Below are 50,442 nucleotides of genomic sequence, written 5' to 3' on the forward strand. Positions count from 1 at the left end.
TTGGGAATTAGTGGGTTCTCGCTATGTTGAGACCGATAACGCCTATACCGATGTCGAGTCCGCTCAGCTCTCTTCCGCGATTACCGGTACGGTAAGTGCCATCCTCGTCACGGATTCTCAGGTGGTAAAAAAAGGCGATGTTCTGATCCAGCTGGATCCTACTGATGCAGAGTTAGCCCTTAATCAGGCGGAAGCAAACCTGAACCTGTCCATTCGGCGGGTAAATGGATATAAGGCCACCGACACAAAACTCGGCGCTGAAGTTGTGGCAAATGAAAAAGAGCAAAAACGTCTGCTGGCCCAGGTTGATGCCGCAAACGCTGACTTCCAGCGCGCGACGGTTGACCTCAAGCGACGCGAGGCGCTCATGCAGACAGGTGCGATTTCAGGCGACGAACTGACGCGTATTCAAAACGTTTATGCTTCCGCTCTGGCAAACCTGAATGCCGCTAAAGCCGCTGTGGCGCAAGCCGATGCAGCAAGACAGGCGGCAGTGGGTGCAAGACAGGCGAATGCCGTAATGATTGAGGATGCAAATACCGAGACCAACCCAGAAGTCGCTCTCGCCAGAGCAAAGCGCGATCAGGCCAGACTGGATCTGGAAAGAACCGTGATCCGTTCGCCAGTTGATGGCGTGGTTGCTCGTCGCCAGGTCGAGCTTGGGCAACGTGTCCAGCCTTCCACGCCGTTATTGTCCGTGGTGCCGGTACAGCAAATTCACGTCAATGCCAACTTCAAGGAAGTTCAGCTCCAGCATGTGAAAGTGGGGCAGAAAGTGGAGCTGGTGAGCGATCTGTATGGCGACAACGTTCCTTTCCATGGAACGGTAGAAGGCTTTGATGGCGGTACCGGCGCAGCGTTTTCAGTTATTCCTGCGCAGAACGCAACGGGTAACTGGATTAAGGTTGTTCAGCGTTTGCCCGTGCGCATCAAACTCAATGCTGATGAGCTTGCAGCACATCCGTTGCGGGTTGGGCTGTCCATGAAAGCGACAGTTAATTTAAAAAGTGAATAACGGAAACCAGGCCATGTCTACATTCGTTATCGATAACCAGCCGCCTTCGCTGAAGGGCGGTATGTTATGGGTGGGTGCCCTGGTTCTTGCAATGGCAAACTTTTTAGCCGTACTCAATATGACCATTGCAAACGTCACTCAGCCCAACATGGCTGGCGCCCTGGGCGCAGGAACCAGCCAGGGAACCTGGATCATCACGGCCTATGCCGTGGCTGAAGCCATAACGGTGCCGCTATCAGGATGGTTAACCACCCGGTTCGGCGGCGTGCGCGTTTTCTGCATTTCCGTGTTCATGTTTGGCATTTTTTCTTTGCTTTGCGGCCTTTCCACTTCTCTGGGAATGCTGCTGATGATGAGGGTTTTTCAGGGGATGGCGGGAGGCCCTCTGATGGCCTTATCACAAACGTTGCTCCTGCGTATTTTCCCGAAAGAAAAATCCATGCAGGCGACGGGATTATGGGCAATGACGACATTGCTGGCGCCCGTTATAGGCCCGGTTCTCGGTGGCTGGATTTGCGATCATTACAGCTGGTCGTGGGTGTTTATTATCAACGTTCCGATGGCCATCGCTTTTTCAGTCATCGCGTGGTCAGTATTAAAAATCTTCGAAGATGAGCTGGTTAATAACGCTATTGATATCGTTGGATTTATTTTACTGGTTATCTGGGTTGGCGCACTGCAGATCATGCTGGATGAAGGGAAAGACCTTGACTGGTTTGCCTCAGAAGAAATTTGGGTTCTGGCGATTGTGGCCTGTATCGGCTTTTTAAGTTTCTGCATCTGGGAGCTGACCGCTGACCATCCGATTGTCGATATCAGCGTTTTTCGCCATCGTGGTTTTTCGGCCAGCATGTTTGTGCTCGCACTCGCGTTTGGATGTTTTTTTGGTCTGAATGTTCTCACGCCGTTGTGGCTACAATATAACTTAGGGTATACAACAACATGGGCAGGGATTGTGGTTGCCTGGGGCGGCCTTCTGCAGGTGGTTTTCTCTCCGGTTGCCGCTAACCTTTCCAACAGAATCGATCCGAGTATTCTTATCTTCTTTGGCTGTGCCTGGCTCGGTCTCGATACCTTCTGGCGCTCCTATGCGACGACCGACATGGATTACTGGTCCATCTGTGTCCCTTTGTTATTCATGGGCGTTGGCATGCCGTTGTACTATGTCCCGATTACGGGGCTTGCAATGGGCTCTGTAGATGAAGCGGAAATGCCCTCGGCGGCCGGGTTAATGAACTTTGTTCGAACGTTATCAGGCGCGTTTGCCACATCGCTCGTGACAACGTCCTGGCAGGACCAGCGCTATATTGCGCATGACAGACTGGCGTCCGTCGTTGACCCGACAGGCGATCTTTCACAGTACATCAACTCGGCGCCTCAGCAAGGTGGGCAGTTTGTTAGGGAGCTTTTTGACAAGATGGTTAACAGCCAAAGCATGATGCTTTCTACCAATAATCTGATGATGTCGATAGGCATCATATTCTTTATCGCTGCTTTTGCGATTGCTTTAGCACCGAAACCTTCGCGCGTGGTCGATGCCGCTTCTGTAGGACATTAATCGTTATTCAGCACAGGGATGTGAGCGTCAAATAAAAGAGAACATTTAATGGAAGAAATACCAGGACTTTCTGTACAGGAAAAGCGTTGCTTAATATCAGAAATATATTTTTCAATATATAAAAAAGTGGACGCTTCCCAGTGGAAGAAGCGTCCTAAATCAGGCAATTATTCAGACACAGATTGAAACCGCTAACTGACGATCTCAGCGATAATATCGCATACTCCCTTCTGTTCATTATTTACATTTTCTGCCATCGCCTACCTGTTTCGCCACTCTTTCTCGCTGGGTCACCGACTCGGTCACAACTTCCGACACGATGAGTAACCCGGCCTTTTTGACAGCGGAAAGGTTTAAACTTTTCGTGATATTCTTTCTTTACTCCCCTTAGTTCCTATACTCGAGCCATATTCGCCACTGTATTAACACCTGTCACGCGCAATACGTTGCGCATAACAGATGAAGATATTTTGTTCTGGAAAAACGTCTATGTCGAAACTGGATTTGAGGTCCAAAAAAACCTGGGGCGCGCTGGCTGCAATCGCCGTTGTCGCCGGTACATTAGCATCTGCTTTTGCATGGACGGCGGGCTGGCTTGGTTCACGCACGGTCAGCCAGGCACTGGTAGGGGAAACACCGAAACCCTTCCCGCCGGGTTTTCGCCGCGCGCATGGAAAAGGCATCTGCTTTGCCGGCACCTTTACGCCAAACGGCTCGGCGGTTTCTCTTTCTGCCTCCCGCCTCTTCTCGCAGCAGGAAGTGCCCGTGGTGGGTCGATTCTCTATTGGTACTGGCGATCCGCATGCCCCGGATAGTACGACCAAAACCCTGAGCATGGCGCTGCTGCTGAAGACAGATGACAAGCAACAATGGCGAATGGCGATGAACAACGAGCCTTTCTTCGCCACGCACAGCCCGGAAGGTTTTCTGGCCTTGCGAAAAGCCACGGCCGTTGATGCGGCCACCGGAAAACCGGATCCGCAGCGTCTGGCAGACTTTTTAAAAGCGTACCCGGAGGCGGAGAAATACCTTAAATGGGCGGCACAAAAACCCGCGCCCGGCAGCTTCGCAGGCGCGACGTTTTACAGCATTAACGCCTTTTACCTTGTGAACGCGCGGGGGGATCGCCAGGCCGTTCGCTGGATGATGCATCCGCACGAGCCTTTCCTGTCGATAAGCGATGAGCAACGACAGAAAGCCGATGACAACTTCCTGTTCGAAAACCTGCGTCAGCGCCTGGCGCAGAAGCCACTCTACTGGGATTACGTTTTGCAGCTCGCACAGCCTAGCGATCCGGTGGATGATCCTTCCCAGCCATGGCCGGACGATCGCAAAAAGGTGGTAGCCGGCACGCTGGAAGTGACGCGGGTCGAAGCACAATCCACAGGCGCGTGCCGCGACGTTAACTTTGATCCTTCTGTCGTTCCCGCAGGCGTTGCGGTGTCTGATGATCCCATCTTAAACGCCCGCTCCGCGGCCTACTCCCACTCTTTCAGCCGCCGTGAGCGGGAAATCGGCTACGGCAAAGCCACCGAAGCCGTGCAAAAGCAGGAGGTAAAATGAGCTCAAATAAAGATATGCGAGCGCACGCGCCGCAGCATTTCAATACCCTGGCGCGAAGCCTGCACTGGCTGATGGCGGTGATGATCCTGACCATGCTTTTCATCGGTGCCGCGATGATGACGTCGTTACATCACCGGATTTGGCTAATCGACCTCCACCGGCCGCTGGGGATCGCCATTTTACTGCTGGCACTGGTTCGTCTGGTCAACCGGCTCCTGAGCCGCACGCCCCCACTTCCTGCCGATTTGCCCGCCTGGCAGGTGCTTGCCGCAAAGGCATCACACTGGATGCTGTATGGGTTAATGCTGGCAATGCCGCTGCTGGGCTGGGCACAGCTGTCGGCTGCGGGCCTGCCAATTGTCATGTTTGATGGCGTCAACCTGCCGGCGATTGTCCCGGCCAGTCCAGCACTCTATGCCTGGTGCCACGACGCCCATAGCCTTCTGGCAAAGTTGCTTTTTGCCGTGGTGCTGGTCCATCTCTCCGCCGCACTCGTTCATGCGTGGATCTACCGGGACACAGTGTTTGCCAGCATGGCGAAAGGGGGTAAGTCGGCGTCAGCCATCCGGGATGACGTGAAGTAAGGCAAGCGGTAGGGGACACGCACAACCAGAATGTTCGTGTCCTCGCTTACCATCATCATCCTGAAACAGCGCACACAACCGGGGCGCGTATTTCGTCGCCAGATCCGCGCGCCAAAAAGCCACGGACACCCCGCAATTATCGTGGAAGATAATATCTCTCAATTAAAGCGGTTATTTTTTAAACAGAAGAGCATTTATGCCCGCAATTTTAGCTTTTATCAAAAAGTTAAGCGTCGCTCTAGTATCAAACACCCTGACACTCGCAACACCTAACTCATTGATTAAAATGAGTTTACAACAATAAAAACGATAAAACCCCCTACTCCCCAACAAAATATATCAACTCGCGTGATATCTAAATTATAATTCTTATACTTCTGTTAAAAAGGTGGAGGTCAAAATGCGATTAACCCTACTGCTGTTATGCTGTCTGGTACAAAGTGTAACCTGGGCTGGCGACCTGCCAAAACCAGTTGGTAAACCCATTTTAACGATTTACGGTAATATAGAAAATACCAATGAAAATGGAAAAGCAGTGTTTGATCTCGCCAGCCTTGAAAAACTCGGAGTAGTGAGTTTCGAGACGACTTCCCCCTGGTATAACGGTCGTACGAAGTTTGAGGGTGTCCCCATGAGCAAGCTCATGGATTATGTGGGTGCAAAAGGTACGAACGTTAATGTTATTGCGCTCAATGATTACTCAACAGTCATCCCTCTCAGCGATTTTAAAAAATACAACGCCATCCTTGCCTTAAAGGTCAATGGCGAATATATGCGCATCCGCGATAAAGGCCCATCGTTCATTGTATACCCCTATGACAGTCTTCCTGAGTTGAATAATCAGATTTATTACTCACGATCAGCATGGCAGGTAAGCAAAATGAAGATTGAGTAGTCGTTCAGGAGAACATAATGAACAGGATACTGGTTGGTATCATTTTTTCTCTTTTTATCACGACAGGATATATTGCATACCTTGTTTATGATCGACAGCAGGAATTGCAAAAACTGACTCAATACACTGAGTCCTGGTCCGTGGCACAACTGGTATCAGAGTATTACCGTTTTGAATCATGGCTTGGTCTATACGCAACCGATACTGACGACGTTACGATAGACCAGGTCCGTATGCGCCTCGAAATTATGCTCAGTCAGGGCGATTTAATGAAAGGGGGCGATTTAGGTCGTTACATTGACAGCGATAAAACGCATCAGGAGCTCGCTTTACGCTTAGAAAAAATACTGGCCTATCTGGATAGTCATCTTGAAAAAATGAGCCACCCGGAGTTACAGGCATACCTGACAAATATGCATGAGCTCGACGCACCGCTCAGCCAGCTGTCTGCAACAGCATTAACAAAAGATATTAACACGGTTAATGAATCCAACAACAAAATACAAATCCTGTATTATATTTATTCCGCACTTTCTTTGCTTCTGGTGATTTTAAGCTTTATTCTTGGCTTCTTAATGATCTACCAGAATAAAAACATTCTGAAAGCACACATGCAGGTTAAAAGTCTGGCTGACGAACTTCAAATATCAAAAGAAAAACTGCAAATTCAGAACTCGAAGCTGGAATATGATGTTTATCATGACTCCCTCACCGGCATGAAAAACCGCCTTTTTTTCTGGGACGATCTCAACAAAATTAATCTTCAGGCAGATAAAAACCACGTCCCCGTCACGGTGATGTTATTTGATTTAGACCGCTTCAAAGAGGTCAACGATACCTATGGCCATGATACGGGAGATTTGCTGTTGAATCAGGTATCCCGACGGCTGACCTCGATGAGCAGCGCAACGGATACGTTTTACCGTTTGGGCGGCGATGAATTCGCCCTTCTCTCCAGCGGACTCACGGAAACCGCCGCCGTTTCGCGCGCCAAAGAAATCAGCGATCATATCAGCCAGCCCTATACGATTAATAATCAGCTGATAAAAATTGCCACCTGCGTGGGCATCGTTTTATCAGATAATGAACGACGCTCTGATTATCTTTACAAATTTGCCGACCTGGCCCTCTACGAAGCGAAAAAAGAAGGTTCGCAGCAGATCAAAGTCTTCCGGCAGTGGATGCTGCAAAGACTGCAGGAAAGCAGGACCCTTGAACATGATATGGCTCTGGCGATCGATCACAATGAATTCGTTGTGTATTACCAGCCTATTGTCGATGCATTCAGCAATGAAATTTACGGCTATGAAGCGCTTATTCGCTGGATACACCCGGTGAAAGGGATACTCGCGCCAGATTATTTTATTTCCGTCGCTGAAAAAACGGGGATGATCAATGAGATCGGCAAGTCGGTGCTTGAGATGGCCTGCCGGGAAGCGGTGTCCTGGGCGGTGCCGGCCAGGATCTCGGTGAATGTCTCACCCGTTCAGCTAGGCACTAAATCGTTTACCACGATGGTACAGTCCATTCTGAAAGAGACGGGGCTACCGGCCAACCGACTTGAGTTAGAGGTAACAGAGTCTTCGCTCTTCAGTGACAGCAACATGCCGATCACTATTCTCAAAAAGCTCCGGGCACTGGGCGTAAAAATTTCCATCGATGATTTCGGAACGGGATATTCCTCGCTTTCACGACTGAGTGAACTGAATTTTGATAAAATTAAAATCGACAAATCCTTTGTGAACCCGATATCCACGCAGGATGATGCCCTAAATATCGTTAAGTTGATTACCGGCATGGCGAAGAGCCTCAATATGCGGGTCATTGCTGAAGGTGTTGAAACCGAAGCGCAGCTTGAACGTCTTCAGGCGCTTGGCTGCGATCTCGTGCAGGGATACCTGTTCGGAAAACCACAGGCTGAGATTGACAGGAAGATTAGATACGGTTGAAATGGTTGTGCGGTTGTTTCTGGCCCAAAATCATGTAGACGATTGATAATCAAAGGTTAAACAATGAAAAAAACAGCCCCGGCCTATACGCCTGTTGATTTATCTCGTTGGCCAAGGAAGGAGCATTTTGAAGTCTTCCAGTCATTTGCTGAATGCACAATTAACCAAACCGTTCTGATCGACATTACCGCGCTGCGAAAACATATCAAAGCGGTGGGCTGGAAGTTTTACCCCACTATCATTTTTCTCCTGTCTAACATCATGAACCGGCATCCTGAGTTCCGCATGGCCATGAAGGACAATGAGCTCGTCGTCTGGAATGAAATTCATCCAAGCTATACGATTTTCCATCCCGAAACGGAGACGTTTTCGTCATTGTGGAGCCACTATGACGGCAATATTCATCACTTCCAGAACACGTATGCAGAAGATACGGCCCGCTATGGAAATAACCTTTCTTACTGGCCCAAGGAAGAGTCACGGGAAAATGTCTTTTTCGTGTCGTCGATTCCGTGGGTAACGTTTACGAACTTTAATATGAACATTGCGCACATGAAGAACTTCTTTTCGCCTATGTTCACGTTTGGAAAATACTACGAGCAGGATGGAAAAGTGCTGTTGCCGCTCGCGGTGCAGGTCCATCATTCGGTGTGCGATGGCTTCCATGTGGCAAGGATGTTTAATGAGTTACAGGAGATGTGTGATGGTTTGTCGGGGCTGTCAGAGGAACCTGGCGCATGATGCCTAAGAAGTGTTGATGTTTTCCTTCTGTCGGGAGTGAGTGAGAAGCCTACCGGCCTTTCATCATTTTATGCGCTTTCCATGTGAGGCCAAGTGGAATCAGATACCAGACCGCAATAACGCCAATAATTGCAACAGGTAAGTAATATAATAGCAGCGAGGGCGTATAAAAGACGGGAAGGAAAATCAGCGGTGCAAGGATAAGCATCAGACAGATAATCCCTCCATAAAAACGCTTGCTCAGTTCATCTATTAATGTTGAAAGCGTTTCGCCAGTATTTTCATTACTACTCAATACCTCTTTCAGACGAGACAATTGCTTATTCGAAAAACCATTATCCAGTAGATCTTTTTCCGTTAGTTCACTGGTCATTTGCTCGCCTATCTTCATGGTGTTATGTTCATGCAAGAATACCCTTAAGATGAGCTTTTTTAAACACTAGCCCAACTGAGGAATTACCAGAGATAGCAGACAGGATTGAGGATCAATAAGCACTATGAATCGCCACAGGTTTAACAGACGCCTCAGAGTCATGTTGGACTGACCCCATCCCGGTAGACGATCCTGCACGTACTCCAGGACGTTTGATACGTCGAACAATGAAAAATAGAGAATTACCGCGTGAAGTCTCAGGGTTTGATTATGTATTCGTTCCGCTGAAATCAGACGTTGGGAAAGCATTTCCTGTTGTCTTCGACCTTATTGCACGTAAAATGACCAGACACATTTTGGGAAGGAGTCTTTAATGGATATTGCGCTGCTCAACAGGGGCTGGAACAGAACATGGTCAGATACCATGGTGAATCTGGAAGCCCGGAAACTCGTCGAAACAGCAAATCGGCTATCAGCATTCTATTTGCAAGATGGGATAACACGTATCAAGTTTGTTGGAGAGATAAAACAGGTTGTAGATAAAGAATTTGAAACAGCACGACGAGCTAAAACCGATGAAGAATGTATTGTATGCATCAAAAATCTTCGTGCTGAAACAGACAACCTGCTTGAACAAGAGCGTCTGTTAAAAACCAAGTCCGCACAGCTTTACGCGAAGGTCGAGTTTGTTAAGGAAAATAATAAAATCGTCGGTTATGTTATATCCGCTGTAAATGTGGTGCTATCAGGCGTGGTTCTCTTTGGTGGCTTTATGATGTTATCCACTATGGGGCCGATTGGTATGCTGGCTGGGGCAGTCCTGATTGCCGATGGAATGAACGGATTAACGAAAGAAGTGCTCAACTTTGATCAGCCAGCAGGACATATACCCTCGCAAGGTATCATTGCTGACTCCGCGATGCATACGGCCCAGTTCATGGGATTTAATCCTAACACGGGCTTGGCTCTCTATAATGGTGTTACTCTTGGTGCCAGTGTGTACAGCATTGTTGGACTCGCTCGAAAAACTGGAGCCTGGAGATTATTCCGCTGGCTTCCACACGATTACTATCGCAAAGTCAGCACAATGAGCACTCCTAAGCTAACAATGAAGATTGTCGGTTATGGTGTTAAAGCAAAAGTGATTTTCGATCTATTGACAACCGAAAATGGAACCAGTTAATCCTTGATAGTTTTTCGGTAACGCCAGGATTTATAGGAAATTACCGGCGGCTGTGCAAAGGACATAATGGCAACCCCAAAGATCATCGCCAGCCCCCATGCAAATGCTCTATCAGGTGAGCTGAAGACGATAAGTAGCAGTAGGATTAAGGCACACACAGCCACCACTCCCGCTAAGGTAACAAATCGCCTAGCGAGGTCATTTATGGCCTCTCCAAGCGTTCCTCCATATTTTTCAATATTGCTTTTTATCTTCTGCAATTCGGGCTGCGTAAACCCTGAACGTAACAAAGCCTCATCAGTCACTTTCATATCGTCTCGTCCCTTATCTTCCAGAAGTGCTTTCCCAATCGCTGATTGTACAAGCAATCATACTGATGAACTTTACAGCAATCCACATGATGTTTGTGCAATGTATCAGATTTAAGACAATAGAAGCCATAAAGCCCCGTTAGTGGTACAAGCAACAAGCGGAGCGTAGCGACTTCATCAGGCCAACCTAGTTGGTTTCGCTTTGCGAAAGTCACCAGTGACCAAATCAGATTGTCAGAGAGATCACACCTTATCAGGGTGCTCGTGTACCTTTCGGAGCGTGAGCGAAGCGCTGGCAGAGCCGGATCTGTTGCTACCGGGGCATTACCACTATTCACCTGTTTACGCAGCCACAAGGCCGCACATCGGGCTTAAATGCGTGTGATCAATCTGTTTCGGGATGGTTTAGAGACGTTGGCAGCGTCATCAGCTTCGAGTTGATAGCGGTTCGTGGGGACTGTTCACGCTTTGTACCTGTTCGAGCTTTACAACTACAGGCCGCTACGTGCTAACATCCCTGAATAGCCACTGTTAACCATAGCGGCAACTGTTGGTCATAGAATCCCTTAAAAAAAGGTTGTATCTTGAGAACAAAAATCGTCTTAACTTATTGTTTTTAAAGGATTTTGTTGTGTGAGTGCCGATAATAGGAGTCGAACCTACGACCTTCGCATTACGAATGCGCTGCTCTACCAACTGAGCTATATCGGCCCTGAGAGGCCGGTTACGAATGTAACCACGGGGCAAAAGGTTAGATCTATCCGGGTGATGCGTCAATGCCCTTTTGAATCAAACGGCTACTTTTGCATCACCCGTGATTATTTACGCACGAATCGTATCGTCACCGAAGCCGATCCACTTGTATGTGGTCAGCGCTTCCAGCCCCATCGGACCGCGCGCGTGCAGTTTCTGCGTGCTAACCGCCACCTCAGCGCCGAGGCCGAACTGGCCGCCGTCGGTGAAGCGAGTTGAGGCATTAACGTATACCGCAGAAGAATCCACCTCGTTCACGAAGCGATCGGCATTGCGCAGCGTACGCGTCAGGATGGCGTCAGAATGCTGCGTGCCATGCTCACGGATGTGCGCAATGGCGTCGTCAAGGTCGGTAACGATTTTCACGTTCAGATCCAGTGACAGGAACTCGTCGTCGTACTGCTCCGCGTTGACGGGAACGACGTTAGCCGGGCCATCCTGCAGCAGTTCGAGCGCACTGGCGTCAGCATGCAGCGTCACGCCGCTCTCTGCCATCTGTTTGCTCAGGGCCGGCAGGAAGGTGTTCGCAATATCCTGATGCACCAGCAGCGTTTCTACGGTGTTACAGGTGCTTGGACGCTGGGTTTTCGCGTTAACGATAATCTTCAGCGCCGGTGCAATCTCAGCGCTGTCGTCGACCACGATGTGACACACTCCAATACCGCCGGTGATCACCGGAATCGTCGACTGCTCGCGGCACAGCTTGTGCAGGCCCGCGCCGCCGCGTGGGATCAGCATGTCGATGTATTTATCCATGCGCAGCATCTCGTTGACCAGCGCGCGGTCTGGGCTCTCGATCGCCTGTACGGCACCCGCCGGTAAGCCACACTCCTCCAGCGCCTGCTGAATGACTTTTACCGTTGCGGCGTTGGTGCGCCAGGTCTCTTTCCCACCGCGCAGAATAGCGGCGTTGCCGGTTTTCAGGCACAGGGAGGCGACATCCACCGTCACGTTTGGACGGGCTTCATAAATAACGCCGATAACGCCGAGCGGCACGCGGCGGCGCTCCAGGCGTAAACCGCTGTCGAGCAGCCCGCCGTCGATCACCTGCCCTACCGGGTCGGCCAGATTGCAGACCTGACGAACATCGTCGGCGATGCCTTTCAGGCGTGCCGGATTCAGCGCCAGACGGTCGAGCATCGCTTCGCTCAGACCGTTGCGACGCGCTTCCAGTAAATCCTGCTCGTTAGCGAGCAAAATCTCCTGGGACTGTGATTCCAGATAATCAGCGATTTTTTCCAGCACGCGGTTTTTCTCGCGGCTGGAAAGGAGCGCCAGTTTGTAAGAGGCGGCCTTCGCGGCGGCGCCCATTTGTTCCAGCATGTTCTGGCTCCTTAACGAATAATCATGTCATCGCGATGCACGGCAACCGGACCATATTCATAGCCCAGAATGGCGTCGATCTGCTGTGAGTGGTGACCCGCGATGCGGCGCAGGGCATCGCTGTTATAGCGGCTTACGCCGTGGGCGATGTCGCGGCCTTCGAGGTTACGGATACGGATCACTTCACCACGGGAGAAGTTGCCTGTCACGCTTTTAATTCCTTTAGGAAGTAATGAACTTCCTCGTTCCAGAATCGCGGCGGTTGCCCCTTCATCGACGACGAGTTCGCCCGCAGGCGGCGCGCCAAATATCCAGCGTTTACGGTTTTCCAGCGGGGATTCCTGAGCGTGGAAGCGGGTGCCGACCGAGATGCCTTCCATCACGTCACCAATCACGCCAGGGCGGCTGCCCGCCGCAATGATGGTGTCGATACCGGCGCGGCACGCCACGTCAGCGGCCTGCAGCTTGGTCCCCATGCCGCCCGTTCCGAGGCCGGACACGCTGTCACCGGCGATGGCGCGCAGCGCATCGTCGATACCGTGAACGTCGGTAATCAGCTCGGCATCCGGGTTAGAGCGCGGATCGGCAGTGAACAGCCCCTGCTGATCGGTCAGAAGCAGTAATTTATCGGCACCGGCCAGAATGGCGGCCAGCGCAGAGAGGTTATCGTTATCGCCTACTTTGATTTCAGCGGTAGCAACGGCATCGTTCTCGTTAATGACCGGAACGATATTGTTGTCCAGCAGCGCGCGCAGGGTATCGCGGGCGTTCAGGAAGCGCTCTCTGTCTTCCATATCCGCACGCGTCAGCAGCATCTGCCCGACGTGGATGCCATAGATAGAGAACAGCTGTTCCCAGAGTTGAATGAGTCGGCTTTGCCCCACGGCGGCCAGCAGCTGTTTGGAGGCTATCGTCGCGGGGAGTTCGGGGTAACCCAGGTGTTCACGCCCGGCGGCAATCGCCCCGGAGGTCACAATCACAATACGATGCCCTGCGGCATGTAACTGAGCGCACTGACGTACAAGCTCAACAATGTGGGCGCGATTTAGGCGGCGCGATCCGCCTGTTAAAACACTGGTACCGAGTTTTACCACCAGCGTCTGGCTGTCACTCATGATTCTCTGCCGTTCAACGATAAGGGAAAGTAATGTCGAACGAACGTTTTAGCAGGAGTCAGCCCCGTTGCCAACTGCCTTAGCACATCGCGAAACACTTTGTTGCGCGGGATCAGGAAGCGTAGCGGGAGAATTTGACACTTTTATTACCGAAATAATAAATCACAGTTTTTTAAAATTATTCTTAGTTTGTCATAAAAGTTTCATTCCAGAACGATAAAACCCTTCCTGTTTTTTCACGGGACTTAAGCATGAGCTTATCGTCCAGCGAATTTTTTAGCGCGTTTATAAGACAGGATCGAAAATGAAAAAGAGCACTCTGGCATTAATGGTTATGGGCGTAGTGGCTTCTGCATCCGTTCACGCAGCTGAAGTTTATAATAAAGATGGTAATAAGCTGGACGTGTACGGCAAAGTGAAAGCCATGCACTACATCAGCGATGATGCCACCAAAGATGGCGATCAGACTTACGTTCGTTTCGGTTTTAAAGGCGAAACCCAGATTAACGATCAGCTGACGGGCTATGGCCGTTGGGAATCTGAATTTGCGGGTAACAAAGCCGAGAGCGACTCCTCTCAGAAAACCCGTCTGGCGTTCGCGGGCCTGAAGCTGAAAAACTTTGGTTCTCTGGATTACGGTCGTAACCTGGGTGCCCTGTATGACGTTGAAGCATGGACCGACATGTTCCCTGAGTTCGGCGGCGACTCTTCCGCGCAGACCGATAACTTCATGACCAAGCGTGCGACCGGTCTTGCTACCTACCGTAACACCGATTTCTTCGGCGCGGTTGACGGTCTGGACATGACCCTGCAGTACCAGGGCAAAAACGAAAACCGTGACGCCAAGAAACAGAACGGTGACGGTTTTGGTACCTCTCTGACCTATGACTTCGGCGGCAGCGATTTCGCCGTCAGCGGCGCTTACACCAACTCTGACCGCACCAATGCGCAGAACCTGTTGGCGCGTGGCCAGGGCCAGAAAGCAGAAGCCTGGGCAACCGGTCTGAAATATGACGCGAACGATATTTATCTGGCAGCGATGTATTCAGAAACCCGCAATATGACGCCAATTTCTGGCGGATTTGTAAATAAAGCGCAAAACTTTGAAGTGGTCGCACAATATCAGTTCGACTTTGGTCTGCGCCCGTCCCTGGGTTATGTCCAGTCTAAAGGCAAAGATATCGAAGGTATTGGTGACGAAGATCTGGTGAAATACATTGACGTTGGCGCGACCTATTACTTCAACAAAAATATGTCCACCTTTGTTGATTATAAAATCAACCAGATTGACGACAAAAATAAACTGGGCGTGAGCAGCGATGACATCGTTGCCCTGGGTATGACCTACCAGTTCTGATGATGCGAAATAAAAAACCGGCCTGTGCCGGTTTTTTTTATTTCGGGGATTAATGCGGACTGGTGCCCTCACCCCGGCCCTCTCCCACGGGGAGAGGGAGAAAACCATCATTTTTTTGTAGGCCGGGTAAGGCGAAGCCGCCACCCGGCGCTGTGACACCATCAGGCAGTCAGCTTCACCGCTTCACTGGAAAAGTTATCTGCGGGCTCGAGCTTGAGATCCAGAGTCGCCAGCAGTGCGCGAGCCTTATCATGGAACTCTTTTAGCGTATATTCCAGGCGGTCAATCACTTCCTGATCTTTAATAGAGGTGGCCTGCCAGTTGCCGTCTTTATTAAACAGGCCAAACTGGTAGCTATACGTAAAGCGTTTTTCCTCTGCTTCCATTTCCATCCACCAGCCCCAGAATTCACGTTTTTCGGGTGCAGGCTTCACGTTGACGCATACAGCCAGGCAGTCGAAAAAAAAGCGATTCTCTTCACACTGCTCTTCTCGAATATACGGGCCGAGAGCCATAAACTTCTTAATCAGTCTACTTTTCGGGTGTCCACTCGGTAACGTCATTGCGATCTCCTTTTGTGAAGCCACTGTTTTACCAAACCAGCAAAATTTAGCAATCTATTAACACAATCTCTGAGCGATCCAGCGCGTAATCTCTTTCAGCGCTTTATCGAAATTCTGATAGACCGGGCTGAACGGCACTTCTAGCAATTTGCCATCCGCAGATGACGACGTGATTAAGCGCGACTCTTCTTCCGGACTGAACGGATCGTTTTTCCAGAATCCCGACAGCATCGGCGTTGGGCAGCGGCGTCCCAGCAACCCTTGCGTTTTTAACGAGTAGCGATTGAGCTCAACGCGCAGCGCTTCGTCTGATGCATCATGCATGCCAAGACGGCTGGCCAGCACATCAAGGTACATTTCAGGTACGCTCCCCTGGCGTGCAGGATCGCTGAGCAGGGCGTGAACGACCGGACCAAGGCAGGCGACGGCTTTCAGGCGAGAAGATTCAAGATAAGCCAGACGCACCGCGACGTTTGCACCAAAGCGGAAGCCAAATGCCGCCACGCGGGTGTGGTCGACCCACGGAATGTTTTCCAGCGCTTTTAGCGCATGCTGGTGCAGCAGGCTGGAATCCTGAGTCAGTTTCCATTTGGAGGAGAAGCCGATTGAGGGCATATCCAGCGTCAGCATGGCGATCCCTTTTGGTGCGAAGTAGCGCTCATACAGGCTGTAATAATCGATTTGCAACGAATCCAGCCCACCGCACATAAGGACGGTCGGGAACGGGCCTTCACCTTCAGGCATATGCAGGAATCCGGTAATGGATGACCCACCCGGAATGGTAAACTCGAGTTCGCGCATCTGGCCCGGCAGGCGTTGAGCCGCCTCTTCATAGGCGCGATTCGCCAGCGCCTGTGCCTGCTCGGCCAACTCATCACCTTTCAGATGTGGATACGCGGCAATGGCGTAGAGATTGGCCGCATGCAGCCAGTGCTTGCCGCTGCGCGTGGCATCCTCTTCCTGGCTGGCTTTTTGCTGCCAGAGCATCGCCTGTTTAGACCACTCGTAGATCCAGTTTCCGCCGCGATAGCCCACTACCGTATCATAGAGTTCGCTGTCGGTACGCTCGGCTTCACTCATCACGATACGCGCCTGCACATCAAGGATTTCACGGGGATCGATACCGCGCCAGACCCACATCAGGCGGTTAATCATACGATACCAGTGGGGCACGTTTTTACCGTCTAACGCGGACTGGACGGCAGGCTGGGTCCCCGGATTAAAGCGACGCACCAGCGTCGACGTTTCAGGGTGTTTGAAACGGGGTTTGAAAAGTGTCTCGGTGAGATTCGCCTGCGTCATTGCGTTGCCTCCATGAATACGTCATATGAAGACTATTGTAACGCGTGGCAGGCCAAAAAGAACAACGCCCGGCATTGCCGGGCGTGTAAAGTTACGTACTGGGATTAACGGCCTGAAATCGGCGGTACGAAGACCACGCCCATATCCCATGGCTGTTCAATCCAGGTATCCTGCGGGATATCAATCACGTAATCGTCAACCAGTGGGCGACCCGCCGGTTTTGCGAAGATAGTGACGAAATGTGCTTTCGGATACATTTCGCGGATAGCGACCGCAGTACCGCCGGTATCTACCAGGTCATCAATCACGATGAAACCTTCACCGTCGCCTTCCGCGCGTTTCAGCACGGTCAGCTCACGCTGGTTGTCATGGTCATAGCTGGAGATGCAAACGGTATCGACATGACGAATACCCAGCTCACGTGCCAGCAGCGCCCCCGGTACCAGACCGCCACGACTGACGGCAATAATGCCTTTCCACTGTTCGGAAGGCATCAGACGCGCAGCCAGTTTGCGTGCGTGAATCTGCAACATGTCCCAGGTGACGACGTATTTTTCGCTCATGTGAAGTGTCCCAGCCTGTTTTTATACGGCTTAAAAAGTGTTCGAGGGGGAAATAGGTTGCGCGAGATTATAGAGATCTGGCGCACTAAAAACCAGTGTTTAGCGCCCTCTGCCTGTGTTTTTACATGCTTTATGCTACCAGCCAGCAGAGAAAGTGGTATTCTCAGTTTCATCTCGCAAGCCTGACTTGTGGTAACTATTAACCTGCTAACCCTGTGACCTGCAACCCTGTTTGCAGCGCCTCGACAAGGAGACTTATCGTGTCTGAACTGTCTCAACTATCTCCGCAGCCGCTGTGGGATATTTTTGCCAAAATCTGCTCCATTCCACACCCTTCCTACCATGAAGAACAGCTTGCCGAACATATTATGGGCTGGGCGAAGGAAAAAGGTCTGCATGCGGAACGTGACCAGGTTGGCAACATTCTGATCCGCAAACACGCCACCGCAGGCATGGAAAACCGCAAACCGGTTGTGCTGCAGGCGCACCTGGACATGGTGCCACAGAAGAACAACGACACCGTTCACGACTTCACCAAAGACCCAATCCAGCCGTACATCGACGGCGACTGGGTGAAAGCACGCGGCACCACCCTGGGCGCGGATAACGGCATCGGTATGGCCTCTGCGCTGGCGGTACTGGCTGACGACAGCGTTGAGCACGGTCCACTGGAAGTGCTGCTGACCATGACCGAAGAAGCGGGCATGGACGGCGCGTTCGGTCTGCAGGCGAACTGGCTGCAGGCAGATATCCTGATCAACACCGACTCCGAAGAAGAAGGTGAGATCTACATGGGCTGCGCGGGCGGGATTGATTTCATCTCTACCCTGCCGCTGTCGCGCGAAGCGATTCCTGCCAGTTTCCAGACCTTCAAGCTGACGCTGAAAGGTCTGAAAGGCGGCCACTCCGGCGGCGATATTCACCTGGGTCTGGGCAACGCCAACAAGCTGCTGGCGCGCTTCCTGGCAGGCCATGCGGCTGAGCTGGATCTGCGTCTGGTTGATTTCAACGGCGGTACCCTGCGCAACGCGATCCCACGCGAAGCCTTCGCCACCGTGGCAGTACCGGCGGCAAAAGCCGACGAGCTGAAAAAACTCTCCACCGTATACCTGGATATCCTGAAAAACGAACTGTCGGCGAAAGAGAAGAACCTGACCGTGGTGCTGGAATCCGTCTCCACGGATAAAGCCGCGCTGACCGCGAAGTCTCGTGACACCTTCGTTCAGCTGCTGAACGCGACGCCAAACGGCGTGATCCGCAACTCTGACGTGGCGAAAGGCGTGGTGGAAACCTCACTGAACGTGGGCGTGGTGACCATGAGCGACGACAGCGCGGAAATCATCTGCCTGATCCGCTCCCTTATCGACAGCGGTAAAGAGTACGTGGTGAGCATGCTGGAATCTCTGGGCACGCTGGCGGGCGCGAAAACGTCTGCAAAAGGCAGCTACCCGGGCTGGCAGCCGGATGCAAGTTCTCCGGTGATGGCGCTGGTGCGTGAAACCTATCAGCGTCTGTTCAACAGCACCCCGAACATTCAGGTGATCCACGCCGGTCTGGAATGTGGTCTGTTCAAGAAGCCGTATCCGGATATGGATATGGTGTCCATCGGGCCAACCATTACCGGACCGCACTCGCCGGATGAGCAGGTTCATATCGAAAGCGTCGGTCACTACTGGACGCTGCTGACTGAACTGCTGAAAGCGATCCCCGTTAAGTAATTCCCTCACCCCAGCCCTCTCCCAAAGGGAAAGGGTGAACAACGTAGGCCCGGTAAGCATAGCGCACCGGGCTTTTTTACAATCCTAATACCAGCTGTCGCTCTAACTGCGGATCCAGCAGCGTGACGTGCAATCCCACCAGCCTTACTCCTCGCCCGCCTCGTCTTTCTTCCCATGCCTTTTTTGCCGTCGCGATAAGATCGTCTTTATTCAGTCGCGGCCAGACGTGTTCCTGCGTGGTCTGCTGGAAGTCGTTGAATTTTAATTTGATACCCTGACGGGCAATCAGCAGGTCTGGCTTCACCTTGCTTAAGCGTCGCTCCAGCTCCGGGTAGAGCTGTTCTGTGATAATGGTTTCGCATTCGGACCAGTCATGAATATCTTCAATGAGGGTGCGCTCAACGCCGACGGATTTCCGCAGCCGTTCGCTGTTCACATCGCGATCGTCAATCCCCTGGCTGCGCTCCCACAGCACGCGGCCAAACTTCCCGAAGCGCTTGAGCAGCATGGCGAGGTCGCTTCGCTGCACGTCTTCGCAGGTCCGTAGCCCCATGCTTTCCAGCTTTGCGGCGGAGACTTTCCCGACGCCGGGGATTTTACCGAGCGGTAGCGTTTTCAAAAACACAGGCACCTCTTCCGGCGTGATGACGTACTGGCCGTTGGGCTTATTTAAATCGGAGGCGATTTTGGCGAGGAATTTAACGGGCGCGACCCCCGCCGATGCCGTCAGATTCAGCTCGTTGAAAATCGTCTGGCGGATCTCCTGCGCCATCAGCGTGGCGGAGCCGTGGCAATGCACGCTGTCGGTCACATCGAGATAGGCTTCGTCCAGCGACAGCGGCTCTATCAGAGAGGTATAGCGGGAAAAGATTTCTCGAATATGAAGGGAAGCCTCTTTATAGGCGTCGAACCGCCCGGGCAGAAGCGTGAGATGAGGGCAAAGCTTTAAGGCCATCGCCGTCGGCATGGCGCTGCGCACGCCAAATTTGCGCGCAGGATAGTTGGCGGTGCTGATGACACCACGCTGAACGCGGCTGCCGCCAATGGCGATGGGAATATCCCGCAGCGCCGGGTTGTCACGCATCTCCACTGCGGCAAAAAAGCAGTCCATATCGACATGGATTATTTTGCGCATAGTAAGCCCTCACTCATCACTGGATAAGTATACAGTAAACAAATGAGGATTGAGAAGTGTACGTGTGAATCGTCGGGTGGTGGCTTCGCCTTACCCGACCTGGCAGATTAAATGATGCGCTGCTGCTCGCGGGCCATTCTTTTTTTCCGCGCATCGCACGGTTCCGGGCAGTCGCAGACCTTTTCCATCCCAATGGAGGAAATACCGCCGCAGCTGCCCTGAATGCTTTTCCGTTTAACTATCCAGCCTAACGACATGCCGAAGATGACAAGCACAAACACCACAAAGGTTGCCAGAAACGTCAGCATCATCAGCCTCCAAAATCATCGAGCATGATGTTCTCATCTTCAACGCCGAGATCTTTCAGCATCTTAATCACGGCGGCGTTCATCATCGGCGGACCACACATATAGAACTCGCAGTCCTCGGGTGCAGGGTGCTGTTTGAGGTAGTTTTCATACAGCACGTTGTGGATGAACCCCGTATAGCCCGTCCAGTTATCTTCCGGCTGCGGATCGGAGAGCGCCACATGGAAGGTAAAGTTCGGGTTTTCACGCGCCAGCTGTTCAAACTCGTCGTCATAGAACATTTCGCGCAGCGAACGCGCCCCGTACCAGAAGCTGATTTTACGCTTGCTGCCGAGCCGCTTGAGCTGGTCAAAAATGTGCGAGCGCATCGGGGCCATTCCCGCCCCGCCGCCGATAAAGACCATTTCCGCATCAGTATCTTTCGCAAAGAACTCCCCGAACGGACCGGAGATGGTCACCTTATCTCCCGGCTTCAGAGACCAGATGTATGACGACATCACGCCCGGCGGTGCATCCGGCACATTCGGTGGCGGCGTGGCGATACGCACGTTGAGCATGATAATGCCCTTCTCTTCCGGATAGTTGGCCATCGAGTAGGCGCGCAGCGTCGGCTCTTTTACCTCGGATACAAAGCGGAAGAGATTGAATTTGTCCCAGTCGGCGCGGTATTCATCCGGCACATCGAAGTCCGCATACGCCACGGTATGCTCAGGACACTCAATCTGAATGTAACCCCCGGCGCGGAACGGAACATCTTCCCCTTCCGGTACGCGCAGCTTCAGCTCTTTAATAAAGGTGGCTTTGTTATCATTAGAGATAACCTCGCACTCCCATTTTTTAACGCCGAAGATCTCTTCCGGCAGCTCAATCTTCATGTTCTGGCGCACCGCGACCTGGCAGGCCAGACGGCAACCCTCTTTTGCCTCACGCTTAGTGATATGCGCCAGCTCGGTGGGCAAAATATCGCCACCGCCCTCTTTTACCGTCACGCGGCACTGCCCGCAGGAGCCGCCGCCGCCGCAGGCTGAGGAGACAAAAATACCGTTACCGGAGAGCGTGTTGAGCAGTTTATCTCCCGCAGGCGTGCGGATCTGATTCTGCGGATCGTCATTAATATCAATCACCACGTCGCCGGAATTCACCAGCTTCGCGCGCGCCGCCAGAATGAGTCCTGACAGCACCAGTACAATCAGCGTGAACATCACCACGCCAAGAATAATTTCCATCTGTTAGCCCTTATAGCTGCACACCGGAGAAGGACATAAAGCCCAGCGCCATCAGCCCGGTGGTGATAAAGGTGATCCCTAAGCCACGCAGACCCGCAGGCACGTTGGCATATTTCATTTTCTCGCGGATCCCCGCCATGGTGACAATCGCCAGCATCCAGCCGATGCCGGAACCAAAACCGTACACCACGGATTCACTGAAGTTGTAATCACGCTGAACCATAAACGAGACGCCGCCAAAGATGGCGCAGTTCACCGCGATCAGCGGCAGGAAGATCCCCAGCGCGTTGTACAGCGACGGGAAGTACTTATCGAGGATCATTTCGAGGATTTGCACCAGCGCTGCGATCACCCCGATAAAGGTGATGAAGTTCAGGAAGCTGAGATCAACTCCTTCCACCAGCGCGCCGTCCCGCAGCACGAAGTTGTACACCAGATTGTTAATCGGAACCGAAAGTCCCAACACAACGGTGACCGCCACCCCCAGGCCAAATGCCGTGGAGACCTTTTTAGACACGGCCAGGAACGTACACATGCCGAGGAAAAACGCGAGCGCCATGTTTTCAACAAACACCGCGCGCACAAACAAACTCAGGTAATGAGCCATCGTCGGTTACTCCTTTTCCTGCTGTTCTGGCTTCAGCGTACGAATCAGCCAGATCAGCAAACCGATAATGAAAAATGCGCTAGGGGCCAACAGGAACAGGCCGTTTGGCAGATACCAGCCACCGTTCTGTACCGTGTCCAGCACCGTGATGCCAAACAGCTTGCCGCTGCCAATCAGCTCGCGCAGGAACCCCACGGTCAGCAGGATCGCGCCGTAGCCCAGGCCGTTGCCGATACCGTCCATAAAGCTCGCCAGCGGCGGCATTTTCATGGCGTAGGCTTCCGCACGCCCCATGACGATACAGTTGGTGATAATCAGCCCGACAAACACCGAGAGCTGTTTGGAGGTTTCATAGGCGAAGGCGCGCAGCAGCTGATCGACCACGATCACCAGCGAGGCGATGATCGCCATCTGCACGATGATCCTCACGCTGTTGGGAATGTGGTGGCGGATCATCGAGATAAACATGCTCGAAAACGCCGTGACCAGCGTGACGGCCAGCGTCATCACCACCGCCGTTTCCAGCTTGGTCGTTACCGCCAGGGCCGAACAGACGCCCAGCACCTGCAGCGTGATCGGGTTATTGGCGAGCAGTGGGCCAATGAGCACCTTTTTCACTTCTTTCAGTTCACCGGTATCAGCCATTGTTCAGCGCTCCTTCACGTACGTTTTTCAGGAAAGGACCAAAGCCCAGCTCGCCCATCCAGAAATCAAAACTGTGCTGCACCCCGTTTGAGGTGAGCGTGGCGCCGGAAAGCCCGTCGACCGCGTAGTCGTCACCGGGACGTGCCGCCCCTTTCATCACCTTCAGCGCAGGCAGACCGTTATCGTCGAGCACTTTCTTGCCGACAAACTGTGCCCGCCAGTTCGGATTTTCCACTTCGCCGCCCAGCCCCGGCGTTTCGCCCTGGTCATAATACGCAATGCCTTTAACGGTGCGGCCATCCGTATCAAGGGCCACAAAGGCATACATCATTGACCACAGGCCGTTGCCGTAGACAGGAAGCACCACTTCCTGAATGCGTTTTTGGGGGTCACGCACCAGGTAAATTTCGGCCAGGTTGCTGCGACGCTTAATCCCGGCCGGATCTTGCGATGCCTCGAGCGTCACGCTCATCTGCGGATCTTTCAGCGCCAGCGCCTGGTTGAAGGTTGCCGGGTCTTTATCCAGCAGTTCACCCGTTTTTAAATCCACCAGCCGCGCGGAAATACGTTCGGCAAAGACGGCCGAAACGTCGTCTGCGCTCATTCCTTCCTGCATCAGCCCGGCCACGGCCAGAATGTTGCGCTGTTTATCCAGCGCGCGTTGCTCCTGCTGCAGAGGTTTTAACCCGACGGCAGAACCGGCCACGACGATGGAACAGACCAGACAGAGCACCAGCACCACCAGCAGCGTTTTGCTGATGCTGTCGTTATTTTTTACCTCAGCCACGCGCCTTCCTCCGCTTGATGTTGGCCCGCACCACCAGGTAGTCGAACAGCGGCGCAAACAGGTTGGCAAACAGAATGGCCAGCATCATCCCTTCCGGATAGGCCGAGTTGACCACGCGGATCAGGACACACATCGCGCCAATGAGCACGCCATAGCTCCATTTACCTTTGTCTGTAAACGAGGCCGAGACCGGGTCCGTCGCCATGAACATCATGCCGAACGCGAAGCCCCCCAGCACCAGATGCCAGTACCACGGCATGGAGAACATCGGGTTGGTAGTAGAACCGATAACGTTGAACAGGGTGGCGGTCAGCACCATGCCGATCATCACGCCCGCCACAATCCGCCAGGAGGCCACACGTCCGAAAAGAATGATCGCCCCGCCAAGCAAAATCATCAGCGTCGAGACTTCACCGATGGAGCCCGGAATGTTGCCAATAAAGGCATCAAGCCAGGTGACTGGCTGACCCGTCGCGTTGTTCACCAGCGTTTCGCCACCGTGGGCTGCCCACTGTGAAAGCGGCGTCGCGCCGGAAAAACCGTCTGCCGCCGTCCAGACCAGATCGCCTGAGATTTGCGCCGGATAGGCAAAGAAGAGGAACGCACGTCCCGCCAGCGCCGGGTTGAGGAAGTTCCGCCCGGTGCCGCCGAAGATCTCTTTGGCAATCACCACGCCGAAACTGATGCCCAGCGCTGCCTGCCAGAGCGGTAAGGTGGGCGGGACAATCAGGGCAAACAGAATCGAGGTCACGAAGAAGCCTTCGTTGATCTCGTGTTTACGGATGATGGCAAACAGCACTTCCCAGAAGCCGCCCACGATAAATACCGTGAGGTAAATCGGCAGGAAGAACACCGCGCCCAGCGTCATCATACTGATCCAGCCCGCGTCTGCAGCGAAGCTCACCCCTAACGAATGGGCCAGACGGTAGTGCCAGTCAGACTGGAGCACCTGCGCCAGCTGCTGTGCATCGTACATGTGGTGCAGCGCCGGAATGGTCTGCAGACCGACGTTGTACATCCCCCAGAACATCGCCGGGAAGACCGCAAACCACACCAGGATCATCATCCGCTTAAGGTCGATGGCGTCGCGAACGTGCGCCGCGCCTTTCGTCACCAGCCCCGGCGTGTAGAAAATGGTCGCCGTTGCTTCATACAGCGGGTAGTACTTTTTGAGCTTCCCTTCGGTAAAGTGCGGCTCAATTTTTTCAAAGAGGTGTTTTAAGCCCATCGGTTATCCTTCCTGCTCAATGCGGGTTAACACCTCGCGCAATACCGGTCCATATTCGTATTTTCCAGGACAGACATAGGTACAGAGCGCCAGATCTTCTTCGTCCAGCTCCAGACAGCCCAGCGCCTGCGCGCTGTCGGTATCACCGGCGAGCAGATCGCGCAGCAGCATGGTCGGCAGAATATCCAGCGGCATGACGCGCTCGTAGTTACCAATCGGGACCATGGCGCGCTCGCCACCGTGCGTACTGGTCGAGAAGCTAAACAGCTTATTACGCAGGAAATGGCCCAGCGTGGTGCGGGTGACGGAATATTTTTCCGCACCGGGCAGCACCCAGCCGAACAGCTCTTTCTCACGCCCTTCCTGCACAATGCTGACCTGAAGATGAAAACGTCCCAGATACGCGTGTGCATTGGCAGCATGGCGTCCGCTGAGGACCGAACCGGAAATCAGGCGGTTTTCCCCCTCTTTGGTTTCCCCCACCAGCAGTTCATTGATGTCTGCGCCCAGCAGCGTCTTCACCAGGCGCGGGTGTGCAGCCTGCGGCCCGCCGATGGCAACGATCCGTTCAGCGCAGAGTTCACCCGTAGTAAAAAGCTTACCGATGGCGATGACGTCCTGATAATTCAGATGCCAGACCCGTTTCGTCAGGCTTACCGGCTCAAGAAAGTGGATGTGCGTTCCGACCAGACCCGCCGGATGCGGGCCAGCAAACTCATTAAACGTGACCTGCCCCTGCGGATGCCCGCCAAGCTTGCCGCCGCCGGCCTGGCAAACGTGGACTTTCCCTGACGTGAGGCGGGTTAAAACGGTCAATCCGGCATCGAAGGCTTTGCGCTGTGCCAGGATAACCGGCTGCGGGTCCACGCTAAGCGGATTGGTGTCGATGGCCGTGACGAAAATCGCGGCCGGTTCCGTGCCCGGAACAGGGGATTTGCTGAAGGGACGCGTACGAAGCGCGGTCCATAAACCGGACGCCAGAAGCTGAGCCTGAACGGCGTCACGGCTCAGCGACGCGAGGTCTGCGGCATCGTAATGGGCGAATTCACGCTGTTCGTTGCCTTCAATGCGAATAACCACCGACTGCAGAACGCGTCGTTCGCCACGGTTAATCGCCACAACGGTGCCACTTGCGGGGGCCGTGAACACCACGCCGGGATTTTTTTTGTCCTCAAAGAGCGCCTGTCCTTTGATCACGCGATCGCCTTCCTGTACCAACATAGAAGGTCGCATTCCCAGGTAGTCGTCGCCCACAATGGCGACATGATGGATGCTTGCGCCTGTCGAAACGTGCTGCGCGGGCACGCCTGCAATCGGCAGATCAAGTCCTTTTTTTATTTTAAACATGTGGTTAGCAGGTTTCCATGAACAACAATCCAGTGGCCGCGAAGTGTAACATTTTCCCCTTCTCGCGGGCAGGGAATCCGCCGTCGCGCGCGCCAAATTGCGAGCTAATGCGCAAAGTTCCTGGAGCCATCGCGATTTTGATGGTTTATAAAGTAAAACTAATTTGTAAACTCACCGCCCGGCTCTTGCGAAAATCTATAGCGGTGCTAATGTGAGCGCTCCTAACAGAATAATCTGATTTCGGGTCTCTTTTGCCGTCCTGGCAAGTTGGTCATGGTTTTATCAAGGAACTAGTAGTATGCGTAAAATCGCATTGTTCATTGCGATGCTTCTGATTCCGTGCATGTCGTTTGCCGGACTGCTCAGCAGTAATAGCTCAACGACGCCGGTCAGCAAGGAATATAAACAGCAGTTAATGGGATCGCCGGTTTATATTCAAATCTTCAAGGAAGAACGCACTCTCGATCTGTTTGTGAAAATGGGCGAGACCTATCAGCTGCTTGATAGTTACAAAATTTGTAACTACTCCGGCGGGCTGGGGCCAAAACAGCGTCAGGGCGACTTCAAAAGTCCGGAAGGGTTCTACAACGTTCAGCGCAGCCAGCTCAAGCCTGACAGCCGCTTCTATAAAGCCATTAACATCGGCTTCCCGAATGCCTATGACCGTGCTCACGGTTATGAAGGTAAATACCTGATGATCCACGGTGCCTGCGTGTCTATCGGCTGTTATGCGATGACCGATTCCGGCATTGATGAGATATTCCAGTTCGTGACCGGCGCGCTGGTCTTTGGACAGCCTAGCGTACAGGTCAGCATCTATCCGTTCCGCATGACGGACGCCAACATGGCGCGTCACAAGTACTCATACTACGCGGATTTCTGGAAACAGCTGAAGCCAGGTTACGACTACTTTGAGCAGACCCACAAGCCGCCGGTGGTCTCTATCGTAGATGGCCGTTACGTGGTCAGCAAACCGCTGAGCCACGAAGTCGTCCATCCACAGCTGGCGTCAAATTACACGGTCCCCGAGACAAAATAGTACCCACTCGCCTGGCATAATCTTTTGCCAGGTTTCGTTGCCCGTCAGCGGCTGCGTTGCAATGACTGTGACCACATCGTTCGGTGTGGTCTCCTTCTGAAAGTCTATCTCCACATCCTGATCCAGCAGCGTCGCCACGCCAAACGGCGCACGGCGGGTGATCCAGAACAGATTCGTCGAGCAGAACGCCATCACATAGCGGCCGTCAGAGAGCAGCATGTTGAACACGCCTTTTTCACGCAATTCAGACGCCAGCGTCGCGATGTATTTGAACACGGCAGCCATGTTGCTGGGCGTGCGGGGATAGCGCTCCGTCAGCTTGTGCAGCAGCCAGCAGAAGGCTTTTTCGCTATCCGTTTCGCCGACCGGGCGGAAATTGCCCGTCTCCAGCGACTTATAGCCCGTGAGTTGCCCGTTGTGCGCGTAGGTCCAGTTACGGCCCCACAGCTCGCGGGTAAACGGATGGGTATTTTCCAGCGCCACTTCGCCACGGTTAGCCTGACGGATGTGGGCGATCACCGAGCGGGACTTGATGGGGTAGTCCTGCACCAGTTTGGCAATCGGTGAGTTAAAGCTGGGCTGTGGATCTTTGAACGTGCGACACCCTTTGCCTTCGTAGAAGGTGATGCCCCAGCCGTCTTTATGCGGCCCGGTTCCTCCACCGCGCTGAACCAGCCCGGTGAAACTAAAGCAGATATCGGTTGGCACATTGGCGCTCATCCCGAGCAGTTCGCACATACGTCACCTCCACAACAGCGGGGGCAAGAGTGCCCCCAGCGAAGTCTTACTTAACCATCTCTTTTTCGATCAGCTGGATCAGGATGTGGATCACTTTGATGTGAATTTCCTGAATACGGTCAGCATAACCGAAGTGCGGAACGCGAATTTCAACATCCGCAGTACCGTCCATCTTACCGCCATCTTTACCCGTCAGGGTGATGACTTTCATCCCTTTTTCACGCGCGGCGGCGATCGCTTTGATCACGTTGCCGGAGTTGCCGGAGGTAGAAATCCCCAGCAGCACGTCGCCTTCACGGCCTACCGCTTCAACGTAGCGGGAGAAGATGTGATCGTAACCGAAGTCGTTGCCTACGCAGGAGATGTGGCTCACGTCTGAAATCGCAATCGCCGGGTAGCCCGGGCGGTTTTCGCGATAGCGTCCGGTCAGCTCTTCTGCAAAGTGCATCGCGTCGCAGTGGGAACCGCCGTTACCGCAGGAGAGCACTTTGCCACCGGCTTTGAAGCTGTCGGCCAGCAGGACCGCTGCGCGCTGAATAGCGTGAATATTGGCATCATCTTTCAGAAAGTTCGCCAGCGTTTCCGCCGCTTCGTTCAGTTCGTTACGAATAAGATCCTGGTACATGAGGATAATCCTTCAGTATTGATGAAATAACACAGTGGAGTGTACCGGATAGCGCGAAAAGCGAGAAGCTAAAGCCATGCGAATCGTCCGGCGTTTTGATTTTTTGTGCCGGCTAAAACACGAACAATGTGAACCAGGTTGTAATTATTTTGTAAACACATTGCTAAAGGAATTTACATCAACTACAACCATATCATCACAAGTGGTCAGACCTCCTACAAGCAAGGGAGCTTTTCTTTATGATGATTTTGAGCATTCTCGCAACCGTTGTTCTGCTCGGTGTGTTGTTCTATCACCGCGTAAGTTTATTCCTGAGCAGCCTGATTCTTCTGGCCTGGACGGCTGCGCTTGGCGTCGCAGGTCTCTGGAATATCTGGCTTTTAGTCCCTCTTGCCATCATTCTTCTGCCGTTTAACCTGGCGCCGATGCGTAAATCCATGATCTCTGCGCCGGTGTTCAAAGGCTTCCGCAAAGTGATGCCGCCAATGTCGCGTACCGAGAAAGAAGCGATTGATGCGGGCACTACCTGGTGGGAAGGCGACCTGTTCCAGGGCAATCCGGACTGGAAAAAGCTGCATAACTATCCGCAGCCGCGCCTGACCGCGGAAGAACAGGCGTTTATTGACGGCCCGGTAGAAGAAGCCTGCCGTATGGCAAACGACTTTGCCATCACCCACGAAATGGCCGATCTGCCGCCAGAGCTGTGGGCGTACCTGAAAGAGCATCGCTTCTTCGCGATGATCATCAAGAAAGAGTACGGCGGCCTGGAGTTCTCCGCTTACGCTCAGGCTCGCGTCCTGCAGAAGCTGGCGGGCGTTTCCGGGATCCTGGCGATTACCGTTGGCGTACCTAACTCCTTAGGGCCGGGCGAACTGCTGCAGCATTACGGTACGGAAGAGCAGAAAGATCACTACCTGCCGCGTCTGGCACGCGGTCAGGAAATCCCGTGCTTCGCGCTGACCAGCCCGGAAGCAGGCTCCGATGCGGGCGCGATCCCGGATACCGGCGTGGTCTGCATGGGCGAGTGGCAGGGCGAGCAGGTGCTGGGCATGCGCCTGACCTGGAACAAGCGTTATATCACCCTGGCGCCTATCGCCACCGTGCTGGGTCTGGCCTTTAAGCTCTCTGACCCGGAAAAACTGCTGGGCGGTGAAGAAGATCTGGGCATTACCTGTGCGCTGATCCCAACCTCTACCCCAGGCGTCGAGATTGGTCGTCGTCACTTCCCGCTGAACGTGCCGTTCCAGAACGGTCCGACCCGCGGTCAGGATATCTTTGTGCCGATTGACTACATCATCGGTGGCCCGAAAATGGCCGGTCAGGGCTGGCGTATGCTGGTGGAATGTCTGTCGGTGGGCCGCGGCATTACCCTGCCGTCGAACTCAACCGGCGGTCTGAAGTCGGTCGCGATGGGGATTGGTGCCTACGCTCACATCCGCCGTCAGTTCAAAATCTCCATCGGTAAGATGGAAGGTATCGAAGAGCCGCTGGCGCGTATCGCGGGCAACGCCTACGTGATGGACGCCGCCGCCACGCTGATTACCTACGGCATTATGCTGGGCGAAAAACCAGCCGTACTGTCGGCCATTGTGAAGTACCACTGTACCCACCGCGCGCAGCAGTCAATCATTGACGCGATGGATATTGCAGGCGGTAAAGGCATTATGCTCGGCGAAGGCAACTTCCTGGCGCGCGGCTATCAGGGCGCACCGATTGCCATCACCGTGGAAGGCGCAAACATCCTGACCCGCAGCATGATGATCTTCGGTCAGGGCGCAATTCGCTGCCATCCTTACGTTCTGGAAGAGATGGCCGCCGCGCAGAACAACGACGTGGATGCCTTCGATAAGCTGCTGTTCAAACATATCGGTCACGTGGGCAGCAACAAGGTGCGCAGCTTCTGGCTGGGTCTGACGCGCGGCCTTACCAGCGCCACGCCGACCGGCGATGCGACCAAACGTTATTACCAGCATCTGAACCGTCTGAGCGCCAACCTGGCCCTGCTGTCTGACGTTTCCATGGCGGTGCTGGGCGGGAGCCTGAAGCGTCGCGAACGTATCTCTGCCCGTCTGGGCGATGTGCTGAGCCAGATCTTCCTGGCCTCTGCGGTCCTGAAACGCTACGACGACGAAGGCCGTCAGGAAGCGGATCTGCCGCTGGTGCACTGGGGCGTGCAGGATGCAATGTATCAGGCTGAACAGGCGATTGACGATCTGCTGGCGAACTTCCCGAACCGCTTCGTGGCGGGCGCCCTGCGCGTGGTGATCTTCCCGACCGGTCGTCACCACCAGGCGCCGTCCGACAAGCTGGACCACAAGGTGGCGAAGATCCTGCAGGTACCGAGCGCAACCCGCTCCCGTATCGGTCGTGGTCAGTATCTGACGCCGACGCCACATAACCCGGTGGGTCTGCTGGAAGAGGCGCTGCTGGACGTGATGGCTGCCGATCCGATTCACCAGAAGATCTGTAAACAGCTGGGCAAAAACCTGCCGTTTACCCGTCTGGACGAACTGGCAAAACAGGCACTCGCCGGTGGCATTATCAATAAAGATGAAGCCGCTCTGCTGGTGAAAGCCGAAGAGAGCCGTCTGCGCAGTATTAACGTGGATGATTTCGAACCGGACGAGCTGGCGACGCAGCCGGTAAAGCTCCCGGAGAAGCACCGTAAACCTGAAGCGGCGTAACGCGTTTCGCTTATACAAACCCCGCCTCGCGCGGGGTTTTTTATTGCCACATTTTCTCGTTATGTCGTGCTACAGTGTCAAAAAGTGGTCGTTTGAGGAGTCTGAATTGTGCCTGGTCTGAAGATTTCTATTTTGCAACAACCTTTAGTGTGGATGGATGGCCCCGCCAACCTGCGCCACTTTGATCGCCAACTGGAAGACATTACCGGGCGTGATGTGATTGTCCTGCCGGAAATGTTCACCACCGGCTTCGCCATGGAAGCGGCAAAACAGTCAATGCCTCAGGATGAGGTGGTCGCCTGGATGCACGCCAAAGCGCAGCAGACTAATGCGCTGATCGCCGGCAGCGCCGCCCTGCAGACCGAACGCGGGCCGGTGAACCGCTTCCTGCTGGTGGAGCCGGAAGGAAAAGTGCATTTTTACGATAAACGCCACCTGTTCCGCATGGCGGATGAGCATCATCACTATGAAGCCGGTAACGAGCGCGTGGTGTTCGAGTGGCGAGGCTGGCGTATTCTGCCGCTGGTTTGCTACGACCTGCGTTTCCCGGTGTGGTCGCGTAACCGCAACGATTACGACCTGGCGCTGTATGTCGCCAACTGGCCTGCACCGCGCTCCCTGCACTGGCAATCGCTGCTGGTGGCGCGCGCGATTGAGAACCAAGCGTACGTGGTGGGCTGCAACCGCGTGGGGACGGACGGCAACGGACATCACTACCGCGGCGACAGCCGGGTGGTGAATCCGCAGGGCGAGATCATCGCCACCGCCGAGCCGCACCAGGCGACGCGCATTGATGCGGAGCTGTCGTTAACGGCGCTGAAAGAGTACCGGGAGAAGTTTCCGGCGTGGCAGGATGCGGATCCGTTTAGCATCGGCTGAAATTTTCCCCTCACCCAAAGGGTTGAGGGATCCCCATAAAATAATGCCAGCAAAGACGACTCCCTCTCCCTTGAGGGAGAGGGCTGGGGTGAGGGGGAACATACGACTGCGGAGGTTATTCCGTTCACTTTATGTTCCTCGCTACTCTGTAACGACACAACCTGTGAACGTGCCAGGGTGGCTCAGTCGCCACCACCTGGCGACCCGGGCTCCCGGCGGTAAATCGCCGCTTCGCGGTGCCCTCGGCTTATTCCTTCCGGCTTGTCGGGGACGGGCGGAGGCAACGTCCATGTAAAGCCCGCCCTCTCGGCGCATCCCTGCGCCTCGCCCCGGCCTACAGGAAACGCCTCAGCGATTTACAGCCGGATCAGGGCATCGCTGTAAGTCATTAATTATCCTGAAACAATATTTATCGCTTCCGGCTAAAAAATTACCGGGGATCCCTCAGCCCAAAGGGAGAGGGAGGATAAAACATTAACTCACCAACGCCTGCCCGTCTTTGCGGCTTTCCGTCGCGGCCACGTAGTGCCCTTCCGGCAGGCGATAGATCACCTGCGCCCCGCCAAAGTTGTAATCCTGCAGCGGATCTTCCACCACGATCTGATGCCCGCGCGCGCGCAGGGCGGCAATCGTGTTGCGATCGAACGTCGATTCAACGATCACCTCCCTGCCCTTCACCACGCGCCAGCGCGGGGCGTCGATTGCGGCCTGCGGGTTTTGCACGTGCAGCATGATGCGCAGCGCCATCTGCATGTGCCCCTGCGCCTGCATCGGGCCGCCCATCACGCCGAAGGACATCAGCGGCTGGCCGTTGCCGTCCATCGCAAAGCCCGGAATGATGGTGTGGAACGGGCGCTTGCTGCCCGCCAGCGCGTTCGGGTGATTCGGATCCAGCACAAACCCGCAGCCCCGGTTTTGCAGGCTGATCCCGGTATCCGGCACCACGATGCCTGACCCAAAGCCCATATAGTTGGACTGAATAAACGAGACCATCATCCCGCTGGCGTCGGCGGTGCTGATGTAGACCGTGCCGCTCTGCGTCGGGGAACCGTAGACAAAATCAGATGCGTTGTCGTGGTTAATCAGCGCCGCGCGCGACTTCAGGTAATGGTCGCTCAGCAGCTCTTTCGCCGCGAACGCCATGTGTTCTTCATCCGCCACGTAGCGGTCGAGATCCGCCAGCGCCAGCTTCATCGCCTCAATGGAGAGATGCAGAGACTGCACGGAATCCGGATGATGCTTCTCAATGCCGCACTGCTCAAGAATGCCGAGCGCAATCAGCGTGGCGATCCCCTGACCGTTAGGCGGCAGCTCCTGCACCGAACCGCCCGCGAAGTCGCGCGACAGCAGCTCTACCCAGTCCACGCGATGGTTGGCTAAATCCTCAGCCGTCAGGTACGCGCCGTGTTCTTTGGCAAAAGCAGCGATTTTCTGTGCCAGCTCGCCGCGGTAAAAGGCTTCGCCGTTGGTGCGGGCGATCAGCTCCAGCGAGTTCGCCTGCGCCGGGTTACGGAAGATCTCCCCCACGCGTGGGGCGCGGCCTTCCGGTGCGAAGCAGGCGCTAAAGCCCGGCTGATCTTTCAGCTTGCTATAGCCGCGCTGCCAGAGATGCCCAATCAGCGGCGAGACCGGGAAACCGTTGCGCGCATAGTCAATTGCAGGCTGCGCCAGCGTGGTCAGCGGCAGCGTGCCGAAGCGTTCCGCCAGCGCGACCCAGCCGGATACCGCCCCCGGCACGGTCACCGCGTCCCAGCCGATTTCCGGCACCGCGGTTTTACCGGCAAACAGATCCGCATGCCAGCTCGCAGGCGAACGACCGGACGCGTTCAGGCCGTGCAGCTTTTCGCCGTCCCAGACGATGGCAAAGGCATCGCTGCCAATCCCGTTGCCGGTCGGCTCGACCACCGTCAGCGCCATCGCGGTGGCAATGGCCGCATCCACGGCATTCCCGCCCAGCTGCAGCATCTTCATGCCCGCCTGCGCCGCCAGCGGCTGAGACGTCGCAACGGCGTTATGGCCCAGCATCGGCGGGCGGCGTGAATCGTAACCGGACGTAAAATCAAGCGCTTTGGTCATCATGACTCCTTAGTCATGGCGCGGATCGAGCGCATCGCGCAGCCCGTCGCCGAGTAAATTAAAGCCCTGCACGGCAAGAAAAATCGCCACGCCGGGGAAAATGGACATCCACGGGGCCTGCTCAAGAAACCCTTTCGCGGTGTTAAGCATGGACCCCCAGGACGGATTGGGCGGCTGCTGCCCCAGCCCCAAAAACGACAGGCTGGCTTCAGCGATTATCGCCGAGGCAATCGCCAGCGTGGCCTGCACCAGGATCGGCGACATCACGTTGGGCAGGACGTATTTAATGATGATCCAGCGATCCGGTAGGCCAATTGCCCGCGCGCCGTCGATATACTCTTCGTTGCGAATGGCGATCACCTGGCCGCGCGTCAGGCGGGCAAAGATCGGCATCGCGGAGAGGCCAATGGCGATCATCGCGTTGGTCAGGCTTGGGCCCAAAAATGCCCCCAGCGCGATCGCCATGATTAGGAACGGACAGGCCAGCAGCGCCTCGATAAAGCGCGAGATCACGCCGTCCCACATCTTCTGGAAGTAGCCCGCCACCAGCCCCAGCGGCACGCCGATAACCACCGCAATAACGACCGACATACAGCCCGCCATCAGCGAGGTGCGAGCCCCCCAGATAATGCGGGATAAGATGTCGCGCCCCAGTTCGTCGGTGCCGAACCAGTACATCGCCGACGGCGCTTTGCGCACCGCCAGGAAGTTGGCTTTCACCGGGTCGAACGGGGCGATCCACGGCGCCAGCAGCGCCACCAGCACAAAGAACCCCACCGCCACCGCGCCAATCACCGCGCTTTTATTGCCGAGGAATTTCTTCAGTACCCGGTTCTGCGCGCGCGGCAGCGCGGGCGTAACGGTTTGCGTCGTCAGTTCCGCCATGGTTAACCTCGCATTTTCGGGTTGATAAGGACGTAGAGCACGTCGGCCAGCAGGTTGAGCATCAGGAAGCCAATCGCCACGATCAGCACCACGCCCTGCACCACCGCGTAGTCACGGTTAAACACCGAGTCGACGATCATCTTGCCAAAGCCCGGAATGGTGAAAACCTGTTCGGTCAGCACCGCACCGCCCAGCAGCTCGCCAAACAGCAGCGTGGTGAGGGTAATCACCGGCACCAGCGCGTTGCGAAACGCGTGCTTTAAGATCACCGCCTTCGGCAGCAGCCCCTTAGCGCGCGCGGTGCGGATGTAATCCGCCTTTAGCACGGCAATCATCGAGGCGCGGGTATGGCGCATCAGCGTTGCCGCGAGGCCCGTTCCGAGAACGGACGCGGGCAGCAGCAGCGTACGCAGGTTCTGGATCGGATCTTCACTGAACGGCACGTAGCCGGAGGCGGGTAGCCACTGCAGGTTCACCGAAAAAACCAGAATCAGCAGGATCCCCAGCCAGAAGTGCGGGATCGAGATCCCCGAGATCGCCACGAAGTTCGCCCCGTGATCGACCCAGCTGTTTTTGTTCACCGCCGCGAGGATCCCCATGCTGATGCCAAACACCAGCGCGATAATCATCGCCAGCAGCGACAGCTCCAGCGTGACCGGCAGCTTACTGGCGATCAGCTGCGTCACCGGCTCGTGCGTGCGTAAGGAGACGCCCAGATCCCCCTGCAGCGCCCGCGTCAGCCAGTGGAAATACTGCACGGGGATCGGCGCATCGAGGTTCAGCTCCGCACGCAGCTGAGCGATGACCGCCGGATCGCGCTCCTCGCCAGCCATGGCGATCAGCGGGTCGCCGGGCAGCAGCTTTTGCAGCCCGAACACCATCATGCTCACCAGCAGTAGCGTCGGGACGGCCAGCAGCAGACGTTTGCAAATCAGTTCCAGCATGGGCTCTCCTCAGGACGGTTATTTCGCCAGCGTCAAACCCGCCAGACGCACGATGCCGTCCGGGTAAGGCTTAAAGCCCTGCACGCTTTTGTTCAGGCCGAAAATGCGCGGCTCGAAGTAGAGGTAGGCAATAGGCATGTCGGTTTGCAGCTGCTTCACCACCTTGTCGTACAGCGGCTGGCGCGCGGCCTGGTCGGTGCTCTGGCGTGCCTGGGTCAGCCACTCATCCACCTGCGCATTACTGTAGCGGCCGTCGTTCAGGGTGCCTTTACTGTTGATAAAGCCGTAGATGCTGCCGTCCGGATCGGGGCGACCCGACCAGCCGGAGAAGCTCAGCTGATAGTCACCGCTCTGCTGGCGATCGAGCAGCGTGGCGAATTCGGTCATCTGCAGGTTCAGGGTGAAGCCCGCCTCGGCCACCATCGCCTGCAATACCTGCCCCACCTGCTGCGAGGTTGGGTTGTTCGGCACCAGCAGGTTGACGGTCAGCGGCGCGGTCACACCGGCGGCTTTCAGCAGCGCTTTGGCTTTATCGACGTCACGCGGCGGGACCGGCAGGTTAACGTGATACGGGCTGACCGGTGAAAACGCCTGGTTGGCCGGGGTGTAGAGCCCTTCAAAGACCACCTGGTTTAGCGCATCGCGGTCGATAGCCTGCGAGAAGGCCTCGCGCACGCGGGCATCCTTAAACGGATCGTTCGCCGGCACCTTGCCGTTGTTGATGTTAAAGGTGATGCCCTGATAGCCCAGGCCCGTTACCTTTGCCAGCGCCAGCTTGCTGTCAGCCTCGACGGTTTTCACATCGCTGGCGGCGATGCCTTCGGTCAGGTCGAGATCGCCCGCGCGCAGGTTCGCGAGACGCACGGAGGCATCCGGGATCGGCAGATAGATAATTTTGTCGAAGTGGTAGGCGTCTTTATTCCAGTAGTTGTCGAAGCGGGTCAGAACAATACGGTCCTGGGACACGCGGCTGTCGAATTTATACGGGCCGGAACAGACGGGATGGGCGGCAAAGTCAGGCTTTTTCGCCGCCTCGGGGGCCATCATCGCGCCCGCGCGGTCGGTGAGCTGCATCAGCAGCGCGGCATCGGGGGTCTTCAGGTGCAGCGCAATCTGCATCGGGCCGGTGACCTCGACCGATTCAACGGAGGAGATCTCGCTCTTACGCAGGGAGCCTTTCAGGGTCAGGGCGCGGTCGAGGTTGTATTTTGCCGCGGCAGCATCGAATTTCTCACCGTCGTGGAAGGTGACGCCTTCGCGCAGATTGAGCGTCAGGGTTTTACCGTCCGCACTCCACGCCCAGTCTTTGGCCAGACCGGGAACAACCTTCAGATTTTCATCCACGTCCACCAGCCTGTCGCACAGGGAGGCAAACACGAAGCGGCCATAGTAGGTGCGCGCCAGATGCGGGTCGAGCATGTCCGGGTCAGCGCCCAGACCGATTCGCAGCACGCTTTCAGAATGGGCGGGCAGCGCCGCGCCAAGCAACATAACACTTCCCAGTACGGTCAAAAGAGAATTACGCATTGTCATTATCATGAGTTCCTTGAAGGAAGGGACGAGTGAGTGGCCGCGTGTTCAAACAGCGCGCGGCGGCGCAGAAAAGCGGCGGATGGCGGTGCAATCTGGATAACGCTGCGATCGCGGTTGATCTCCTGCCAGCGGTGGCAGGCAACCTGACGCCCGCCGTCGAGCACCTGATTGATCGGCTCGACCTGACGGCATTCGTCGGTGACGTACGGGCAGCGGGTGTGGAAACGACAGCCGGACGGCGGGCTGGCTGGGTTGGGCAGATCCCCCTGCAGCAGCGGCGCATCTCGCTCAATGCCCGGCTGCATCTGCGGCGCCGAGGCGATCAGCGCCTGGGTATAGGGATGCAGCGGCGCGTCAAAAATCTCATCCACGGTGGCAAGCTCGACGATTTGCCCAAGATACATGACCGCCACGCGGTCGCTCATATGGCGGATCACCGCCAGGCCGTGGGCGACAATCACCATCGTCAGCCCCAGCTGGTGCTTCAGGCTTTCCAGCAGGTTGACCACCTGCGCCTGAACGGAGACGTCCAGCGCGGATACCGGCTCATCACCCAGCAGCAGCTTCGGTCCCGAGGCCAGCGCGCGCGCAATGCCGATACGCTGGCGCTGCCCGCCGGAAAACTCGTGCGGATATCGGCCGGCCCAGGCGGCGGGCAGGCCTACAGTCTTGAGCAACTCGACAACGCGGTACTGGCGATCCGCTTTTTTCATGTTCTGATGCAGCCACAGCGGCTCGCCGACGATCTGCTCCACCGTCATGCGCGGGTTGAGCGAGGCGAAGGGATCCTGAAAGATGATCTGCAGCTCGCGCCGGAGCTGATTGAGGCGCGCCCCCGAGGCATGCGTGATCTCTTCCCCCTGGTAAAACACGCGCCCTTCGCTGGCGGCCAGCAGGCGCAGCAGCAGACGGCCAAGCGTGGATTTTCCGGAACCGGACTCGCCGACGATCGCCAGCGTTTCGCCCGGCATCACAGCAAGCGAAACGCGATCGACCGCCGTGACAAACCGTGCCGGAGTAAAGAGTTTTTTCGGGCCGGGGAAAAGCTTGCTGAGGTCACGGGCTTCAAGAATGGGCGTGGTCATGCTATTTCTCCCAGGGCAATGTGCTGTTCGAGCGGCACGCGGAAGCAGGCGACCTGATGGCCCGCGCCGAGCGTGGTGAGCTGCGGTTTTTCAGCGTGGCAGCGCGTCTGCGCAAACGGGCAGCGCGTCGCGAAACGGCAGCCCTTCGGCATGGATTCCGGGAGCGGGACCGCGCCGGGAATGGTGGAGAGCTGGCCCTTACGTGCGCCCAGCGAGGGGATCGAGCCCATCAGGCCGATGGTGTACGGGTGCTGCGGATCGGCAAAAATAGCCTCCACGCTCCCCTGCTCCACCACCTGCCCGGCATACATCACGGCGACCTGCTGGGCTACTTCTGCCACCACGCCTAAATCGTGGGTGATCATCAGCACTGCCGTGCCGGTTTCCTCTTTTAAGGCGTTGAGCAAGGCAAGGATTTGCGCCTGGATGGTGACGTCGAGCGCGGTGGTGGGCTCGTCAGCAATCAGCAGTTTGGGATGGTTAATCAGCGCCATCGCAATCATCACGCGCTGGCGCATGCCGCCGGAAAGCTGGTGGGGATACGCTTTCAGGCGCATCTCTGCCGCCGGGATCTGTACCTTCTCGAGGATCTGCAGCGCGACCTTCATCGCCTCTGCGCGCGAGACGTTCTGGTGTCGTATAACCGCTTCGCTAAGCTGATCGCCCAGCGTAAACACCGGATTGAGTGAGGTCATCGGCTCCTGAAAAATCATCGCCAGCTCGCTGCCGCGCAGATCGGCATATTCCCGCGGTGAGAGCTTGCGCAGATCGTGGCGGCGGAACTGCATCTCCCCGCTGACGATCCGTGCGCTGGCGGGCAGTAACCCCATCAGCGCCAGTGAGGTGATACTTTTCCCGCAGCCGGACTCCCCCACCAGCGCGAGCGTTTCGCCCGCCCTGACGGTCAGAGAAATACCATCAAGCACGCTAACCGGCGAGCCAGCAAACGTAACGTTGAGGTTTTGCACTCGCAATACGGGCGTGGCGTCCTTAAAGGGTATTGTCGTCATGGCGTGAAGTCGTCCTCGAGGTGGATCGCCTGAATCAGGGCGGTTTGCAGGCTGAGCAGGTGTTCGCGCATGGCGGCCGCGGCTTCATTTGGCTGGCGATGGATAATCGCAGCCATGATCTTGTGGTGGTGGTCGTTATAGCTGTCGACACGTTCGGGGGTGCGTGCCAGCTCGCGCAGATGCTGCCAGCCCGGTTCACGTCTGACGGCATCAATGGCATCAAACAGGCCGAGCATCAGACGGTTGCCCGCAGCCTCGGCAATCGCCCGGTGAAAGGCGCTATCCCAGAGTTCGTTGAGATCGCGGTCATCCGGGCTGACCTTATCGATGCGTTCCAGCATGCGCTGCATAAGCGCGAGGTTTTCCCTGGTGGCACGCAGTGCCGCAAGCCGGGCCAGGCCGGGTTCAAGCTGAAGACGAGCTTCCATCACTTCCAGCAGGTTGGTTTGCTGCACCAGTCCCTGAAGAGCCAGCGGTTCAACAGGTGCTGACGGGCCGATAAAGGTCCCTTTGCCCTGCTTACGCCAGATACGCCCTTCTTCTTCCAGCACGTCCAGCGCACGACGGACTTCACGTCGCCCTACGCCGAGAGTGTCCGACAGCTCACGTTCCGTGGGCAGCGGAATGCCTGGTGTTGACTCATGCTGGTTGATTAGCCCGCGCAACTGCTCAAGCGCGGTGCTGGAATTGGCCAGAAACCGTGACGGTTTTTCCATATTGGTTCGCTCGCTTTCATCATAATTTTATTTTTATTAACGATAAGTTATTGATATGGAATGAAGCTTATCGTGCTAATGATTAAGCAATAACCAAACCAATACGCAATTGGTTCGGTTATTTTTTGGAAAGCGAGAGATAACCAAATGATTCTGCGTGAATTATTTTTACAGAAAGACACATTCTGACTGAGGTCTGAAGAGAGGTTCGGTGGTTAAATGCACAATATCAGTGCAGATAGCGCACTATATTTGTGCAATTGTTAATTAGTTGCACCATAGATATTAACTTTTTGTTAACGATAGTTGAGGGGATGAGATTACAGAATGCTGAAACGACGAAGGCCTGAATCATTTCTGATTCAGGCCTTCTGAATAGTGGCGGAACGGACGGGACTCGAACCCGCGACCCCCTGCGTGACAGGCAGGTATTCTAACCGACTGAACTACCGCTCCACTGTTCCCGTTTGGGGAACGAGGCGCATATTACGGTGCGCCTCCGATCTCGTCAACGCTTTTTCTCGCGTTTTGAATCGTTTGCTGCAAAAATCGCCCAAACGATGATTTTACAGGCATTCCGGCGTTTTTTCAGGCGCGCCACATACAGCTACCGCCCTTCTTCTGGACCAGATCAAGCCGGGATTCGTGGTTATGAAGCTCTTCATCACTGGCTAAAACAACCCGCAACCGGCTTGCCTGACGGACAACACGCTGAATGCCCGCTTCGCCTTGCGTCTGCTGGGATTCATTTTCCATACTGAACTTCATTGAGGTCTGCCCGCCGGTCATCGTCAGATAGACATCCGCCAGGATCTGGGCATCGAGCAACGCCCCGTGGAGCGTTCGTTTGGTATTGTCTATCTCGTAGCGCGAGCAGAGCGCATCCAGGCTGTTACGCTTGCCGGGAAACATCTTCCTTGCCAGCGCCAGGCTGTCCGTCACCTTACAGAAGGTGTTCGTCTTCGGGATATCACGATTAAGCTTGCTGAATTCATAATCCATAAAGCCGATATCGAACGAGGCGTTATGGATGACAAGCTCGGCACCCTTGATATATTCCAGGAACTCGTCAGCGACATCCGCAAACGTCGGCTTATCCAGCAAGAACTCATCGGCAATCCCGTGAACGCCGAACGCTTCCGGATCCACCAGCCGATCGGGTTTGAGGTAGACGTGGAAGTTGTTCCCCGTAAGACGACGGTTCACCACTTCAACGGCGCCGATCTCGATGATCTTATGCCCTTCGTAGTGCGCGCCGATCTGGTTCATACCGGTGGTTTCGGTATCGAGGACAATCTGGCGAGTAATTGCAGTGCTCATAGCGGTCATTTATGTCAGACTTATCGTTTTACTGAACGTTTCGAATACAGGAAGTCTACCAGAGATGCGTAAACAGGTAGAAATTTTCACCGATGGATCTTGTCTCGGTAACCCAGGACCCGGCGGTTACGGCGCGATTATGCGCTATCGCCAGCACGAAAAAACTTTTAGCGAAGGCTATTTTCTGACCACCAACAACCGGATGGAGTTGATGGCGGCTATCGTGGCGCTGGAGGCGTTAAAAGAACATTGTGACGTGGTGTTAAGCACCGACAGTCAGTACGTGCGCCAGGGGATTACCCAGTGGATCCACAACTGGAAAAAACGCGGCTGGAAAACCGCCGATAAGAAACCGGTCAAGAACGTCGATCTCTGGAAACGTCTTGATGCTGCGCTGGGCCAGCACCAGATTAAGTGGGAGTGGGTTAAAGGCCACGCAGGCCACCCGGAAAACGAACGCTGCGACGAACTGGCGCGTGCTGCGGCATCCAATCCCGCTCATGAAGATGCGGGCTATCAGCCCGACGTTTAATCGGTTTTTTTGTACTGCCGCGTGGCACCGACGGTCTGGCGGATTGGCGTTTTCGACTTGCTCTGCTTCATGGGGTTAAGCGTAAGGGGAATGGTTCGCTTACGCGCGACGATAAACTGCAAACAGCCCAACGCGGGGAGGTGGGTACTCAGTACAACGCCCCCCTGCCGCGCCCAGGGCAGCACCTGAAAACCACCGTAGCAGAGCACTTCAAAGTTCAGCAACGAAAGCCAGTCGAGCTGGCGCATCATGGTGAACATCCGGCTGTTGTAAGGTGGGGCCCGGCGTAGTACCGGTACCAGCTTACGCAGGCCCATCAGGCTTAGCGGATTAAACCCGCTCAGTACCAGCCAGCCGTCATCAATCAGCACGCGATCGGCTTCGCGAAGCAGACGATGCGGATCGCTGCACCAGGGCAGCGTGTGGGCGAGCAAACAGGCATCAACGGATTTCTCTGCAAACGGCAGATGCAACGGGTCTGCCTTCACCTGAACCGGCGCTCCGCCGAGAGAGACGTTGACCTGATGCGAGATAGCGCAGCTTTCGGTATTGATTTCCGCGCTGAGATTGCCAATCTTAAGCAGGTGAAAGCCATACATCTTCGCAAGCCAGGGCTTCAGCTGTTGTTCTAACGCTTCGCGATAGTATTCACCCCAGGGCAATTCCGCCCAACGTTCCGGTGCTGCGACAGTCTGAGGTATCCTTGCCGGTTTCATCAAAACACCCGCCACGCTATAAGAGGTAATGTATGAATCTTATCAGTATTCCAGCCTTTGAGGACAATTACATCTGGGTTTTGGTTGACGACGATCGCCGATGCGTCATTGTCGATCCCGGAGAATCCTCCCCCGTTCTGCGCGCAATAAAAGAGAACGGCTGGCAGCCGGAAGCCATTCTGTTGACGCATCACCATCACGATCATACTGGCGGCGTGCCTGAACTGCGCGCTCATTTTCCGCATCTGGTGGTTTACGGACCGGCGGAGGCACAAGATAAGGGCGTCACGCAAGTAGTCGAAGAAGGCGAAACTATCCTCATACGCGAGTGGGAGTTTTCCGTATTTGCTACACCAGGTCACACTTTGGGACATCTGTGTTTCTACAGTAAACCTTATCTTTTTTGCGGCGACACGTTGTTCTCCGGAGGCTGCGGAAGACTGTTTGAAGGCACGCCAGCTCAAATGCACCAGTCTTTACAGAAGATTAATGCGTTACCCGATGACACCATTATTTGTTGCGCCCATGAGTATACATTAGGAAATATGAAGTTTGCCGTGAGCCTCTTACCCGAGGATCGGGCGATTCAGGATTATTATCACAAAGTGAAGGAGTTACGTGCAAAAGACCAAAAAACACTACCCGTAATTCTGAAAAATGAGCGCCAAATTAATTTATTTTTACGAACAGATGATCTTGATTTAATTAATAAAATTAACCAAGAAACAAATTTGCAACAACCAGAACAGCGATTTGCATGGTTAAGGTCAAAGAAAGATAACTTCAGATAATTGCGGGTTGCCTTTTCAAAATTTCGCCGTTATTATCGCTCGTCTTTTAAGCAACTATTGACACACACATGAAGGCAAAAGCGATATTACTCGCCTCTGTCCTGCTTGTAGGTTGCCAGTCGCAGAACGGCAGCAACGTACAACAGCACGCACAGAGCCTTTCTGCAGCTGGTCAAGGGGAAGCAGGGAAGTTTGCAAGTTCGGCGCGCTGGATGGACGATGGAACATCTTTCGCGCAGGATCAAGACTTGTGGACCTCTATTGGCGACGAGCTAAAGATGGGAATTCCGGAAAATACCCGGATTCGCGAACAGAAACAGAAGTATTTAAGTAATAAGAGCTATCTCCACGATGTAACGTTACGGGCAGAGCCGTATATGTACTGGATAGCCGGGCAAGTTAAGAAACGTAACATGCCTATGGAGCTGGTACTCCTACCCATAGTGGAGAGCGCTTTTGACCCACACGCGACGTCTGGCGCCAATGCCGCAGGCATTTGGCAGATCATTCCGAGCACCGGGCGAAACTATGGTCTGAAACAGACCCGCAACTATGATGCGCGTCGCGATGTTGTCGCTTCAACGACAGCCGCTCTCGACATGATGCAACGTCTGAACAAGATGTTTGACGGTGACTGGCTGTTAACGGTCGCAGCGTACAATAGCGGCGAAGGTCGTGTACTGAAGGCAATGAAAGCGAATAAAGCACGGGGTAAATCCACCGATTTTTGGTCGCTCTCACTGCCACAGGAAACAAAGATTTACGTACCGAAAATGCTGGCATTGAGCGATATTCTCAAGAACAGCAAGCGTTACGGTGTACAACTGCCAACACCAGACGAAAGTCGTGCACTGGCGCGTGTTCGCCTCAGCAATCCGGTTGATATTCAACAGGTTGCTGATATGACGGGTATGTCGGTAAGTAAATTGAAAACCTTTAATGCTGGCGTTAAAGGCTCAACCCTGGGGGCAAGTGGCCCGCAGTATGTAATGGTTCCGCAGAAACATGCTGAGCAGTTACGTGAGTCTTTAGCTTCGGGTGAAATCGCCGCCGTTCAGTCAACGCTGATCGCGGATGTCTCATCAGTTAACAGCCGCAGTTATAAGGTTCGTTCAGGTGATACGCTTTCGGGCATTGCGTCACGTCTTGGCGTGAATGCGAAAGATCTGCAGCAGTGGAATAACCTGCGCAGTTCAGGCCTGAAAGTGGGTCAGACTCTGACGGTAGGTGCAGGTAGCAGCGCACAGCGTCTCGCCAGCAACAGCGATAGCATTACCTATCGCGTGCGCAAGGGCGATTCACTGTCCAGTATCGCAAAACGACACGGCGTGAACATCAAGGATGTGATGCGCTGGAACAATGATACTGACAATCTGAAACCTGGCGACCAGCTGACGCTGTTTGTGAAGAACAGCGCGACGCCAGACTCCTGATAGCACGATCGAAAGATAAAAAGGCACCGATTCCCCTCGGTGCCTTTTTTGTTTATCCCGCTTTTTGCGCTTCAGCCATGATGGTATCGCTGGTAAACGAGCCATCGTCCTGCAGTTCAAAGTATGCCTTTACCTCTGCGGACGCACTCTCCTGATACAGCCTGATTGCCTGGCTTAATGCTTCCGGGGTGCGCATACGCGCGATCCACGAGCTGAACTCAAGCGGTAAGCGGTCTGTAATCAACGCACGCGCGATCAGCCCCGCTTCAGTGATAAATGACAACCACTCACCGCTGGCGTAGTTTTGCACATGCGAGGTGTCACGCAGCGCTTCCACCGTTTGCAGCCAGATATTGCGCACCGGATGTCCAGGAGACATCACATCCATAATAATGAAGATGCCGCCCGGCTTCAGAACACGTCTGACTTCGCGTAATGCCTGGCCAACATCATGCCAGTGGTGCGCGGAGTAACGGCTGATCACCACCTCAAACGACGCATCATCAAAAGGTAAGGATTCGGCATAGCCCTGGCGCGTATCAATGTTGTCCAGCTCCTTCGCTTTCGCCGCCTCAGCAACGACGTCCAGCATCTGGCTGGATAAGTCATACGCGGTAACGTGCGCGACATGCTGTGCAGCCATAAAGCTGGCATGCCCTGCCCCGCAGCCTAAATCCAGCACGTGGGCCTGCGGGAATGCCGCCAAACGTTCACCGAGACGCACCAGATCGCGGCCAGAAGCATGCACGGCGCTGCTCAGATAGGCACTTGCCTGAGAACCAAACTGTTTTTCTACGTTGTCATGATGGGAGTGTGTTGTTGTCATCGTACTGTCCTTTGTGAGTGGAAAATAAAGGGCAGCACCCGCGCAGGCCTGCCCCACGGCAGACCTGACACACCATTATTTATCAGGTTTGCCGGGACTGAATTCAACTAGTAGAGGGTTATGATCCGAGGCGCGCGTCACCAGAACAGAGGCGTCATGCACGCTCAAACCACGATAGAAGACAAAGTCGAGAGGACGACCAAAGGCTTTTTTGCGCTGGTCATCGCTAAAACGAACTTCACGCAGCGACATTTCGCGCGCAAAGCGATACAGCGCGTTCATGCGTGGACGGCTCCAGGCATTGAAATCGCCTGCCATAATAATGGGTCCGCTGTGATGCGCAATCTGATCGCCAATGGGAAGTAACTGCTTACTGTAGACATCCACGCCCAGGCTGAAATTGACCGCATGGATGTTCACGACCATCAACATACGGGTATCCGGCAGCGGATAAACCGTCACCAGTGCCGATTTTGCCAGACGCAGAATAGGTTCACGTTCGCGCAGAGGACAGCAATAGACGGGATGTGCTGCTGAAAGCGTCATCACGCCTGAGGGGTGTTGTGGCAGAACAAATGCAGGCACCTGGTCGGCGGCAAGATAGTTCGTGGTGGCAAACCGGACCAGCTCAGGGGTGGTTTGCGCCTCCTGGAGCAGAACCAGATGGGCATCTTTGCCAAAATTCTTGAGGACCGATAACCACTCCGCACGCTGCTGCTTAAAGATATTCCACACCAGTACACGGATTTTTTCATCGCTGCTTAACGGAGTGCCGGCGGGTAATGCCTGGCTTATGCTCGCAAATGACCCCGGAGGCAAGATCCTCTCCGCGGGCATTCCGGCAACATAACGCATGGCATAGGTATTTTTTCGCACTTTTGGAAACAGCCTCTGTAACATGAACCAGCCCGGAAAACGGACTGGTTCTAATGTTATAGGGACTTTAGGTCATACTTTCAACGCAATTTCTGAGAAACCGCTTTCCAGTTTTGTAAGCAAGCACTTACTGATTTTATCCCAGCGCGACACGAGCGGGTTTATCAAGACGTCCACTCAGGCCAATCAACAGGAAGGCGACCAGGACAATCACCGCGCCAATCCACGGGGTCTGAGTTAATCCAACATGCTCTACGGTTTGTCCGCCAATGATAGAGCCCAGCGCGATGCCGATATTAAATGCGGCAATGTTCAGACCCGATGCCACATCCACCGCATTGGGCGTATAGAGCTCGGCTTTCTGGACAACGTAAACCTGAAGCCCGGGCACATTACCAAAGGCAAAGATCCCCATGACCAGCACCGTGACCAGCGCGGCGTAGTGTAGCGAAGCCGTGAACTGGAAAATCATCAGCAGGACAACCAGGGCGGCGAAGATGAATTTCAGCGCCGGTACCGCACCATGCTTATCCGCAAGCTTGCCGCCCCAAATATTGCCAATCGCAACGGAAATACCGTATCCCAGCAAAATCCAGCTCACGGCATTGGGGGAGAAGCCTGCCAGGTCCTGCATCATCGGTGCAAGGAAGGTGAAGGCGGTGAATACGCCGCCATAGCCCAGTGCCGTGACCGCGTAGATGATCAGCAAACGCGGATGCGTGAGCACCTTCAGCTGATCGCGCAGACTGGCGCTGGCCCGGCCAGGAATATTCGACGGTACCAGCAGCAGGCTGGTCACCAGGGCAATGACGCCCAGTAAGGAGACAGCCAGGAACGTTTCACGCCAGCCGAAGTGCTGTCCGATAAACGTGCCCAGCGGTACGCCCGTAACAAGAGCGACGGTCAGCCCACCGAACATGATCGCAATGGCAGACGCCGCTTTCTCCTTGGGTACCAGGCTGGTTGCAATAGTAGAACCAATCGAGAAGAACACCCCGTGTGCAAGGCCGGTCAACAGACGAGCGATGACCAGCGTTGTGTAGTCCGGTGCCTGCCAGGCCAACACGTTGCCAGCGGTGAACAGCACCATCAGCGCGACTAACAGCTGCTTACGCGGAAAACGTCCGGTCAGGGCCGTCAGCACGGGTGCACCGACGGCGACGCCCAGGGCATAGATGGACACCAGCAGCCCGGCGGAAGGCAACGAGATCGCAAGCTGGTTAGCAATGGTGGGAACCAGCCCCACGATAACAAATTCGGTAGTGCCAATTGCAAAGGCACTGATCGTCAGGGCAAGAAGCGCCAGTGGCATAAAATACTCCGTATCATCAGGATTAAGATGACAGGCAGTATGCGCCAGTGCTTAAATAACAAAAATGGTCAAAATATCAATAGAATTTTGCGGGTGGTGCAACAATGAAAGCAACGTCAGAAGAGCTGACAATCTTTGTCGCCGTCGTCGAAAGCGGCAGCTTTAGCCGCGCGGCCGAACAGCTGGGACAGGCTAACTCAGCCATTAGCCGCTCGGTAAAAAAGCTGGAGATGAAGCTTGGGGTGAGTCTGCTCAACCGAACGACGCGTCAACTGAGCCTGACGGAAGAAGGAGAGCGTTATTTTCGCCGCGTGCAGTCGGTACTGCAGGAGATGGCTGCAGCGGAGACGGAGATTATGGAGACCCGCAGCACGCCGCGTGGGTTACTGCGCATTGATGCGGCCACGCCGGTGGTGCTTCACTTTCTGATGCCGCTGATTAAACCTTTCCGCGAACGTTATCCGGAGATGACGCTCTCTCTGGTCTCCTCAGAGACGTTTATCAACCTCATCGAGCGTAAAGTGGATGTGGCTATCCGGGCAGGAACCCTGACCGATTCAAGCTTGCGTGCCCGCCCTCTGTTTGCCAGCTACCGCAAAATTATCGCATCACCAGAGTATATTGCTGAACATGGTAAACCGGAGACGGTTGAAGAACTGAAGCAGCATCTGTGCCTTGGCTTTACGGAGCCGGTGTCGCTGAACACCTGGCCTGTCGCCTGTCATGATGGTCAACTTCATGAAATTACCTGCGGATTATCCTCAAACAGCGGGGAAACGCTGAAGCAGCTGTGCCTTACCGGGAATGGCATCGCCTGTTTATCGGATTACATGATTGATAAAGAAATTGCGCGCGGTGAGCTCGTGGAGTTAATGGCCGATAAGCGTCTGCCGGTCGAGATGCCTTTTAGTGCGGTCTATTACAGTGACAGAGCGGTCAGCACGCGCATACGAGCCTTTATTGACTTCCTGAGTGAACATATAAAAACAGCTCCCGGAGGAGCTGTGTGAGGGTTTAGAGTACAGAGGGGGGTTAATATCAGTCCCAGTCAGGCGCTAAGCCTTCCGGGCTAACCAGACGATCGTTGCACTCCAGGGCTGCGATCGCTTTTTTATCGTCAGCATCCAGGTGAAGATCCGTTGCTAACAGGTTGCTCGCCAGGTTTTCACGTTTAGTTGAAGATGGGATCACGGCATAACCTTCATCCATTGCCCATGCCAGAATCACCTGCGCGGCAGTCGCGCTATGTTTCTCAGCGATACGCGTAATCACTTCATCTTTCAGCGCCTTACCGTAGGCCAGAGTCATGTATGAGGTGATGTGGATCCCGTGCTGTTTTGCCCAGTCTACGACTTTGCGGTTCTGCAGGTATGGAGACAGTTCAATCTGGTTGGTCGCAATATTTTCTGCACCAACAGCAGCAATGGCTTTTTCCATCAGCGGAATGGTGAAGTTGGAGATCCCAATTTCGCGGGTTAAGCCCTGCTTTTTCGCTTCCAGCAGCGCCTGCATGAATTCTTCTACGGAGACGGCATCGTTTGGTGATGGCCAGTGGATCAGCGTCAGATCGACGTAGTCAGTACGCAGTTTTTTCAGGCTCTCTTTCAGGCTAGGGATAAGCTTGTCTTTGCTGAGATTCTCAATCCAGATTTTCGTGGTAATGAACAGCTCATTACGCGGTACACCGCTCTCTTCGAGAGCTTGTCCAACGGCAGCTTCGTTTTCATAGATCTGTGCCGTATCAACTGCGCGATAGCCCAGTTCGAGTGCGGTTTTAACTGATGCGATAACAACGTCGTCTTTCAGGCGGAAAGTGCCAAGACCAAATGCAGGGAGAGTCATAATATTCCTCAATCGTTATGTTCGTAAACTGAGGACGATTATCGCTGGCGGTGTTATAGAGAAAAAGATCGCAAAACGCAGAGGATTTTTGCTAATTTCGCAATAATTAAACGTCAGATAAGAAAAAAGCCCTGAGCGTTAGCTCAGGGCTTTTAATAAGTGGCGGAACGGACGGGACTCGAACCCGCGACCCCCTGCGTGACAGGCAGGTATTCTAACCGACTGAACTACCGCTCCACCGAAGACTGCTTGTAACCACCGGATTAATGCACCGGCTTACTACTTAATTTGATGCCTGGCAGTTCCCTACTCTCACATGGGGAGACCCCACACTACCATCGGCGCTACGGCGTTTCACTTCTGAGTTCGGCATGGGGTCAGGTGGGACCACCGCGCTAAAGCCGCCAGGCAAATTCTGTTAATCTGTATCA

General features: G+C 54.6%; 47 protein-coding genes, 3 tRNA genes and 1 rRNA gene (1 of these 51 running past the window's edge). 17 read left to right on the forward strand and 34 right to left on the reverse strand.

Annotated features, from left to right (window positions below; translation table 11 throughout):
• The 7 genes from BM007_RS08455 to catA all read left to right on the forward strand — a co-directional run.
• A protein-coding gene (locus tag BM007_RS08455; RefSeq protein WP_090418111.1) for an HlyD/EmrA/EmrK family protein crosses the window boundary here: on the forward strand, positions 1-1,015 show its 3' portion. It extends 128 nt beyond the left edge of the window; only the last 1,015 of its 1,143 coding nucleotides appear in the window; the start codon falls outside the window, past its left edge; it ends in the stop codon at positions 1,013-1,015.
• 13 nt (positions 1,016-1,028) lie between these two features.
• Complete coding sequence (locus BM007_RS08460; protein WP_254780643.1) at positions 1,029-2,573, forward strand: DHA2 family efflux MFS transporter permease subunit; 1,545 nt, start codon at positions 1,029-1,031, stop codon at positions 2,571-2,573.
• A gap of 489 nt (positions 2,574-3,062) precedes the next feature.
• A complete protein-coding gene (locus BM007_RS08465) occupies positions 3,063-4,136 on the forward strand; it encodes a catalase family peroxidase (RefSeq protein ID WP_090418114.1) in 1,074 nt (357 codons plus the stop codon).
• On the forward strand, positions 4,133-4,720 hold the full coding sequence (locus BM007_RS08470) for a cytochrome b (RefSeq protein ID WP_090418116.1): 588 nt from the start codon (positions 4,133-4,135) through the stop codon (positions 4,718-4,720). Before BM007_RS08465 ends, BM007_RS08470 begins: the two co-directional genes overlap by 4 nt.
• A 400-nt stretch (positions 4,721-5,120) precedes the next feature.
• Complete coding sequence (locus BM007_RS08480) at positions 5,121-5,615, forward strand: putative pterin-binding protein (RefSeq protein ID WP_024909477.1); 495 nt, start codon at positions 5,121-5,123, stop codon at positions 5,613-5,615.
• 17 nt (positions 5,616-5,632) lie between these two features.
• The gene (locus BM007_RS08485; RefSeq protein WP_032646104.1) at positions 5,633-7,564 is read left to right on the forward strand and encodes a putative bifunctional diguanylate cyclase/phosphodiesterase; all 1,932 of its coding nucleotides are present in this window, start codon (positions 5,633-5,635) and stop codon (positions 7,562-7,564) included.
• Between the two features lie 63 nt (positions 7,565-7,627).
• Positions 7,628-8,305 (forward strand): type A chloramphenicol O-acetyltransferase, encoded by a 678-nt coding sequence (gene catA, locus BM007_RS08490; protein WP_024909475.1) that lies wholly within the window; start codon positions 7,628-7,630, stop codon positions 8,303-8,305.
• A 49-nt stretch (positions 8,306-8,354) separates the two neighbouring features.
• Here catA and BM007_RS08495 read toward each other — a convergent pair whose 3' ends face one another.
• Complete coding sequence (locus BM007_RS08495) at positions 8,355-8,678, reverse strand: hypothetical protein (protein WP_061715936.1); 324 nt, start codon at positions 8,676-8,678, stop codon at positions 8,355-8,357.
• 373 nt (positions 8,679-9,051) lie between these two features.
• Here BM007_RS08495 and BM007_RS08500 point away from each other — a divergent pair, with 373 nt between their 5' ends.
• Entirely contained in the window at positions 9,052-9,861 is an 810-nt protein-coding gene (locus BM007_RS08500) for a DUF4225 domain-containing protein (RefSeq protein WP_024909473.1), read from the forward strand.
• Here the strand turns inward: BM007_RS08500 and BM007_RS08505 are convergent.
• The 4 genes from BM007_RS08505 to proB form a co-directional block, all read right to left on the reverse strand.
• The gene (locus BM007_RS08505) at positions 9,858-10,172 is read right to left on the reverse strand and encodes a hypothetical protein (protein WP_020882780.1); all 315 of its coding nucleotides are present in this window, start codon (positions 10,170-10,172) and stop codon (positions 9,858-9,860) included. The genes BM007_RS08500 and BM007_RS08505 overlap by 4 nt on opposite strands.
• 638 nt (positions 10,173-10,810) lie before the next feature.
• Positions 10,811-10,883 (reverse strand) — tRNA-Thr (locus tag BM007_RS08510).
• 111 nt (positions 10,884-10,994) lie between these two features.
• Positions 10,995-12,248, reverse strand: coding sequence for a glutamate-5-semialdehyde dehydrogenase (gene proA / locus BM007_RS08515; RefSeq protein ID WP_061715909.1), 1,254 nt, complete (start codon positions 12,246-12,248; stop codon positions 10,995-10,997).
• Positions 12,249-12,259: 11 nt separating this feature from the next.
• Complete coding sequence (gene proB, locus BM007_RS08520; protein WP_061715910.1) at positions 12,260-13,363, reverse strand: glutamate 5-kinase; 1,104 nt, start codon at positions 13,361-13,363, stop codon at positions 12,260-12,262.
• Positions 13,364-13,667: 304 nt separating this feature from the next.
• Between proB and phoE the strand changes: the two genes are divergently transcribed.
• Positions 13,668-14,720, forward strand: coding sequence for a phosphoporin PhoE (gene phoE / locus BM007_RS08525; RefSeq protein ID WP_090418123.1), 1,053 nt, complete (start codon positions 13,668-13,670; stop codon positions 14,718-14,720).
• Positions 14,721-14,881: 161 nt separating this feature from the next.
• Here the strand turns inward: phoE and crl are convergent, their stop codons facing one another.
• The 3 genes from crl to gpt form a co-directional block, all read right to left on the reverse strand.
• Positions 14,882-15,283, reverse strand: coding sequence for a sigma factor-binding protein Crl (gene crl / locus BM007_RS08530; RefSeq protein ID WP_024909470.1), 402 nt, complete (start codon positions 15,281-15,283; stop codon positions 14,882-14,884).
• Positions 15,284-15,340: 57 nt separating this feature from the next.
• On the reverse strand, positions 15,341-16,585 hold the full coding sequence (frsA, locus tag BM007_RS08535; protein ID WP_024909469.1) for an esterase FrsA: 1,245 nt from the start codon (positions 16,583-16,585) through the stop codon (positions 15,341-15,343).
• Between the two features lie 104 nt (positions 16,586-16,689).
• Positions 16,690-17,148 carry a xanthine phosphoribosyltransferase gene (gene gpt / locus BM007_RS08540; RefSeq protein ID WP_010427903.1) on the reverse strand — a complete coding sequence of 153 codons (459 nt, stop codon included), beginning with the start codon at positions 17,146-17,148 and terminating at the stop codon, positions 16,690-16,692.
• A gap of 260 nt (positions 17,149-17,408) precedes the next feature.
• Here gpt and pepD point away from each other — a divergent pair, with 260 nt between their 5' ends.
• Positions 17,409-18,866, forward strand: a complete 1,458-nt coding sequence (gene pepD / locus BM007_RS08545) for a cytosol nonspecific dipeptidase (RefSeq protein ID WP_090418126.1) — start codon at positions 17,409-17,411, stop codon at positions 18,864-18,866.
• 76 nt (positions 18,867-18,942) lie between these two features.
• On the opposite strand, the gene dinB is transcribed toward pepD, so the two are convergent.
• From dinB to BM007_RS08585, 8 genes are all read right to left on the reverse strand, one after another.
• Positions 18,943-20,001: a DNA polymerase IV gene (dinB, locus tag BM007_RS08550; protein ID WP_090418129.1), complete on the reverse strand. Its 1,059-nt coding sequence runs from the start codon at positions 19,999-20,001 to the stop codon at positions 18,943-18,945.
• Positions 20,002-20,108: 107 nt separating this feature from the next.
• A complete protein-coding gene (nqrM, locus tag BM007_RS08555; protein WP_023615899.1) occupies positions 20,109-20,312 on the reverse strand; it encodes a (Na+)-NQR maturation NqrM in 204 nt (67 codons plus the stop codon).
• Positions 20,312-21,535, reverse strand: a complete 1,224-nt coding sequence (gene nqrF, locus BM007_RS08560) for an NADH:ubiquinone reductase (Na(+)-transporting) subunit F (protein ID WP_061715912.1) — start codon at positions 21,533-21,535, stop codon at positions 20,312-20,314. The genes nqrM and nqrF overlap by 1 nt, the downstream gene beginning before the upstream one ends.
• A 10-nt stretch (positions 21,536-21,545) precedes the next feature.
• Positions 21,546-22,142, reverse strand: coding sequence for an NADH:ubiquinone reductase (Na(+)-transporting) subunit E (gene nqrE, locus BM007_RS08565; protein WP_023334613.1), 597 nt, complete (start codon positions 22,140-22,142; stop codon positions 21,546-21,548).
• A 6-nt stretch (positions 22,143-22,148) separates the two neighbouring features.
• The gene (locus tag BM007_RS08570; protein ID WP_024909466.1) at positions 22,149-22,787 is read right to left on the reverse strand and encodes an NADH:ubiquinone reductase (Na(+)-transporting) subunit D; all 639 of its coding nucleotides are present in this window, start codon (positions 22,785-22,787) and stop codon (positions 22,149-22,151) included.
• The gene (locus BM007_RS08575; RefSeq protein ID WP_061715913.1) at positions 22,780-23,574 is read right to left on the reverse strand and encodes a Na(+)-translocating NADH-quinone reductase subunit C; all 795 of its coding nucleotides are present in this window, start codon (positions 23,572-23,574) and stop codon (positions 22,780-22,782) included. The genes BM007_RS08570 and BM007_RS08575 overlap by 8 nt, the downstream gene beginning before the upstream one ends.
• Positions 23,567-24,802: an NADH:ubiquinone reductase (Na(+)-transporting) subunit B gene (locus BM007_RS08580; RefSeq protein WP_090418132.1), complete on the reverse strand. Its 1,236-nt coding sequence runs from the start codon at positions 24,800-24,802 to the stop codon at positions 23,567-23,569. Before BM007_RS08580 ends, BM007_RS08575 begins: the two co-directional genes overlap by 8 nt.
• 3 nt (positions 24,803-24,805) lie before the next feature.
• The gene (locus BM007_RS08585; protein ID WP_061715915.1) at positions 24,806-26,149 is read right to left on the reverse strand and encodes a Na(+)-translocating NADH-quinone reductase subunit A; all 1,344 of its coding nucleotides are present in this window, start codon (positions 26,147-26,149) and stop codon (positions 24,806-24,808) included.
• A gap of 298 nt (positions 26,150-26,447) precedes the next feature.
• On the opposite strand from BM007_RS08585, the gene dpaA reads away from it, so the two are divergent.
• Positions 26,448-27,188, forward strand: a complete 741-nt coding sequence (dpaA, locus tag BM007_RS08590) for a peptidoglycan meso-diaminopimelic acid protein amidase (RefSeq protein ID WP_024909462.1) — start codon at positions 26,448-26,450, stop codon at positions 27,186-27,188.
• On the opposite strand, the gene BM007_RS08595 is transcribed toward dpaA, so the two are convergent.
• Together BM007_RS08595 and lpcA are read right to left on the reverse strand one after the other, a co-directional pair.
• The gene (locus tag BM007_RS08595; RefSeq protein WP_032646961.1) at positions 27,159-27,926 is read right to left on the reverse strand and encodes a class II glutamine amidotransferase; all 768 of its coding nucleotides are present in this window, start codon (positions 27,924-27,926) and stop codon (positions 27,159-27,161) included. The genes dpaA and BM007_RS08595 overlap by 30 nt on opposite strands.
• 46 nt (positions 27,927-27,972) lie before the next feature.
• Positions 27,973-28,551: a D-sedoheptulose 7-phosphate isomerase gene (lpcA, locus tag BM007_RS08600; RefSeq protein WP_010427884.1), complete on the reverse strand. Its 579-nt coding sequence runs from the start codon at positions 28,549-28,551 to the stop codon at positions 27,973-27,975.
• A 239-nt stretch (positions 28,552-28,790) separates the two neighbouring features.
• Here lpcA and fadE point away from each other — a divergent pair, with 239 nt between their 5' ends.
• A complete protein-coding gene (gene fadE / locus BM007_RS08605; protein WP_061715916.1) occupies positions 28,791-31,235 on the forward strand; it encodes an acyl-CoA dehydrogenase FadE in 2,445 nt (814 codons plus the stop codon).
• Between the two features lie 108 nt (positions 31,236-31,343).
• A complete protein-coding gene (locus tag BM007_RS08610; RefSeq protein WP_045335360.1) occupies positions 31,344-32,114 on the forward strand; it encodes an amidohydrolase in 771 nt (256 codons plus the stop codon).
• A gap of 474 nt (positions 32,115-32,588) precedes the next feature.
• Here BM007_RS08610 and BM007_RS08615 read toward each other — a convergent pair whose 3' ends face one another.
• The 9 genes from BM007_RS08615 to dnaQ all read right to left on the reverse strand — a co-directional run bounded on the left by BM007_RS08615 (position 32,589) and on the right by dnaQ (position 41,683).
• A complete protein-coding gene (locus BM007_RS08615) occupies positions 32,589-34,190 on the reverse strand; it encodes a gamma-glutamyltransferase family protein (protein WP_090418135.1) in 1,602 nt (533 codons plus the stop codon).
• Between the two features lie 9 nt (positions 34,191-34,199).
• Entirely contained in the window at positions 34,200-35,075 is an 876-nt protein-coding gene (locus tag BM007_RS08620) for an ABC transporter permease (RefSeq protein WP_048990101.1), read from the reverse strand.
• Between the two features lie 2 nt (positions 35,076-35,077).
• Positions 35,078-36,019 (reverse strand): ABC transporter permease, encoded by a 942-nt coding sequence (locus BM007_RS08625; RefSeq protein ID WP_015571382.1) that lies wholly within the window; start codon positions 36,017-36,019, stop codon positions 35,078-35,080.
• Between the two features lie 18 nt (positions 36,020-36,037).
• Positions 36,038-37,552: an ABC transporter substrate-binding protein gene (locus tag BM007_RS08630; protein WP_024909457.1), complete on the reverse strand. Its 1,515-nt coding sequence runs from the start codon at positions 37,550-37,552 to the stop codon at positions 36,038-36,040.
• Between the two features lie 2 nt (positions 37,553-37,554).
• Complete coding sequence (locus tag BM007_RS08635) at positions 37,555-38,637, reverse strand: ABC transporter ATP-binding protein (protein ID WP_061715919.1); 1,083 nt, start codon at positions 38,635-38,637, stop codon at positions 37,555-37,557.
• Complete coding sequence (locus BM007_RS08640) at positions 38,634-39,647, reverse strand: ABC transporter ATP-binding protein (protein WP_061715920.1); 1,014 nt, start codon at positions 39,645-39,647, stop codon at positions 38,634-38,636. Before BM007_RS08640 ends, BM007_RS08635 begins: the two co-directional genes overlap by 4 nt.
• Positions 39,644-40,363: a FadR/GntR family transcriptional regulator gene (locus BM007_RS08645; protein WP_045909857.1), complete on the reverse strand. Its 720-nt coding sequence runs from the start codon at positions 40,361-40,363 to the stop codon at positions 39,644-39,646. The genes BM007_RS08640 and BM007_RS08645 overlap by 4 nt, the downstream gene beginning before the upstream one ends.
• 379 nt (positions 40,364-40,742) lie before the next feature.
• Positions 40,743-40,819: transfer RNA gene (locus BM007_RS08650), tRNA-Asp, on the reverse strand.
• 132 nt (positions 40,820-40,951) lie between these two features.
• The gene (gene dnaQ / locus BM007_RS08655) at positions 40,952-41,683 is read right to left on the reverse strand and encodes a DNA polymerase III subunit epsilon (protein ID WP_055726119.1); all 732 of its coding nucleotides are present in this window, start codon (positions 41,681-41,683) and stop codon (positions 40,952-40,954) included.
• Here dnaQ and rnhA point away from each other — a divergent pair.
• A complete protein-coding gene (rnhA, locus tag BM007_RS08660) occupies positions 41,637-42,215 on the forward strand; it encodes a ribonuclease HI (protein WP_175557791.1) in 579 nt (192 codons plus the stop codon). The genes dnaQ and rnhA overlap by 47 nt on opposite strands.
• On the opposite strand, the gene BM007_RS08665 is transcribed toward rnhA, so the two are convergent.
• Positions 42,212-42,931, reverse strand: a complete 720-nt coding sequence (locus tag BM007_RS08665; RefSeq protein WP_024909452.1) for a class I SAM-dependent methyltransferase — start codon at positions 42,929-42,931, stop codon at positions 42,212-42,214. The genes rnhA and BM007_RS08665 overlap by 4 nt on opposite strands.
• Before the next feature lie 32 nt (positions 42,932-42,963).
• Here BM007_RS08665 and gloB point away from each other — a divergent pair, with 32 nt between their 5' ends.
• Together gloB and mltD are read left to right on the forward strand one after the other, a co-directional pair.
• Positions 42,964-43,722 carry a hydroxyacylglutathione hydrolase gene (gloB, locus tag BM007_RS08670; RefSeq protein ID WP_090418137.1) on the forward strand — a complete coding sequence of 253 codons (759 nt, stop codon included), beginning with the start codon at positions 42,964-42,966 and terminating at the stop codon, positions 43,720-43,722.
• Positions 43,723-43,790: 68 nt separating this feature from the next.
• Positions 43,791-45,155, forward strand: a complete 1,365-nt coding sequence (gene mltD / locus BM007_RS08675; protein ID WP_032645479.1) for a murein transglycosylase D — start codon at positions 43,791-43,793, stop codon at positions 45,153-45,155.
• A gap of 52 nt (positions 45,156-45,207) precedes the next feature.
• On the opposite strand, the gene BM007_RS08680 is transcribed toward mltD, so the two are convergent.
• The 3 genes from BM007_RS08680 to BM007_RS08690 form a co-directional block, all read right to left on the reverse strand.
• A complete protein-coding gene (locus BM007_RS08680) occupies positions 45,208-45,981 on the reverse strand; it encodes a class I SAM-dependent methyltransferase (RefSeq protein ID WP_090418139.1) in 774 nt (257 codons plus the stop codon).
• A gap of 75 nt (positions 45,982-46,056) precedes the next feature.
• Complete coding sequence (locus tag BM007_RS08685; protein WP_024909448.1) at positions 46,057-46,857, reverse strand: endonuclease/exonuclease/phosphatase family protein; 801 nt, start codon at positions 46,855-46,857, stop codon at positions 46,057-46,059.
• A gap of 136 nt (positions 46,858-46,993) precedes the next feature.
• On the reverse strand, positions 46,994-48,169 hold the full coding sequence (locus tag BM007_RS08690) for an MFS transporter (RefSeq protein ID WP_090418141.1): 1,176 nt from the start codon (positions 48,167-48,169) through the stop codon (positions 46,994-46,996).
• 104 nt (positions 48,170-48,273) lie between these two features.
• On the opposite strand from BM007_RS08690, the gene yafC reads away from it, so the two are divergent.
• Positions 48,274-49,179, forward strand: coding sequence for a DNA-binding transcriptional regulator YafC (gene yafC / locus BM007_RS08695; protein WP_032646938.1), 906 nt, complete (start codon positions 48,274-48,276; stop codon positions 49,177-49,179).
• Positions 49,180-49,207: 28 nt separating this feature from the next.
• Here yafC and dkgB read toward each other — a convergent pair whose 3' ends face one another.
• The 3 genes from dkgB to rrf form a co-directional block, all read right to left on the reverse strand.
• On the reverse strand, positions 49,208-50,011 hold the full coding sequence (gene dkgB, locus BM007_RS08700; protein ID WP_090418144.1) for a 2,5-didehydrogluconate reductase DkgB: 804 nt from the start codon (positions 50,009-50,011) through the stop codon (positions 49,208-49,210).
• Positions 50,012-50,171: 160 nt separating this feature from the next.
• Positions 50,172-50,248: transfer RNA gene (locus tag BM007_RS08705), tRNA-Asp, on the reverse strand.
• A gap of 56 nt (positions 50,249-50,304) precedes the next feature.
• Positions 50,305-50,420 (reverse strand): 5S ribosomal RNA (gene rrf / locus BM007_RS08710).
• Positions 50,421-50,442: the final 22 nt, after the last annotated feature.

Origin of the sequence: Enterobacter sp. NFIX59 (genome assembly GCF_900113755.1) — a bacterium.
GTDB lineage: Bacteria > Pseudomonadota > Gammaproteobacteria > Enterobacterales > Enterobacteriaceae > Enterobacter > Enterobacter pseudoroggenkampii.

Bases quoted from the DNA above. Each gene is read 5' to 3' on its own strand.
- BM007_RS08460 (WP_254780643.1), top strand. From the start codon at position 1,029: ATGTCTACATTCGTTATCGATAACCAGCCGCCTTCGCTGAAGGGCGGT.
- BM007_RS08465 (WP_090418114.1), top strand. From the start codon at position 3,063: ATGTCGAAACTGGATTTGAGGTCCAAAAAAACCTGGGGCGCGCTGGCT.
- BM007_RS08470 (WP_090418116.1), top strand. From the start codon at position 4,133: ATGAGCTCAAATAAAGATATGCGAGCGCACGCGCCGCAGCATTTCAAT.
- BM007_RS08480 (WP_024909477.1), top strand. From the start codon at position 5,121: ATGCGATTAACCCTACTGCTGTTATGCTGTCTGGTACAAAGTGTAACC.
- BM007_RS08485 (WP_032646104.1), top strand. From the start codon at position 5,633: ATGAACAGGATACTGGTTGGTATCATTTTTTCTCTTTTTATCACGACA.
- catA (WP_024909475.1), top strand. From the start codon at position 7,628: ATGAAAAAAACAGCCCCGGCCTATACGCCTGTTGATTTATCTCGTTGG.
- BM007_RS08495 (WP_061715936.1), bottom strand. From the start codon at position 8,678: ATGACCAGTGAACTAACGGAAAAAGATCTACTGGATAATGGTTTTTCG.
- BM007_RS08500 (WP_024909473.1), top strand. From the start codon at position 9,052: ATGGATATTGCGCTGCTCAACAGGGGCTGGAACAGAACATGGTCAGAT.
- BM007_RS08505 (WP_020882780.1), bottom strand. From the start codon at position 10,172: ATGAAAGTGACTGATGAGGCTTTGTTACGTTCAGGGTTTACGCAGCCC.
- proA (WP_061715909.1), bottom strand. From the start codon at position 12,248: ATGCTGGAACAAATGGGCGCCGCCGCGAAGGCCGCCTCTTACAAACTG.
- proB (WP_061715910.1), bottom strand. From the start codon at position 13,363: ATGAGTGACAGCCAGACGCTGGTGGTAAAACTCGGTACCAGTGTTTTA.
- phoE (WP_090418123.1), top strand. From the start codon at position 13,668: ATGAAAAAGAGCACTCTGGCATTAATGGTTATGGGCGTAGTGGCTTCT.
- crl (WP_024909470.1), bottom strand. From the start codon at position 15,283: ATGACGTTACCGAGTGGACACCCGAAAAGTAGACTGATTAAGAAGTTT.
- frsA (WP_024909469.1), bottom strand. From the start codon at position 16,585: ATGACGCAGGCGAATCTCACCGAGACACTTTTCAAACCCCGTTTCAAA.
- gpt (WP_010427903.1), bottom strand. From the start codon at position 17,148: ATGAGCGAAAAATACGTCGTCACCTGGGACATGTTGCAGATTCACGCA.
- dinB (WP_090418129.1), bottom strand. From the start codon at position 20,001: ATGCGCAAAATAATCCATGTCGATATGGACTGCTTTTTTGCCGCAGTG.
- nqrM (WP_023615899.1), bottom strand. From the start codon at position 20,312: ATGATGCTGACGTTTCTGGCAACCTTTGTGGTGTTTGTGCTTGTCATC.
- nqrF (WP_061715912.1), bottom strand. From the start codon at position 21,535: ATGGAAATTATTCTTGGCGTGGTGATGTTCACGCTGATTGTACTGGTG.
- nqrE (WP_023334613.1), bottom strand. From the start codon at position 22,142: ATGGCTCATTACCTGAGTTTGTTTGTGCGCGCGGTGTTTGTTGAAAAC.
- BM007_RS08570 (WP_024909466.1), bottom strand. From the start codon at position 22,787: ATGGCTGATACCGGTGAACTGAAAGAAGTGAAAAAGGTGCTCATTGGC.
- BM007_RS08580 (WP_090418132.1), bottom strand. From the start codon at position 24,802: ATGGGCTTAAAACACCTCTTTGAAAAAATTGAGCCGCACTTTACCGAA.
- BM007_RS08585 (WP_061715915.1), bottom strand. From the start codon at position 26,149: ATGTTTAAAATAAAAAAAGGACTTGATCTGCCGATTGCAGGCGTGCCC.
- dpaA (WP_024909462.1), top strand. From the start codon at position 26,448: ATGCGTAAAATCGCATTGTTCATTGCGATGCTTCTGATTCCGTGCATG.
- BM007_RS08595 (WP_032646961.1), bottom strand. From the start codon at position 27,926: ATGTGCGAACTGCTCGGGATGAGCGCCAATGTGCCAACCGATATCTGC.
- lpcA (WP_010427884.1), bottom strand. From the start codon at position 28,551: ATGTACCAGGATCTTATTCGTAACGAACTGAACGAAGCGGCGGAAACG.
- fadE (WP_061715916.1), top strand. From the start codon at position 28,791: ATGATGATTTTGAGCATTCTCGCAACCGTTGTTCTGCTCGGTGTGTTG.
- BM007_RS08615 (WP_090418135.1), bottom strand. From the start codon at position 34,190: ATGACCAAAGCGCTTGATTTTACGTCCGGTTACGATTCACGCCGCCCG.
- BM007_RS08620 (WP_048990101.1), bottom strand. From the start codon at position 35,075: ATGGCGGAACTGACGACGCAAACCGTTACGCCCGCGCTGCCGCGCGCG.
- BM007_RS08625 (WP_015571382.1), bottom strand. From the start codon at position 36,019: ATGCTGGAACTGATTTGCAAACGTCTGCTGCTGGCCGTCCCGACGCTA.
- BM007_RS08630 (WP_024909457.1), bottom strand. From the start codon at position 37,552: ATGACAATGCGTAATTCTCTTTTGACCGTACTGGGAAGTGTTATGTTG.
- BM007_RS08635 (WP_061715919.1), bottom strand. From the start codon at position 38,637: ATGACCACGCCCATTCTTGAAGCCCGTGACCTCAGCAAGCTTTTCCCC.
- BM007_RS08640 (WP_061715920.1), bottom strand. From the start codon at position 39,647: ATGACGACAATACCCTTTAAGGACGCCACGCCCGTATTGCGAGTGCAA.
- BM007_RS08645 (WP_045909857.1), bottom strand. From the start codon at position 40,363: ATGGAAAAACCGTCACGGTTTCTGGCCAATTCCAGCACCGCGCTTGAG.
- dnaQ (WP_055726119.1), bottom strand. From the start codon at position 41,683: ATGAGCACTGCAATTACTCGCCAGATTGTCCTCGATACCGAAACCACC.
- BM007_RS08665 (WP_024909452.1), bottom strand. From the start codon at position 42,931: ATGAAACCGGCAAGGATACCTCAGACTGTCGCAGCACCGGAACGTTGG.
- gloB (WP_090418137.1), top strand. From the start codon at position 42,964: ATGAATCTTATCAGTATTCCAGCCTTTGAGGACAATTACATCTGGGTT.
- mltD (WP_032645479.1), top strand. From the start codon at position 43,791: ATGAAGGCAAAAGCGATATTACTCGCCTCTGTCCTGCTTGTAGGTTGC.
- BM007_RS08680 (WP_090418139.1), bottom strand. From the start codon at position 45,981: ATGACAACAACACACTCCCATCATGACAACGTAGAAAAACAGTTTGGT.
- BM007_RS08690 (WP_090418141.1), bottom strand. From the start codon at position 48,169: ATGCCACTGGCGCTTCTTGCCCTGACGATCAGTGCCTTTGCAATTGGC.
- yafC (WP_032646938.1), top strand. From the start codon at position 48,274: ATGAAAGCAACGTCAGAAGAGCTGACAATCTTTGTCGCCGTCGTCGAA.
- dkgB (WP_090418144.1), bottom strand. From the start codon at position 50,011: ATGACTCTCCCTGCATTTGGTCTTGGCACTTTCCGCCTGAAAGACGAC.